General features: G+C 62.9%; 47 protein-coding genes and 1 tRNA gene (2 of these 48 running past the window's edge). 25 read left to right on the forward strand and 23 right to left on the reverse strand.

Annotation, left to right across the window (positions count from 1 at the left end):
- The 5 genes from AACW18_RS20195 to yqhD form a co-directional block, all read right to left on the reverse strand.
- Positions 1–119, reverse strand: the start of a protein-coding gene (locus AACW18_RS20195; protein WP_042654359.1) for an L-cystine transporter. It extends 1,282 nt beyond the left edge of the window; 119 of the gene's 1,401 nt are visible here — the first part of the coding sequence; it begins with the start codon at positions 117–119; its stop codon lies beyond the left edge, outside the window.
- 161 nt (positions 120–280) lie between these two features.
- Complete coding sequence (locus tag AACW18_RS20200) at positions 281–1,573, reverse strand: L-cysteine desulfidase family protein (protein WP_218292022.1); 1,293 nt, start codon at positions 1,571–1,573, stop codon at positions 281–283.
- 367 nt (positions 1,574–1,940) lie between these two features.
- Complete coding sequence (gene pntB / locus AACW18_RS20205; protein WP_218292023.1) at positions 1,941–3,425, reverse strand: Re/Si-specific NAD(P)(+) transhydrogenase subunit beta; 1,485 nt, start codon at positions 3,423–3,425, stop codon at positions 1,941–1,943.
- Positions 3,426–3,436: 11 nt separating this feature from the next.
- The gene (locus AACW18_RS20210) at positions 3,437–4,963 is read right to left on the reverse strand and encodes a Re/Si-specific NAD(P)(+) transhydrogenase subunit alpha (protein ID WP_042654362.1); all 1,527 of its coding nucleotides are present in this window, start codon (positions 4,961–4,963) and stop codon (positions 3,437–3,439) included.
- Positions 4,964–5,469: 506 nt separating this feature from the next.
- The gene (gene yqhD / locus AACW18_RS20215; protein ID WP_218389669.1) at positions 5,470–6,633 is read right to left on the reverse strand and encodes an alcohol dehydrogenase; all 1,164 of its coding nucleotides are present in this window, start codon (positions 6,631–6,633) and stop codon (positions 5,470–5,472) included.
- A 141-nt stretch (positions 6,634–6,774) separates the two neighbouring features.
- Between yqhD and AACW18_RS20220 the strand changes: the two genes are divergently transcribed.
- The gene (locus AACW18_RS20220; RefSeq protein WP_218389670.1) at positions 6,775–7,677 is read left to right on the forward strand and encodes an AraC family transcriptional regulator; all 903 of its coding nucleotides are present in this window, start codon (positions 6,775–6,777) and stop codon (positions 7,675–7,677) included.
- A 16-nt stretch (positions 7,678–7,693) separates the two neighbouring features.
- A complete protein-coding gene (locus AACW18_RS20225) occupies positions 7,694–8,206 on the forward strand; it encodes a lipocalin family protein (protein ID WP_218389671.1) in 513 nt (170 codons plus the stop codon).
- Between the two features lie 57 nt (positions 8,207–8,263).
- Here AACW18_RS20225 and AACW18_RS20230 read toward each other — a convergent pair whose 3' ends face one another.
- Positions 8,264–10,153 (reverse strand): methyl-accepting chemotaxis protein, encoded by a 1,890-nt coding sequence (locus AACW18_RS20230; protein ID WP_218389672.1) that lies wholly within the window; start codon positions 10,151–10,153, stop codon positions 8,264–8,266.
- 309 nt (positions 10,154–10,462) lie between these two features.
- Here AACW18_RS20230 and AACW18_RS20235 point away from each other — a divergent pair, with 309 nt between their 5' ends.
- Positions 10,463–10,981 (forward strand): class IV adenylate cyclase, encoded by a 519-nt coding sequence (locus AACW18_RS20235; RefSeq protein WP_218389673.1) that lies wholly within the window; start codon positions 10,463–10,465, stop codon positions 10,979–10,981.
- Between the two features lie 55 nt (positions 10,982–11,036).
- Here the strand turns inward: AACW18_RS20235 and AACW18_RS20240 are convergent, their stop codons facing one another.
- Both AACW18_RS20240 and AACW18_RS20245 read right to left on the reverse strand, forming a co-directional pair.
- Entirely contained in the window at positions 11,037–12,407 is a 1,371-nt protein-coding gene (locus AACW18_RS20240) for a phosphatidylserine decarboxylase family protein (protein WP_218389674.1), read from the reverse strand.
- A 311-nt stretch (positions 12,408–12,718) separates the two neighbouring features.
- Positions 12,719–12,795: transfer RNA gene (locus tag AACW18_RS20245), tRNA-Trp, on the reverse strand.
- A gap of 202 nt (positions 12,796–12,997) precedes the next feature.
- On the opposite strand from AACW18_RS20245, the gene AACW18_RS20250 reads away from it, so the two are divergent.
- The 4 genes from AACW18_RS20250 to AACW18_RS20265 all read left to right on the forward strand — a co-directional run bounded on the left by AACW18_RS20250 (position 12,998) and on the right by AACW18_RS20265 (position 15,909).
- The gene (locus AACW18_RS20250; RefSeq protein WP_218389675.1) at positions 12,998–13,540 is read left to right on the forward strand and encodes a hypothetical protein; all 543 of its coding nucleotides are present in this window, start codon (positions 12,998–13,000) and stop codon (positions 13,538–13,540) included.
- A 274-nt stretch (positions 13,541–13,814) separates the two neighbouring features.
- Complete coding sequence (gene pyrB, locus AACW18_RS20255; protein WP_042654472.1) at positions 13,815–14,735, forward strand: aspartate carbamoyltransferase; 921 nt, start codon at positions 13,815–13,817, stop codon at positions 14,733–14,735.
- 17 nt (positions 14,736–14,752) lie between these two features.
- A complete protein-coding gene (gene pyrI / locus AACW18_RS20260) occupies positions 14,753–15,217 on the forward strand; it encodes an aspartate carbamoyltransferase regulatory subunit (protein WP_005318436.1) in 465 nt (154 codons plus the stop codon).
- Between the two features lie 200 nt (positions 15,218–15,417).
- A complete protein-coding gene (locus tag AACW18_RS20265; protein ID WP_042042602.1) occupies positions 15,418–15,909 on the forward strand; it encodes an arginine repressor in 492 nt (163 codons plus the stop codon).
- Between the two features lie 208 nt (positions 15,910–16,117).
- Here the strand turns inward: AACW18_RS20265 and AACW18_RS20270 are convergent, their stop codons facing one another.
- The 4 genes from AACW18_RS20270 to arcA form a co-directional block, all read right to left on the reverse strand.
- A complete protein-coding gene (locus AACW18_RS20270) occupies positions 16,118–17,524 on the reverse strand; it encodes a YfcC family protein (protein ID WP_042654371.1) in 1,407 nt (468 codons plus the stop codon).
- A 117-nt stretch (positions 17,525–17,641) separates the two neighbouring features.
- Positions 17,642–18,646: an ornithine carbamoyltransferase gene (gene argF / locus AACW18_RS20275; protein WP_042042599.1), complete on the reverse strand. Its 1,005-nt coding sequence runs from the start codon at positions 18,644–18,646 to the stop codon at positions 17,642–17,644.
- An 82-nt stretch (positions 18,647–18,728) separates the two neighbouring features.
- Positions 18,729–19,655: a carbamate kinase gene (gene arcC / locus AACW18_RS20280; protein ID WP_218389676.1), complete on the reverse strand. Its 927-nt coding sequence runs from the start codon at positions 19,653–19,655 to the stop codon at positions 18,729–18,731.
- 62 nt (positions 19,656–19,717) lie between these two features.
- The gene (arcA, locus tag AACW18_RS20285) at positions 19,718–20,938 is read right to left on the reverse strand and encodes an arginine deiminase (RefSeq protein ID WP_218389677.1); all 1,221 of its coding nucleotides are present in this window, start codon (positions 20,936–20,938) and stop codon (positions 19,718–19,720) included.
- Positions 20,939–21,685: 747 nt separating this feature from the next.
- Between arcA and AACW18_RS20290 the strand changes: the two genes are divergently transcribed.
- Positions 21,686–21,856 carry a hypothetical protein gene (locus AACW18_RS20290; RefSeq protein ID WP_170175984.1) on the forward strand — a complete coding sequence of 57 codons (171 nt, stop codon included), beginning with the start codon at positions 21,686–21,688 and terminating at the stop codon, positions 21,854–21,856.
- A gap of 861 nt (positions 21,857–22,717) precedes the next feature.
- Here the strand turns inward: AACW18_RS20290 and AACW18_RS20295 are convergent.
- The 6 genes from AACW18_RS20295 to AACW18_RS20320 all read right to left on the reverse strand — a co-directional run bounded on the left by AACW18_RS20295 (position 22,718) and on the right by AACW18_RS20320 (position 32,891).
- Positions 22,718–24,451: a methyl-accepting chemotaxis protein gene (locus AACW18_RS20295; RefSeq protein ID WP_218389678.1), complete on the reverse strand. Its 1,734-nt coding sequence runs from the start codon at positions 24,449–24,451 to the stop codon at positions 22,718–22,720.
- A 57-nt stretch (positions 24,452–24,508) separates the two neighbouring features.
- A complete protein-coding gene (gene mglC, locus AACW18_RS20300) occupies positions 24,509–25,519 on the reverse strand; it encodes a galactose/methyl galactoside ABC transporter permease MglC (protein WP_042654376.1) in 1,011 nt (336 codons plus the stop codon).
- 13 nt (positions 25,520–25,532) lie between these two features.
- Positions 25,533–27,053, reverse strand: coding sequence for a galactose/methyl galactoside ABC transporter ATP-binding protein MglA (gene mglA, locus AACW18_RS20305; RefSeq protein WP_042654377.1), 1,521 nt, complete (start codon positions 27,051–27,053; stop codon positions 25,533–25,535).
- A 52-nt stretch (positions 27,054–27,105) separates the two neighbouring features.
- Positions 27,106–28,092 (reverse strand): galactose/glucose ABC transporter substrate-binding protein MglB, encoded by a 987-nt coding sequence (gene mglB / locus AACW18_RS20310; RefSeq protein WP_042654378.1) that lies wholly within the window; start codon positions 28,090–28,092, stop codon positions 27,106–27,108.
- A gap of 225 nt (positions 28,093–28,317) precedes the next feature.
- Positions 28,318–31,359, reverse strand: a complete 3,042-nt coding sequence (locus AACW18_RS20315; RefSeq protein WP_218389679.1) for a beta-galactosidase — start codon at positions 31,357–31,359, stop codon at positions 28,318–28,320.
- Positions 31,360–31,886: 527 nt separating this feature from the next.
- Positions 31,887–32,891, reverse strand: coding sequence for a substrate-binding domain-containing protein (locus AACW18_RS20320; RefSeq protein WP_218292034.1), 1,005 nt, complete (start codon positions 32,889–32,891; stop codon positions 31,887–31,889).
- 215 nt (positions 32,892–33,106) lie between these two features.
- On the opposite strand from AACW18_RS20320, the gene galE reads away from it, so the two are divergent.
- The 6 genes from galE (at position 33,107) to bacA (ending at position 39,450) form a co-directional block, all read left to right on the forward strand.
- A complete protein-coding gene (gene galE / locus AACW18_RS20325) occupies positions 33,107–34,120 on the forward strand; it encodes a UDP-glucose 4-epimerase GalE (RefSeq protein WP_218389680.1) in 1,014 nt (337 codons plus the stop codon).
- 73 nt (positions 34,121–34,193) lie between these two features.
- Entirely contained in the window at positions 34,194–35,243 is a 1,050-nt protein-coding gene (locus AACW18_RS20330) for a UDP-glucose--hexose-1-phosphate uridylyltransferase (RefSeq protein ID WP_218329659.1), read from the forward strand.
- Positions 35,240–36,391 carry a galactokinase gene (gene galK / locus AACW18_RS20335; RefSeq protein WP_218329658.1) on the forward strand — a complete coding sequence of 384 codons (1,152 nt, stop codon included), beginning with the start codon at positions 35,240–35,242 and terminating at the stop codon, positions 36,389–36,391. The genes AACW18_RS20330 and galK overlap by 4 nt, the downstream gene beginning before the upstream one ends.
- Entirely contained in the window at positions 36,388–37,356 is a 969-nt protein-coding gene (locus AACW18_RS20340) for a galactose-1-epimerase (RefSeq protein ID WP_218389681.1), read from the forward strand. Before galK ends, AACW18_RS20340 begins: the two co-directional genes overlap by 4 nt.
- Before the next feature lie 172 nt (positions 37,357–37,528).
- Complete coding sequence (locus AACW18_RS20345) at positions 37,529–38,524, forward strand: aldo/keto reductase (RefSeq protein ID WP_218389682.1); 996 nt, start codon at positions 37,529–37,531, stop codon at positions 38,522–38,524.
- A 110-nt stretch (positions 38,525–38,634) separates the two neighbouring features.
- Positions 38,635–39,450, forward strand: a complete 816-nt coding sequence (gene bacA / locus AACW18_RS20350; RefSeq protein ID WP_218329656.1) for an undecaprenyl-diphosphate phosphatase — start codon at positions 38,635–38,637, stop codon at positions 39,448–39,450.
- A 64-nt stretch (positions 39,451–39,514) separates the two neighbouring features.
- Here bacA and AACW18_RS20355 read toward each other — a convergent pair whose 3' ends face one another.
- From AACW18_RS20355 to AACW18_RS20365, 3 genes are all read right to left on the reverse strand, one after another.
- On the reverse strand, positions 39,515–40,171 hold the full coding sequence (locus AACW18_RS20355; protein ID WP_218389683.1) for a ChrR family anti-sigma-E factor: 657 nt from the start codon (positions 40,169–40,171) through the stop codon (positions 39,515–39,517).
- Entirely contained in the window at positions 40,164–40,733 is a 570-nt protein-coding gene (locus AACW18_RS20360; protein WP_218292041.1) for a sigma-70 family RNA polymerase sigma factor, read from the reverse strand. Before AACW18_RS20360 ends, AACW18_RS20355 begins: the two co-directional genes overlap by 8 nt.
- A gap of 125 nt (positions 40,734–40,858) precedes the next feature.
- Complete coding sequence (locus tag AACW18_RS20365) at positions 40,859–41,425, reverse strand: LON peptidase substrate-binding domain-containing protein (protein WP_042654474.1); 567 nt, start codon at positions 41,423–41,425, stop codon at positions 40,859–40,861.
- A gap of 314 nt (positions 41,426–41,739) precedes the next feature.
- Between AACW18_RS20365 and argS the strand changes: the two genes are divergently transcribed.
- From argS to hslU, 4 genes are all read left to right on the forward strand, one after another.
- Positions 41,740–43,485: an arginine--tRNA ligase gene (gene argS, locus AACW18_RS20370; protein ID WP_218389684.1), complete on the forward strand. Its 1,746-nt coding sequence runs from the start codon at positions 41,740–41,742 to the stop codon at positions 43,483–43,485.
- A gap of 3 nt (positions 43,486–43,488) precedes the next feature.
- A complete protein-coding gene (locus AACW18_RS20375; protein ID WP_218389685.1) occupies positions 43,489–44,298 on the forward strand; it encodes an SPOR domain-containing protein in 810 nt (269 codons plus the stop codon).
- 189 nt (positions 44,299–44,487) lie between these two features.
- Positions 44,488–45,036, forward strand: coding sequence for an ATP-dependent protease subunit HslV (gene hslV, locus AACW18_RS20380; RefSeq protein WP_042654390.1), 549 nt, complete (start codon positions 44,488–44,490; stop codon positions 45,034–45,036).
- Between the two features lie 62 nt (positions 45,037–45,098).
- On the forward strand, positions 45,099–46,427 hold the full coding sequence (gene hslU / locus AACW18_RS20385) for an HslU--HslV peptidase ATPase subunit (protein WP_042654391.1): 1,329 nt from the start codon (positions 45,099–45,101) through the stop codon (positions 46,425–46,427).
- A 68-nt stretch (positions 46,428–46,495) separates the two neighbouring features.
- On the opposite strand, the gene AACW18_RS20390 is transcribed toward hslU, so the two are convergent.
- Positions 46,496–47,896 (reverse strand): MFS transporter, encoded by a 1,401-nt coding sequence (locus AACW18_RS20390; protein WP_218389686.1) that lies wholly within the window; start codon positions 47,894–47,896, stop codon positions 46,496–46,498.
- Between the two features lie 179 nt (positions 47,897–48,075).
- Between AACW18_RS20390 and AACW18_RS20395 the strand changes: the two genes are divergently transcribed.
- The 7 genes from AACW18_RS20395 (at position 48,076) to rraA (ending at position 56,958) form a co-directional block, all read left to right on the forward strand.
- Positions 48,076–48,996, forward strand: a complete 921-nt coding sequence (locus AACW18_RS20395) for a LysR family transcriptional regulator (RefSeq protein WP_033128988.1) — start codon at positions 48,076–48,078, stop codon at positions 48,994–48,996.
- Positions 48,997–49,389: 393 nt separating this feature from the next.
- Positions 49,390–51,936, forward strand: a complete 2,547-nt coding sequence (gene nirB, locus AACW18_RS20400; protein ID WP_218389687.1) for a nitrite reductase large subunit NirB — start codon at positions 49,390–49,392, stop codon at positions 51,934–51,936.
- 97 nt (positions 51,937–52,033) lie between these two features.
- Positions 52,034–52,351, forward strand: a complete 318-nt coding sequence (gene nirD, locus AACW18_RS20405; protein ID WP_218389688.1) for a nitrite reductase small subunit NirD — start codon at positions 52,034–52,036, stop codon at positions 52,349–52,351.
- A 51-nt stretch (positions 52,352–52,402) separates the two neighbouring features.
- Positions 52,403–53,218, forward strand: a complete 816-nt coding sequence (nirC, locus tag AACW18_RS20410) for a nitrite transporter NirC (RefSeq protein ID WP_218389689.1) — start codon at positions 52,403–52,405, stop codon at positions 53,216–53,218.
- A gap of 12 nt (positions 53,219–53,230) precedes the next feature.
- Positions 53,231–54,637 (forward strand): siroheme synthase CysG, encoded by a 1,407-nt coding sequence (gene cysG, locus AACW18_RS20415; RefSeq protein ID WP_218389690.1) that lies wholly within the window; start codon positions 53,231–53,233, stop codon positions 54,635–54,637.
- A gap of 145 nt (positions 54,638–54,782) precedes the next feature.
- On the forward strand, positions 54,783–56,207 hold the full coding sequence (gene mgtE / locus AACW18_RS20420; protein WP_042649187.1) for a magnesium transporter: 1,425 nt from the start codon (positions 54,783–54,785) through the stop codon (positions 56,205–56,207).
- Between the two features lie 265 nt (positions 56,208–56,472).
- Positions 56,473–56,958 carry a ribonuclease E activity regulator RraA gene (gene rraA / locus AACW18_RS20425; protein WP_005328442.1) on the forward strand — a complete coding sequence of 162 codons (486 nt, stop codon included), beginning with the start codon at positions 56,473–56,475 and terminating at the stop codon, positions 56,956–56,958.
- Between the two features lie 272 nt (positions 56,959–57,230).
- On the opposite strand, the gene AACW18_RS20430 is transcribed toward rraA, so the two are convergent.
- On the reverse strand, positions 57,231–57,671 hold the 3' portion of the coding sequence (locus AACW18_RS20430; RefSeq protein WP_218389691.1) for a 7-cyano-7-deazaguanine/7-aminomethyl-7-deazaguanine transporter. It continues 234 nt past the right edge of the window; only the last 441 of its 675 coding nucleotides appear in the window; its start codon lies off the right edge, out of view; the stop codon is at positions 57,231–57,233.

A 57,671-nucleotide genomic window follows, 5' to 3' on the forward strand; every position in this document is an offset into this window, starting at 1 on the left:
CCCAACCCCAGCCCCGAGAAGACCCGGCGGGTGAAGCTGACATGGGTCTGCTGCAACCGGTAGAGAAACAGCAACAACATGACCAGGATGGCCAGATTACCGATAACGCTAAGTGTCATGATATTCCCCAAAAAATAAACGGGCGAGGCCCGAGATTGACGGACGGGCGCCTCGTGCGCCTCGCCCTGAAACTGACCGCATCGTGGCGGTCCGTCCCCCGGTATGCCGGGGTGACGTCAATGCATGCAAACACCGAGGGTGGCCTGCGCCACCCTCGTCATCAGTTCCCCTTGCCCTGCTGTTTGGCCCGCATGATGTTGATGATCTCGATGTCGGTATCCAGCATCCCCCGCTTGGAGAGGCGCCCCAGATTGGCGATGGTCTGATCCACGTCATCGGAGACTATGCCCTCGCTCTGGGGCACGTGCAGGTTGTTGATCGCCATCAGCGACGACTTGACCGCCGCCGAGGTGGAGGTCGACACCTTCATGGAGCAGGCGCTGCCCGCACCGTCGCAGATGATACCGGAAACATCGCCGATCATGTTGTTGATGCAGTGACTGATCTGCTCGAACTGACCCCCCAGCAGCCAGGTGATGGCGGCCCCCGAGCCCATGGCGGCGGTGCTGGCGGCGCACAGGGCCGACAGCTTGTTCTGGTACATCTTGATGTAGATGGCGACCAGATGGCTCATCACCAGCGCCCGGGTCAGCTGCTCCTCGTCGGCCTTGAGGAAGCGGGCGGCGGCCACCACCGGCATGGTGGCAGCGATGCCCTGGTTGCCCGAGCCCGAATTGGACATGGCGGGCAGCATGGCGCCGTCCATGCGCGCATCCGACGCGGCCGACGACAGGCGCATGGCCAGCGTCATCAGATCGTCGGACAGCAGCTTGCGCTCCACCTGTTCGGTCAGGATCTTGCCGATGCTCAGGCCATAGCCCTGCAGCCCCTCGTCCGCCAGCGCCTGGTTCATGCTGGCCGCCTCGCGGATGAAGGCGATCTCGGCCAGCGGCACCTCCAGGGCGAACGCCACTATCTCGCGCAGTGTCATACCGGGCTTGTCAGACTTGGCGGGCTGGATCTGCACGCCGGGGGCGCTGGCCTGCTCCATCAGCACCTCGCCATCCTTCTCCAGCAGCACGATGCGGGTGTGATCGGTGCAGATCACCACCCGGGCGCTGTGACCGTCGGCCTCGGCCAGCACCTCGGCGTAGAGCACGTCCGGCACGTCCTTCACATCCACCTGGATGACGGGCAGCAGCGCCTTGGCGGCCTCCACCTGGGCCGGGGTGAGGCCCTTGAGCACCTCCAGTCCGGCGTCCGGGTTACCCCCGGTGATGCCGACCGCGGCGGCGACCGGCAGGCCTATCATGCCGGTGCCGGGCACGCCGACCCCCATGCCGTTCTTGAACAGGTTGCCACTGACCCAGATGCTGATGCGGGTCGGTACCTGGCCCAGCAGCTTGCGGCAGTTGGCCGCCGCCAGCGCCACCGACATGGGCTCGGTGCAGCCAAGGGCCGGCACCACTTCACGCTTGAGCAGGGTTATGAAATCGGTCCATTGTGCTTTCATCTGTGGTTTCTCTGGTTCGCTATGCCGCTGGGCACATACTGCATGATCGGATCGGATCCACCCTGATGGTGAACGGGAGGAGGGCGCCAGCCTGGCAGGCCCTCCCCTCTGTAAATTTATTTGATCTTAGTGACGCCGGACTCAAATAAAATTGAGCCAGCTCGCTTTTCGCCGCCATTATGCCTTCCAGCAGGGGCAACGTCACCGGATTGCGATCCCGATCACGACCCGCCGCCCGCCTGGGTCCCTGCCCCCTCCGCCTCGCTACCCGACAGTGCCTTTGCCATCAATGGCTTGGCTCCGTGGCGTGAAAAAATGGCAATAAAAAAGGAGGCCGAAGCCTCCTCTTGTCTCATCCGGTCAAGGCTTACAGCGCCTTTAGGATGGCCTCGACGCTGGCCTTGGCATCGCCAAACAGCATCTGGGTGTTCTCCTTGAAGAACAGCGGGTTCTGCACCCCGGCGTAACCTGTGTTCATGGAGCGCTTGAAGCCGATGACGTTCTGCGCCTTCCACACTTCCAGCACCGGCATGCCGGCGATCGGGCTGCCCGGATCTTCCATCGCGGCCGGGTTGACGGTGTCGTTGGCACCGATCACCAGCACCACGTCGGTGTCGTTGAAGTCGTCGTTGATCTCGTCCATTTCCAGAACTATGTCATACGGGACTTTCGCTTCCGCCAGCAGCACGTTCATGTGGCCAGGCAGACGACCGGCCACCGGGTGGATACCGAAGCGCACCTTGACGCCGCGCTCACGCAGCTTGTGGGTGATCTCGGCCACCGGGTACTGGGCCTGCGCCACCGCCATGCCGTAGCCCGGGGTGATGATGACGGAGCTGGCGTTCTTCAGCATGTCGGCCACGTCTTCGGCGTTGGTCTCGCGGTACTCGCCCATCTCCTGATCGGCGGTCGATGCGACACCGTCGGAGCCGAAGCCACCGGCGATCACCGAGATGAAGGAGCGGTTCATCGCCTTGCACATGATGTAGGAGAGGATCGCACCGGAGGAACCCACCAGCGCACCCACCACGATCAGCAGGTCGTTGGAGAGCATGAAGCCCGCCGCCGCCGCCGCCCAACCGGAGTAGGAGTTCAGCATGGAGACCACGACCGGCATGTCGGCACCACCTATGCTGGCCACCAGATGCCAGCCGAAGGCGAAGGCGATCAGGGTCATCAGCAGCAGCGCGAAGGTGGAGCCACCGGCGTTGACGAAGTGGATCATCAGCGCCAGGGAGACCACCACGGCCAGTAGGTTCAGCTTGTGGCGATGGGGCAGTTGCAGCGGCTTGGAAGAGATCAGGCCACGCAGCTTGCCGAACGCCACTATGGAGCCGGTGAAGGTCACGGCACCGATGAAGACGCCGAGGAAGATTTCCACCAGGTGGATGTTCAGCATGGCGCCGGACAGGTGCTCGACCTGGGCGACGCTGGCCGCCTGCTCGAACGCCGCCCGGGCCGCGGCCAGGGTCGCATCCAGGTTGGAGCCGACGGAGACCACTACCTCAGCGGGTGCGGAGGGGTGCAGATCGATGAAGCTGTTGAAGCCCACCAGCACCGCCGCCATGCCCACGAAGCTGTGCAGTATGGCCACCAGCTCGGGCATCTCGGTCATCTCGACCTTGAGTGCCAGACGCACACCGATGGCACCACCGATGACCATGGCCAGGATGATCCAGTGCACGCCACTGGTCTCCGGGTTGAGTACGGTCGCGAGCAGCGCTATGGCCATCCCCGCGATACCGAACAGGTTGCCATGTTTGGCCGTTTCTTGCTTCGACAGTCCCGCGAGACTGAGGATGAAGAGCACGGCGGCAACGATATAGGATGCTGTTACCAGTCCTTGAGACACGTTAAACCCCCTTAATCCTTACGGAACATCTTCAGCATGCGCTGAGTGACGGTGAAGCCACCGAAGATGTTGATACTGGCAATCAGCACGGCGATAAAAGCCAATACGGTGACCAGGGTCGACCCTTGCCCAATCTGCAGCAGGGCACCGACCACGATAATGCCGGAGATGGCATTGGTGACCGACATCAGCGGCGTGTGCAGGGAGTGAGAAACGTTCCACACCACGTAGTAACCGACCACGCAGGACAGGATGAAGACGGTGAAGTGGGACAGGAACTCGGCGGGTGCTACCGCAGCCACCCAACCGAAGGCGGCGATGCCGAGGGCACCGAACACGAACTTCTTGTTGGAGGGCTTCTTCTCTTCGGCCTGCTTGGGCGCAACCTTGGCGGCTGGCTTCTGCGGGGCGGCGGAGACGGCGATGGCGGGCGGCGGGAAGGTCACTTCACCGGCCTGGATCACCGTCATGTTGCGCTGGACCACGTCTTCGAAGTCGATGGCGACGTTGCCGTCCTTCTCCTTGCACATCAGCTTCATCAGGTTGACCAGGTTGGTACCGTAGAGCTGGGAGGATTGGGCGGGCAGGCGGCCAGGCAGGTCGGTGTAACCGATCACCTTGACGCCGTTGGGGGTCACGAACAGCTCGGTCGGCTTGGTGTATTCACAGTTGCCGCCGGTCGCCGCCGCCAGATCCACGATCACCGAACCCGGCTTCATGCTGTCGACCATCTCCTTGGTGATCAGCTTGGGAGCGGGACGGCCCGGGATCAGGGCGGTGGTGATGATGATGTCCACTTCCTTGGCCTGCTGGGCAAACAGCTCCATCTCGGCCTTGATGAACTCATCGGACATGACCTTGGCATAACCATCGCTGGAGGCGCCATCTTCATTGCCGAAGTCCAGCTTGAGGAATTCACCCCCCATGGACTCGATCTGCTCGGCCACTTCCAGACGGGTATCGAAGGCACGCACTATGGCGCCGAGGGAACCGGCGGTCCCGATGGCGGCCAGACCGGCCACACCGGCACCGATCACCAATACCTTGGCAGGGGGAACCTTGCCGGCGGCGGTGATCTGACCGGTGAAGAAGCGACCGAACTGGTGGGCGGCTTCGACCACGGCGCGATAGCCACCGATGTTGGCCATGGAGGAGAGGGCATCGAGGGACTGGGCACGGGAGATCCGCGGCACCATGTCCATCGCCATCACATTGATGTTGCGCTCGGACAGCTTCTTGACCAACTCAGGGTTCTGGGCAGGCCAGATGAAGCTCACCAGGGTGGCGCCATCTTTAATCTGTGTGATCTCGGCATCGGTCGGCGCATTGACCTTGAAAATAAGGTCGGCTTGCCAGACGCTCGGCACCACGCTGGCACCGGCAGCCTCGAAGGCGGCATCATCGAAGCTGGCCAACGAGCCAGCACCGGCCTCGATGGCGACCTCGAAGCCGAGCTTTTTCAGCTGCTCAACGGTGGCCGGGGTCGCTGCGACCCGGGTCTCACCGGCGAGACTCTCTCTCGGTATTCCAATCTGCATGACTATTCCCTGATGGTTAATAAACAATCATTGCCCAGTCTCTCATGTCTGAGCCGACAAGGCATGACCAAAGTACAGGTCACGGGCCCTTTGTTATGAAAATCAGCAGGCTTCACCTCAACCTCCTGTCATGGTCAGGCCCCCACTTTTCAGGCGCGAAGGTGATTAGTATCAAATTTTGGAGTTTTATTACAACCGCAGCCCGGGCGGCGCCGGTACAGAATTCAGCCCATCCCGAGAGGGTATTTAAAAAAACAAACCAAATTAGCGACTTATACCAGCAAAATACGCTGGAAAAAGTGATCCAACCAGTCAAAAAAAATGTTTTGCCGGCCCTCTATCTTAGCGTTTTTTGTTCTTACGAAATCTATTCCTGGCTCACCTCGCGAGCCGAAAAGGAAAAAAGTAACCTTTTTGTAACGACCAGGGGGCCGCTCCCCTGCCATGCGGCAGGTTCGGGCCCCCTCGATTCGGTACTGCTGTCGACCGGATACGGCGCCGGCCGCTTACCAGGCCGCCTCATAAATATGCTGACTCTGCACCAGATCGATGTCGCCGTGCTCGCCGAGGGCGGTCATGCCGTGCTCCGCCAGCTTGGCCAGCAGGGTGTCGATGCCGGCGTCGGCCATGCCATAGTCCCGCAGCCGGGTCTTGAGCCCCATCCGCTCGAAGAAATCGCGGGTGGCGGCGATGGCGCCGTCGATGCGATCGTCCTCGCTGCCGCTGCGCAGGTCCCACACCCGCTCGGCGTATTGCAGCAGCTTGGCGTGTTTCTGCTCACGCTTGGCCTGCAGCAGGGCCGGCAGCACCACCGCCAGGGTCTGGGCATGGTCGAGGCCGTGCAGGGCGGTCAGCTCGTGGCCCAGCATGTGGGTCGCCCAGTCCTGGGGCACGCCGGCCCCGATCAGGCCGTTGAGCGCCATGGTGGCACTCCACATGATGTTGGCGCGCACGTCGTAATTCTCCGGCTCCACCAGCGCCTTGGGGCCCTCCTCGACCAGGGTCAGCAGCAACCCCTCGGCGAAGCGATCCTGCACCTTGGCGTTGACCGGGTAGGTGAGGTACTGCTCCAGGGTGTGGATGAAGGCATCCACCACGCCGTTCGCCACCTGACGAGCGGGCAGGGTATAGGTCAGCACCGGATCCAGCACGGCGAAGCGCGGCATCACGAACGGCGAGAAGAAGTGCTGCTTATCGCCGCTGCTCTTGCGGGTGATGACGGCGCCCATGTTCATCTCGGAGCCGGTGGCCGGCAGGGTCAGCACGGCGCCAAGCGGGATGGCGGAGGCCACCTCGCCACCGACGGTCTCGAGGATGTGCCAGGGATCCCTGGCCGGATCGTAGTGGGCGGCGGCGGCGATAAACTTGGTGCCGTCCAGCACCGAGCCACCACCGACCGCCAGCAGGAAGTCGATCTTCTCAGCGCGAGCCAGGGTCACGGCCCCCATCAGGGTCTCATAGGTGGGGTTGGGCTCGATGCCGCCGAACTCGAACAGGGACATGCCGGCCAGCTCGCCGCGGATCTGCGCCAGCAGGCCGCTGCGCACCACGCTGCCACCACCATAGGTGATCAGGATGCGGGCATCGGTGGGGAGCTGCTCGCGCAGCTGGGCGACCTGGCCCTTGCCGAACAGGACCTTGGTCGGGGTGTGCAGGGTGAAATTGTGCATCGACATTACCTTCATGCTGACAAGGCGGCGGGGCCGCAAAATGTTGATTGCATTTTTCTACAGGCAACCCCTACCATCAAGGCAACATTCTGCATATTGTTTGCCTATTTCTACAAAACACCATATTTTACCGGAGCCAGCATGCCCAATCGCTACGCCGAACTCGCCGCCAGGCTGACCCGCCATGTCGCTACGCCCGGCATCACCCCCTCCCCGGTGGAGCAGGTGAACCTCATCTACACCACCGAGTATCACGGCCGCACCCCGGTGCTCTACCAGCCGCGGATGATAGTGATACTGCAGGGGCACAAGGTGGGCTATCTGGCGGATCAGGTGTTTCGCTACGATCCCAACCACTACCTGCTGATGACACTGTCGCTGCCGTGCGAGTGCGAGTGCTTCGCCTCCCCCGAGCAGCCGCTCATCGGCTTCTCCATCGAGATCAACGTCGCCACCCTGCAGGAGCTGCTGCTGGAGCTGGGGGACAGCCTGCCCGCCCCGCCGCCCCAGCAGAGCGGCGTGCTGGCGGTACCGCTCTCCGAGCAGATGTTCTGCGCCGCCGAGCGGCTGATCGAGCTGATGGACAAGCCCCAGCACGCCAGGGTGCTGGGGCCGCAGACGGTGCGGGAGATGCTGTTCTACGCCCTCCATGAGGCGGGCGGGCCGGCGCTGCAGGCGCTCGCCAACCGCCACAACCACATGGGTCAGATAGCCCGCGTGCTGCGCCTCATCGAGCAGCGCTACGCCGACACCCTGACCATGGAGGAGCTGGCGCGGGAGGTGAACATGAGCGTCTCCGCCTTCCATCACCACTTCAAGGCGGTCACCTCCACCTCACCGCTGCAATACATCAAGTCGTTTCGCCTGCACAAGGCGCGCATGATGATGCTGCACGACGGCATCAAGGCGGGGGCGGCGGCGGCCAGGGTCGGCTACGAGAGCAACTCCCAGTTCAGCCGGGAGTACAAGCGCTTCTTCGGCAGCACGCCAACGGATCAGGCCTCCCGCTTCCGGGACGGCCAGCTGCGCATCATCGAAGGCTAAAAGAGAGGGATCCCCCATGCGTTCACTGCTTTGTCTGCTCACCGTTTGGCTGCTGACGGCCTGTACCGGCCTCGCCGACGGCATCCGTCCCATCACCGGCTTCCAGCTCGACCGCTACCTCGGCACCTGGTACGAGATAGCACGCCTCGACCACAGCTTCGAGCGGGGGCTGGAGCGGGTAAGCGCCACTTACAGCCTGCGTGACGACGGTGGCGTCAAGGTACTAAACAGAGGCCTCCAGAGTGATGGCCGCTGGCGCGAGGCCGAGGGCAAGGCCTACTTCGTGGGCAACCCGGACGAGGCGCGGCTCAAGGTGAGCTTCTTCGGCCCCTTCTACGGCGGCTACAACGTCATCGATCTGGACCCCGACTACCAGCTCTCCCTGGTGACCAGCTACAACCACGACTATCTGTGGATCCTCTCCCGCTCCCCCAACCCGCCCAAAGCCAAGGTGGATGCACTGATCGCCAAGGCCAAGGGACTGGGCTTTGCCACCGACCGGCTCATCTGGGTCAAACAGAGCCCCTGAGACTCACGGGAATGCAAAAGGGCAACCCGCGGGCTGCCCTTTTTTCTGGCGACAGGATCAGAGCCGGAAGCGGCCTATCTCCTGCTCCAACCGCTCGGTCAGCGCCTTGAGCTCCACCGCCTGGGTCGCCTCCCCCTGCGCCTGCTCGGCCAGCTCCTGGGAGACGTGGCGGATGTTCTCGGTGTTGCGGCTGATCTCGCCGGTGACCGAGGTCTGCTCCTCCGCCGCCGCCGCTATCTGGGTCGCCATGTCGCTGATGGAGCCGATGGCCTCGTTGATCCGGGCCAGGCTCTGGTTGGCGGCCTCCGCATCCTCCACGCTGGTGCCCGCCAGCTGACGGCTGGTCTCCATGCCGGTGACGGCGCGCCTGGTGGTCTGCTGCAGGGTCTCGATCATCTGCTGGATCTCGTCGGTGGAGTCGTGGGTGCGCCTGGACAGCACCCGCACCTCGTCCGCCACCACCGCGAAGCCGCGCCCCTGCTCGCCGGCACGGGCCGCCTCGATGGCGGCGTTCAGCGCCAGCAGGTTGGTCTGCTCGGCGATGCCGCTGATGGTGGCCAGGATGCCGCTGATCTTCTGGGCATGGGCATCCAGCTCATGGATGGTCTGGCTGGCATCGGCCACCTCGTCCGCGAGACCCGTGATGCTGCGCTGGCTCTGACCGACCTGGGACTGACCGGCGACGGCCAGCTTGACCGCCTCCCCCGAGGTGGTGGCGGCGAATTCGGCGTTGCCGGCGATCTCCTGAGTGGCGGAGGCCATTTCGGTCACCGCGGTCGCCACCATGACGATCTCGTCCTGCTGCTGGCGCACCCGCTGGCTGCGAGCCTCAGCACCCTGCGCCTGGACCCGGGACTGGGCCGCCAGCTCGCCGGTTACATCTCGCAAGCGGCTGACGATGCCGTGCAGCCGGGCCACGAACTGGTTGAAGCTCTGGGCCAGCTGGCCCACCTCATCCTTGCTGCGGGTGTCGATGTGAACGGTGAGATCCCCCTCGCCGTGGGCGATGTCGTGCAGCGCACCAGCCACCCGGCCGAGATCCTGGAACAGGTATTTGAAGGTGCTGGTCAGCACCAGGCCGAACACCAGGATCAGGCCAGCGCTGATGAGTGCCAGCTCGCCGAGCAAGCGCTGCAACGGCGCCATCAGCACATCCTCGTGCATCACCATGGCCAGCAGCCAGTCGGTGTTGGGGATGGGCAGCACCAGCATCTGGCTGTCGCGCCCGCCGATCTGCACCGCCTGCAGGCCACCCTGCTGGCTCATGCTCACCAGTCGGCCGGCATCCAGCTCGGGGGCCAGATCCTGGCTCTTCTTGAGCGCCAGCTCCTTGTTCGGGTGGGCGACGATGAGGCCGCTCTTGTCCAGCAGCATGGCGTAGCCATCCCCCTGCACCCGCATCGCCAGCACGTCCTGAATGAGCTGATCCAGCGCCAGATTGGCTCCCACCACCCCCACCAGGCGCCCTTGCTGCAGCACCGGCTCGGCCAGAGTCACCACCAGCTGCTGCATGGTCACGCTGACGTAGGGCTCGGTGATGATGAGTCGGCCCGCCTTGGCGGCATCCTGGTACCAGGGGCGCTCGCGCGGGTCATAGTTGCCCTTGTTGAGGGAGGGATCGTTGCGGGTCATGACCCCCTCCGCCGAGCCGTAATAGGCCAGCCCGAAGCCGCCGGAGCGCAGGGTCTGCTGCAGATGGGGCACCAGCTCGGACGCCGGGTGGTTGGCGATCACCTCGACCTGGGCGGTCAGGCTCTCGCGCCTGTCCTGCATCCACTTGCCGATCCCCTCTGCGTAGGCGCTGGCATAGTTGCGTGCCTCGCTGTCGATGGCACTCAGGGTCTGGCTCTTCAGGGTGTAGAAGGCGGTCATGCCGAGCAGACAGACGGTGATCAACACCACGCCCAGGCTGGTTGCGAGCAATTTGCCGCGAAGGGAAAGGTTCATGGAATGTCCTCATAGCGATATAAGTGGCGTCAAATAAAGCCTGCACACCTCGTGTGGACTATATCGACCAGAAGTCCCCGACCATGAACGGCCATTGCTTAATTTTTGATAGGTCAACAAGCGGCTAGCACCGCCAGGCCCAGAGGAGAAGGGAGCGCAATGAAGCAGATCGCCCAGGGTCGCACGGGCGCTAAGGCTAGCCCACCCGCGCTATGGCGGTTTTGGGGTGCAGCCTGCTGGCACCTGCGCCGGCAAGCGCTATCTGTGATAGGTTGGCACACCCATAGTTCCCAAGGAGACCCTCATACCATGCCCAGAAATATCGAGATCAAGGCCAGGATCGCACGGATCGACGCCCTCCTCCCCAAGGCGGCCGCCATCGCCGATCAGGGTCCCGTCGAGATAGCGCAGGATGATACCTTCTTTCGCTGCGAGTCAGGCCGACTCAAGCTGCGTACCCTGTCGCCCTCCGCCGGCCAGCTCATCTTCTACCGCCGAGCCGATCGGCAAGGCCCCAAGGAGAGCTTCTATCAGGTCACTCCGACGAGCGAGCCGGACAGCCTGCGAGAGACCCTCAGCCTGGCCTGTGGCCAGATCGGCCGGGTGCAGAAGACGCGCACCCTGTTTCTGGTCGGCAGGACCCGGATCCATCTCGATCGGGTGGAGGGGCTAGGCCACTTTCTCGAGCTGGAGGTGGTGCTGGAGGATGAGGAACCGCTCGAGGCGGGGATACAGGAGGCCCATGACATCATGGCGCGCCTCGGTGTGGAGCCGTCCCAGTTGATCGAAGGCGCCTATCTGGACCTGCTGGCCAAGACGCTGGCCTGATCGCAGGGTAACAAACAGGCCGCCCGCAGGCGGCCTGTTTCCATATGAAGGATCCTCACTTCACCCGTGCGATGGCGGTGTTGAGCCGCAGGTTGGTGGCCTCCAGACTCGGGCTCTGGCCATGGAAGTCGAACGTCAGCTCCACCCCCTTGCGAAACACCAGGCAGTGGGTCGAGCCGCCGAAGTGGAACATGCCGAGCTGATCCCCCTTCTTCACCCTGTCCCCCGCCTTCACCGTGATGTCACAGCTCGACACCTCGGCCATCCCCACCGGCACCACGCACATCAGGCCGATCTTGGGGTTGTCTGCCTCGATGAAGATCAGCGCCCGGGTCGCCACCGAGGTGAGGAAGGGCTGTGAGTTGTTGGGAGCACTGGGATCGGCGCCGTCGGCGTCGAGGAAGCCCTCGTGCTGGTTTTCCAGGTAGTAGGTGCCGTTGACCACCCGCACCTTGCGGATGGTGCCGCTCACCGGGCTGTGCCAGCGGTGGTAGCTCAAGGCGCTGAGGAAGGCCTGATAGACGGTGCCGCCGTCGAACAGCGGCGCCGTGTCGTCGAAGTCGAGCATGTTGTCGAGGGAATAGGGCTGACCCTTGAGCCAGAAGCGATCGCTGCGGCTCACCCCGCTCTTCACCTGCAGCGGGGCCGACTCGCAGGCGCTGACGATGACATTGTCGTCCTCCGGCGCCGACACCGGCCGCACGCCGGGGCGGAAGGTGCGGGTGAAGAACTCATCCCAGCAGCCGAAGCCATGGTATTCGGCCGCCGGATCGCACTGGAAGATGGCATCGAAGCTGTCCGGGGTCGGGTTGGCACCCTCCCCCAGGGCGGAGCGGGCCACCTGCATCATCTCGCCCTGGGCCAGCTTGCCGAGCCAGGGCACTATCAGGGTCTCCCTGTCCAGCCGGCTGACCGGCTCGGTCAGCACGTAGCGCGAGGCCGGGCTTTGCAGAAACTGCGCCCAGTAGGCGAGGATCTTCTTGAATTGTTGATTGATCAGGGCGTTGGCAAAGAACAGGTAGCCGGAGCGGGTCGCCATGGGCCAGTCGAGCAGGGCGTTGATGGGGAAGCCGATGAGCCCGGAGGGGGACTGGCTCGGGATATCCTGATAGGCCTCGGGCGCCGTGGTCATGATGCCGTTGAGCAGGATCAGGAAGTCGTCGAAGCTCTTCAGCTCGATCTGTCCGAGCGGCGTCAGGTGCTCGTGACGCCAGGCCTCCCTGAACATAGCGTCGGCCTGGGCGTGCAGCAGGGGATCCGACCTGACCAGATCCTGCAGCTGGGCGATGGGGGCCACCAGCGGCCGCGGTTGCTGCGCCACATACAGCTGGAGCCGTTTGATCCAGCGTGTGATGTGGGCCTGATCCTGTGGCACCCAGCCACCGGGGCGGGACTTGTTCAATCGGGTTTCAACGGCCTTGTTCATGACTCATCTCCTCGCATTGTCTCCACGCCCAGAATCCACGGCTTGAGCATCCATACTGACGAACCGCCACGCGCGCCCTAGGCAGCGCGTGGCACAGCTCATGTGGTGTAGCACAGGGACGAGAGCGGCACGACGGCCAGAAACGACAGGGCAGAAAGCGGCAATAGCGACTAGCGAAGGGCAACTGGGCCAAGCCCTTGAAAGGCAGGGGAAGCCAAGGCGTCAGGAGGAGAAGCGGAGCGGGGTCGCCGCAGAAAACCGGAAAGGCAGAAATGCGAAAGGCCAGCTCAATGAGCTGGCCTCTCTAAAAATGGCAGGGGCGGCAGGACTCGAACCCGCAACCATCGGTTTTGGAGACCGCTGTTCTACCAATTGGAACTACGCCCCTGCAACAAACGAGGCGAATTATACAAAGCCGGGATCAAAGGTAAAGGCTTTTTTTCTCAGTTTCGATGCGATCGAACAAATGACGAGCAACTCGCGCCAATTTGCCCGTTCTGGCTGGGTAACTCGCTGTATTTACAGCCTTGCCTGGGTAGGAAAGCCGCCCGAATGGGGGTAGGGTGGATGTTGGCAAGAGGAGGATGCTCATGCTCAATTACCGCCTACTTCAACAACTTGCGCCACTCAACTTCAGGGATGAGCGCAAAACCGAGTCTCTGCCCGATTATCTCGACCGGGTCGCCCCGCTGGTGCCTTTCATTCCCCAGAACGTACTGACCCAGTGGATTTACCGCCATTGGCGCGGTTTTGAGTCCAACTGGAGCTTTATCGATCTCGCCCGCCACCGCTTCGAGTGTGAATCCTGGAGCACGGAGCAGGTCGTGACCCACATCGGCTCCCGCCACATGGAGGTGATCGAGCGCTGGGGCGAGATGTTGCGCCACAATCGCTACGTGCGCCGCTCCTGGCTCGGCGAGGACATGCTGAGCCGGGGCACCTGGTCCGAGCCCATCATAGTGCTCGCCCCCGCCGCGGACGACTGCTACCCGGACGGGCGGCCACTGCCACAACCCTATTGCCTGCTGGAAGGGCACCACAGGCTAGGTTATCTGCGCAGCATGGCCGAAGATGGCTTGGCGCTGTCGGATCGGCACCAGCTGTGGGTTTGCCGACCCGTTCACGACACTTAAACGTTTTTACGGGCAAATCTTGCCTTTGAAATAAATTTTTGACAATTCGAAAAGCGACTCTATAATCTGTCCGGTTTTGAAAAAGGTCGGGACATGACGATGCAGTTTTTGAACAAGAAAACAGCCTTGCAGACGGGTGGAGCGCACCAGAGCGGCCCCGTTGTTTCCGGTTCCCGACCCACAGATCCCCAATTGTTTTTAAAAAGAGCCCCTGTTTCAGGGGCTTTTTTTTGTGCCCGAAAAACCTTCATTGATGTCAAAGGGAATGCAGACGATGGCCAATCCACTCTATAACAAACACGTCATCTCCATCTCGGATCTGACCCGGTCCGACATGGAACTGGTGGTCGCAACCGCCCAGCGGTTGAAGGCCGAACCCGACACCCGCCTGTTGAAAGACAAGCTGGTCGCCAGCTGTTTCTTCGAAGCCTCCACCCGCACCCGCCTCTCGTTCGAGACCGCGGTCCAGCGCCTTGGCGGCAACATCATCGGCTTCGCCGACGGCGGCAACACCAGCGCCAAGAAGGGTGAGACCCTGGCCGACTCCATCAAGATCATCGGCTCCTACTCCGATGCCGTGGTGATGCGCCACCCGAAGGAGGGCGCCGCCCGCCTCGCCTCCGAGTTCTCCCGCGTGCCGGTCATCAACGGCGGCGATGGCTCCAACCAGCATCCGACCCAGACCCTGCTCGATCTCTTCTCCATCCACGAGACCCAGGGCAAGCTGGACGGCCTCAACGTCGCCTTCGTCGGTGACCTCAAGTACGGCCGCACCGTCCACTCCCTGGCCCAGGCCCTGAGCCTGTTCAACTGCCGCTTCTTCTTCATCTCCCCGGAGGCGCTGGCGATGCCGGACTACCTGTGCGAAGAGCTGGAAGAGAAGGGCATCCAGTTCAGCGTGCACGAGACCATGGAAGAGGTGATGCCGGAGCTCGACATCCTCTACATGACCCGGGTCCAGAAAGAGCGCTTCGACGAGACCGAGTACAAGCACATGGCCGCCAAGTTCGTGCTGGAGCTGGCGACCCTGGAAGGGGCCAAGCCCAGCATGAAGATCCTGCATCCCCTGCCCCGCGTCGACGAGATCGAGGTGGCGGTCGACAAGACCCCCCATGCCTACTACTTCCAGCAGGCAGAAAACGGGGTCTACGCGCGCCAGGCACTGCTGGCACTGGTACTGAACGAAACTGTCTGAGCCGAGGGGAACACATCATGTCCGAGAAGAACCAACTGCAAGTCGAAGCCATCCGTCACGGCTCCGTCATCGACCACGTCCCCGCCGGCCAGGGCATCAAGATCCTCAAGCTGTTCCAGCTGATCGAGACCCAGGAGCGCATCACCGTCGGTTTCAACCTGAAATCCGGCGCGCTCGGCAAGAAGGATCTGATCAAGATCGAGAACACCCGCTTGACCGCAGAGCAGGCCAACCAGCTGGCGCTGTTCGCCCCCAAGGCGACCGTCAACATCATCGAAGACTTCGCCGTGGTGAAGAAGCACCAGCTGGAGCTGCCGGAGTTCATCACGGGCGTGTTCCACTGCCCCAACTCCAACTGCATCTCCCACAACGAGCCGGTGGACAGCTACTTCCGGGTGCGCGAGGTGAAGGGAGTGGTACGCATGAAGTGCAAATACTGCGAGAAGTCCTTCACCCAGGACATCGTCAGCGAACGTTATTGATATTCAGCTGGGCCCTCTGGGGCCCATTTTTGACCCCTGTCACATCACTCATTCCCCTTTTGGTTATAATTTGCCATCCCGCAACGGCTAGACATCGTTCATTCCCTGCCTCTCACCTTACAGTCAGAGTTTTTTGCTATTAAAAGCACTGATGGCAGGTTTCGTTCGATAGCCATTGGTCATAGTCAAAGGAAGCCATCGTGGTCAAGACCCCCAGTCGTCCCGTTGAACAAGAATCGGACCTGGCCCAGCTGGATGCCTGTCGCCAGATCATCGGCCAACACTGCTACAGCACCCAGGAAGAGATCCGCCGTGAGCTGGCCGAACGGGGCTTCGCCGACATCAGCCAATCCACCATCTCCCGCCTGCTGCGCCGCCTCGGCGTGGCCAAGGCCCAGAACGCCAACGGCAAGAAGGTCTACACGCTAGTGGATGACCAGCTGGAGCCCGCCGGCAGCACCCGCTCCATCCACGACATGGTGCGCGGAGTGGTCCATAACCAGCAGATGGTGCTGGTGCACACCACCCCTGGTGCCGCGACCGTGGTGGCCCGCCTGCTGGATCGCAACGCCGATCCCGAGATCCTGGGCGCCGTGGCCGGCAACGACGTGGTGCTGGTCGCCCCCCGCCATATCAGCCGCACCCGCCTGGCCCACGCCGCCGTGGTGCGCACCCTGGCGCAGGCGCGCTGACGACTTACCTCCCCCGAATACAGAAGGCGACCCCGGGGTCGCCTTTTTACTGCCTCTCTTGCTTGCCTCACTCTGTTTCACCTCTGCCTCAGGGCGAGTGCCGCCCCGACCACCAAGCGCGGCGGCCACGCGCTGATAGCCCTCATCATAAAAAACGGGAGCCCACAGGCTCCCGTTTCATTCGACTCGTCTTCTCGTGCTACTTCACTCAGGAGAGCATGGCTCCCAGACTCAGGCAGACCACGATCAGCAGGGTCAGGATACCCAGCAGCGGGGCGACCCACTTCAACCAGCGGACATAGGGTACCTTGGCGATGGCCAGGCCACCCATGACCACGGCGGAGGTCGGGGTCACCAGGTTCACCAGGCCGGAGGCAGACTGGTAGGCGGTGACCACCAGCTCGCGACCCACGTTGGCGAAGTCGGCAAGGGGCGCCATGATCGGCATGGTCAGCACGGCCAGGCCGGAGGAGGACGGCACCAGGAAGGAGAGCACCACTTCCAGCACGAACATCACGTTGATGAACACCACTGTGGAGAGGCCGGTCACTATCCCTTCTGCGCTGTGCAAGATGGTGTGGGTGATCATGCCGTTGTCCATCACCACCACGATACCGCGGGCGATACCGATGATCAGGGCCACGCCGAGCAGGTCACGGGCACCGTCGATGAAGTTGGTGGTCAGCTCCTCCTCGCTCATGCGGGAGATGACGCCGACTATGATGGCCGCGGCCAGGAAGACGCCGGAGATCTGCGCCATCCACCAGCCGAGCACGGCCACACCGTAGATCATCACGGCGAAGGCGGCGACGAAGATGCCGAGCACTATCTTGCGGGTCAGGGTGAACTCCAGCATCTCATCGCTCTTGTTGCCGAGGAAATGGGCACGGTTCTCTTCCCACTTGTCAGCCACCAGAGATTTGCTGGGGTCGTTGCGCACCATCTTGGCGTAACGCATCACATAGGCCACACACAGCAGCCAGCCGGCCACCAGCATGGCGACCCGCAGCCAGATACCGTCGGTGAAGGAGATGCCGGCGGCGTTGGCGGCGATCACGGTGGCGAACGGGTTGATGGTGGAGCCCAGGGTACCGATACCGGCGCCGAGCAGCACGGTCGCGGCGGCGACCACAGGGTCGAAGCGGGCGGCCATCATCACCGGCACCAGCAGGGTGTAGAACGGCAGCGACTCTTCGGCCATGCCATAGATGGTGCCCCCTGCGGCGAACAGCGCCATCAGGATCGGGATCATCCACTCCTCGCGACCACGCAGCCGATCGGTGACACGTTCGATACCGGCATCGATGGCGCCGGTCTTGGTCACTATGCCAAGGAAGCCACCGATGATCAGGATGAAGAGGGAGACGTCGATGGCGCCTGCCTCATAGGTGTCGTGGTTGTAGAGACCATCGATGGGTGCCAGCAGCACGTCGACTATCCCCTGGGGATTGCCATCCACCAGCTTGTAGGTCCCCGCCACCGGCACTTCCTTGCCGAGGGCGTCGTTCATTATCATGTCGTATTTGCCGGCCGGCACTACCCAGCTCAGGGCGGCCACCAGGGCGATCAGCACAAACAATATCGTGTAGGCTGATGGGAACTTGAATTTAGTCATGGTCCAGCTTCCTTCTGCGGTATCCATGCAAGCTGCGGGTCGTAGGGTTCGAGGTATTATGCCGCCGTCACATGGTCGAAAAGCCGGGGGTTGCCCCCCGGCACCACTACTGCGACCTTAGTCGCCCAGCGTAGCAACCATCACTGCCTTGATGGTGTGCATCCGGTTTTCGGCCTCGTCGAATACTATGCTGTGCTCGGATTCGAACACGTCCTCGGTCACTTCCAGACCCTTCATGCCATATTTATCGGCCACTTCCTTGCCCATGGTGGTCTCATCGTTGTGGAACGCCGGCAGGCAATGCATGAACTTCACATCCGGGTTCTTGGTGGCGTTGATGACGTCCATGTTGACCTGATAGGGGGTCATCAGCTTCACCCGCTGATCCCAGGCTTCTTTCGCTTCACCCATGGAGACCCAGACGTCGGTGTAGAGGAAGTCGGTACCCAGCACACCCTCTTTCACATCTTCGGTCAGGGTGATGCGGGCGCCGGTCTCTTCGGCGATCAGGCGGCACTGGGCGACCAGCTCTTCTTCCGGCCAGAAGGCTTTCGGCGCAACCAGGCGGATGTCCATGCCCATCTTGGCGGCACCGACCATCAGGGAGTTACCCATGTTGTTGCGGGCGTCACCCAGGTAGGCGAACTTGATCTGGTCCAGGCGCTTGCCCTTGCCGTGCTCCAGCATGGTCATGAAGTCGGCCAGGATCTGGGTCGGGTGGAATTCGTTGGTCAGGCCGTTCCAGACCGGCACACCGGCATAGGCGCCCAGCTCTTCTACTATCTCCTGGCCATAGCCACGGTATTCGATGCCGTCATACATGCGGCCCAGCACACGGGCGGTGTCCTTCATGGACTCCTTGTGGCCAATCTGGGAACCGCTTGGGCCGAGGTAGGAGACCTGGGCGCCCTGGTCGAAGGCCGCGACTTCGAAGGCACAACGGGTGCGGGTGGAGGTCTTCTCGAAGATCAGGGCAATGTTCTTGCCGCCCAGATGCTTGCGCTCATAGCCACCGTATTTGGCCTTCTTCAGGTCGATGGCCAGGTCGATCATGTATTGGATTTCGCGCGGGGTGAAGTCCAGCAGTTTCAGGAAGTTACGGTTACGCAGATTAAAAGCCATGATGAGTTCTCTCTATATTTGTTCAGACCAATTTGGGCAGTGTTATTGACTACGCATACACAGTACAAAGTTGTTCGGTTACTCAGGCATTCACGGTATGGGTGGCGACGATATTGGTGCCCGCCTCGCCCCTGAGAATGGCCAGACCATCTTCCAGGGAACCGATCCCGACCATGCCGCCGGTCGCTTTGACAAATTCACAGGACGCCTCGATCTTCGGCCCCATGGAGCCTGCATCGAACTGGACGCCAGCCAGCTCGGCCGGGCTGGTGACCCGCAGCGGGTGCTGGGTCGGCTTGCCCCAATCCAGGTAGACGGCATCGGCGTCGGTCAGGATCAGCAGGGCGTCGGCCTTGATCTGCTTGGCCAGGTAGGCGGCAGACATGTCTTTGTCGATGACGGCTTCGATGCCGGTCAGACGCTGGCCATCCCAGGTCACCGGAATGCCACCACCACCGGTACAGATGATGAGGTGCCCCTGGGCAATCAGGGTCTCGATGGCATCGCCTTCGACGATGCGCTGGGGCAGCGGGGACGGCACCACGCGGCGGAAGAACTTGCCGTCGGCCTTGACGCTCCACTGCTTCTCTTCGGCCAGGGCGCGGGCTTCGGCCTCTTCATAGACGGGACCGATAAACTTGGTCGGATTGGCGAAGGCAGGATCCTTGGGGTCGACCTGCACCTGGGTCAGCAGCGCGGTGACGTTGCTGCTCGGCATCAGGTTCTTCAGCTCCTGGATCAGCATGTAGCCGATCATGCCCTGGGTCTCGGCGCCCAGCACATCCAGCGGATAGGGGGACACCTTGGTATAGGCACTGTTTTGCAGGGCCAGCAGGCCGACCTGCGGGCCGTTGCCGTGCACCAGCACTACGTTGTATTCCTGAGCGATCTGGGCGATGGTCTTGGCGGCGGTGGCGATGTTCTTGCGCTGGATATCAGCTTCAAGGGGCTCACCGCGACGGAGCAGGGCATTGCCCCCCAGGGCGACGACGACAGTTGGTTTTTTCATAGTGGTTGATCTCGATTCGGGGTCTGTGTGGCGCCAGCCTCTGCCGGCGCCACGCCGTCTTGTTAGATGCCGTCACGTTCCATCGGGCAGCTCATGCAGCGGGCGCCGCCGCGGCCACGTCCCAGCTCTTCACCCGGGATGGACAGCACAGTGATGCCGGCCTTGTCGTATTTCTCGTTGGTGTAGGTGTTGCGCTCGTAACCCACGACCACGCCAGGACGCACGGTCAGCACGTTGTTGGCATCGTTCCACTGCTCGCGCTCGGCTTCGAAGCTGTCGCCACCTGTGGTGATGAGCTTGAGCTGATCCACGCCCAGCGCCTTCTCGATGGCGGTCACGAAGTAACCCTCTTCCTTGATGTTCATGCCACTGGCACCGCCCGGGGTCAGGCTCCAGCAGTTCACATCCTTGCGGATGACTTCCGGATAGACGGAGAAGGTGTCTATGTCCATGTGGGTCATGACGGTGTCGAGGTGCATGCAGCTGCGATGTTTCGGCAGTTGCATGGCGATGACCTGCTTGGCCTGGCCGTGTTTGAACAGGCTGCGCGCCAGGTGTTCGACCCCTTGGGGGGTGGTGCGCTCGGACATGCCGATGAGCACGGCGCCGCGGCCGATGACCAGCACGTCACCGCCTTCGATGGTGGAGTTGTCGTAGTCACGATCCTCGTCACCGAAGTACTTGATGAAGTCCTGACCGGCAAACTGCGGGTGCCAGCGGTAGATGGCCTTCACATGGTTGGTCTCACGGCGACGGGCGGCCTTGGCCATGGGGTTGATGGAGACGCCACCGTAGACCCAGCAGGAGGTGTCACGGGTAAAGAGGTGGTTGGGCAGCGGCTCTATGATGAAGTCGGTCGGGGCGTGCATGCCGACTACCATGTTGACGCCACTGTAGGGCATCTCGGAGTAGGTCAGACCGCCGGAGAGGATGCGGGCCAGCTCGCGGTGCGGCATATCCGCCAGGAAACAGCGCACGTCATTGGCAAGAGAAGAGCCGAGGCGATAATCGGAGACCTGATGTTGCAGCAGCCAGGCTTTGGCTTCCGGCACATCCAGGGTTTCGGCCAGCAGGTTGGTCAGCAGGAAGACTTCGACATTCTGATCGCGCAGCACTTGAGCGAATTTGTCATGCTCCTGACCGGCGCGTTCAACCGACAAGACGTCATCGAACAGCAGGTCCTGGCAGTTGGAAGGCGTCAGACGCTTCAGGCTGAGGTTGGGGCGGTGCAACATGACACGGCGCAATTGGCCAACTTCAGAACCTACATAAAATTTGCTCATGATTATATTCCGTCTAGCAGTGGTCCCTGCGAGTGATTGAATAGATTCCTTCTATTCATGCTCGTGGCTAAGGCGGGATATTCTTTATGTAGGGTACTCAGCTTGTGTTCTATCCTGCCCTTGCCTTTCGAGACCGAGGTTAGACCTGCAGATGACGCTAAAACCAGACATTGATCACATTCAACTTCAACTGAATAAATTCATGACTTAATTTTTGATAGGGCTTACATAAATGACATTTAGCCATTTCCTATAGACGCATTAATAATCAAAAACCCATGGTTTTATTTCAAAAAATGACCAATTCCATTCATTTACCCTATCTACAAAGGGATAACACAAAACTTAAATAGTGTTTAAAATTAATAAGATATAAAAACATCAAGTTTAAATTGAATTTAATATGCAGTAGAGTGAATTTCTCCGCGCTGGTGTGGGGGAGAATAGCCACATAAATAGTCACAATCACAATCCTGGCTGAATAATCCATCTCTTGTCCCAGATCATGGCATTGACGCCAGCCCGCCTGGGATAGGCCTCGGATGACAGCGATGACGCTATCTCTTTTATATGGATATGCATTCCTAGCGCATCTTGGTCACGCCTCCCGCCGCGTTGTCACCTCCTCCCGGTTTTAATCTTTTTTCATTAGTTGAATTTATCCGGGCGCCTTGCGTCGCAAGACGACTCGACTTAACTCAAAAAGTGATCCGGATCACACCGAATCCTGTCACCAAGGAGATATTCATGAAGATTAAATTGCTGCTCATCGCCCTGGCTCTGTCCATGAGCCCGGCATTGGTCAGCGCCGAGGGGGCTCCCGCCGTGCCCGAGGTGGTGTGCCACGTCGACCAGGCACCCCAGATGCTGGTCCCCGAGTATCTGTGCCAGCAGTATGGCGGCGAGCAGTACGACTGAAGCCGAAGCCCAAGGGGAGGCCTCCTCCTCTTGGCCTGGCCGGCAGGCTCCATCACCAGGCGGCCCACTCCCTTCTACTATATGTACCCCGTTTCTTCCGCCCGCAGGCTCATTGATGAGACGTCGATAGCCAGCCCTGGCGCCTGACCCTTGCGCTCCCCCATGCCCCTGCAAAGCGAGGGCACCCAAGGCAGCCTTGCGAACATTCATCCGCTCCGGGCTCGCGACGCCGGCCGCCAAGTCGATGTGGCAGGACCATTCATGCCTGCCGATCTTGCGTGGCGAGCGCCCGGCATCTGCAAACGGCTCTGGCCTCTGTGACTTTTCTGAACCTCAGTTAAACGAAGCGTAAGACATTCGCCATAGCTGGCGTAAGCGAAGAGCCCATAAAATTCCCGCCATAGTCGGAAGATAGGATCAAAAAACCTGCACATATAAAATTCAATTCAATGATTTATAACAATAAAGTCTCATTACTGTTTCCTGGGAAACGAGTTGTGTAAAAACGTTTTTCAGCATGCCATTGTCGTTCGCCATGAAATCCTTATAGTTACTCCTGCACGGACGCAGTAGAAGTCGGTCAGGAAGACAGGCTGCCAGGGTTAGGCAAATGGACTCACCACAGGATGTGGTAAAGGACACCTCCCAGGACGGAGAAAGTGCGACGGGAATGGATGACTCGTCAGGCCAAGATGGCTAAAGGACACCCCAAAGGATTGGGAAGGGGAAACCTAAAGGAAGAGGTAAACAGTCAGGGATTGCAGGGAGCAACTTCGTTCAAGGATCTGAGCGATAAGACTACCGGGGGCGACGCGAGTCGCCCCCATCTTTTTGGCCATTTTTTGCCTCGGCCACCGGCTACTACTCCAGCCTGAAACTCCCTACGATGTCATTCAACCTGTCATAGGTGTGCCGCATGGACACCGAGCTGCCCACCGTCTGCTCACCATTGGTCTTGAGCTGGGTGATCACCTCGGCGATGGCGCTGATGTTGCGGTTGATCTCTTCGGCGACGGCGCTCTGCTGCTCGGCAGCGGTGGCGATGTGGCTGATGAGATCGTTGATCTCCACCACCTCTCCCGCCATCAGATCCAGTGACGCATTCACCCTGTTCGTGTTCTCTGCCGCATCCTGGCAACTCTGCCGGGTATTGCCCATGGCCTCCACCACGGTTTGGGTACCCCGCTGCAGCCTGCTCAGCATGGTCTGGATCTCGGCAGTGCTCTGCTGGGTACGCCCCGCCAGGGAGCGCACCTCATCGGCCACTACGGCAAAACCGCGGCCCTGCTCGCCGGCCCGGGCGGCCTCGATGGCCGCGTTGAGCGCCAGCAGGTTGGTCTGCTCGGCGATGCTGCCGATGACCCCGAGAATGGATCCTATCTGCTGCACATCCTGCTGCATGGCGGCGATGGACCGGGCCGTGCTCTCCACCTCAGCCACCAGCGCGGTCACGCTGGCCATGGCCTGATCGACCACCAGGCGCGACTGGCTCGCCAGCTGCTGGCTCTGGCCGGTCAACTGGGCCGTGCTGGCCGCACTCTCGGATACCGACACTGCGGTGCGGCTCATCTCGTTGATGGCGGTGACGACCTGCTCCGTCTCGCGCACATGCTCGGCCAGCAACCCTTGAGCCGAGCCGGTCTGCCTGGCCAAGCCGGCGATGCCGTCATTGAACTGGCCGCTGGCCTCCCTCACCTCCCCCATCATCTCCTGCAGACGCTCGATGAAGCGGTTGATGCCGCTCGAGATCTGGCTGAGGTCGTCCTTGCCGGTCACCGTCAGGCGGCGGGTCAGGTCACCATTGCCTTGTGACAGCTCCAGCACCAGGTCGCGCAGGGAGAGGATGGGGCGATAGGCCAGATTGAGCGCCACCATGGACAGCAGCAACACCAGCGCCGCGACCCCGAACAGGGCCAGGGTGATCTTGCCATTGAGCGCCTGGGTCATGGTCTGGATATAGTCGAGATCCACGTAACCGGTCAGCGTCCACTGGCTGCCGCGGATATCCAGCTGGTTGGGGCGTGCCTCGCTCTCCCCTTGCGGCTTGCTGTCGTAGAGCACCTTGCCCCGGCTGTCGGCCAGCGAGAAGTAGCGCCCTTCGCCGCTCACCTTGGCCAGCAACTGCTTGAACTCGCTCATGTCGAGGTAATAGAGGTAGGCGGAGTCGGCGCCCCTGGGCACCAGGATGGAGATGACGGGCTTGCCATCCAGCTGCTGCAGCGGGCTGACGGTGATCTGATTATTGGCGGCGGGGATCAGCTTGCGCAGTGCCTCGACCCTGGCCGGATCATTGATGACCCCGTTCACGTCGAACGCCATGTCACCGATCAGCTTGACGATGTTGTGGAATCCGGTCTCCTGCAGGGCCTTCTTGACGCTGGTCACCCCGAGGTTGAGATTGGCCGCCAGCAGCACCTTCTGATTGATGTCCCCCGCCAGCTTCTCTTTGACCAGGGTGATCTGCTCGTTGATGTTCTGGGTGGCCTGGGTGCGGATGTAGCCGCTGATGAAGTGATTGACGCTGAGCCAGGCGGTGCCGATGGTGACCAGGATGGCGAGCAGCAGGAGGACGTTAATCTTGACTTTGAATGGCATGGAATGGGTCCCTCCAAAGAGAGAGGGCCGGTCTCTCCCGGCCCTCTCTGCCAATGCTTACTTCTTCTTGGCGTACTTCATGGAGTCCAGCGCGACCGCCAGTATGATGATGCCGCCCTTGATGATGAACTGCCAGTAGGGGCTGACACCGATATAGGTCAGACCGTAGTTGATCAGGGTGAAGATGAGCACCCCGGTGATGACTCCGGCCACTGTGCCCACACCACCGGCGAAGGAGACCCCGCCCACCACGCAGGCCGCGATGGCGTCGAGCTCATACATGAAGCCGAGGTTGTTGGTGGCGCTGCCGATACGGCCGGCCTCCAGCATGCCACCGAAGGCGTAGAACACCCCGGCCAGGGCATAGATCACCACCAAGTTGACGGCGACGTTGACGCCGGACACCTTGGCGGCCTCGGGGTTGCCGCCGATGGCGAAGATGTTCTTGCCGAAGCGGGTCTTGTTCCACAGCACCCAGACGAACACGCTGGCAATGGCGGCGTAGAAGGTGAGGTAGGATAGCTTGAACCCCCCCAGCTTGATGAACCCCTGCGCGAAGCTCGAGAAGCGGGGATCGAAGCCGGCTACCGGCGAGGCACCCACGGAATCGAAGTACAGCGAGTTGATGCCGTAGACGATGATCATGGTACCCAGGGTGGTAATGAAGGGGGTCACGTTCAGGTAGGCCACGATCAGACCGTTGAGCAGACCGATCAGGGCCCCCACGGCACAGACCAGCAGGATCACCACCGGAATGGGCACTTCACCCAGGCTGGGGAACACCTTGTTGACGTTGGTCAGCGCCTGCAACATGGTGGCGGCGATCAGGGCGGCCAGGCCGACCTGACGACCGGCCGACAGGTCGGTGCCCTGGGTGATGATGATGCCCGCCACCCCGAGTGCGATGATGACCCGCACCGAGGACTGGGTCAGGATGTTGCTGAAGTTGGTGAGGCTCAGGAAGGAGGGCTCCTTGATCACTATGACCATGAGCAACACCAGCAGCACCACATAGATGCCGTTCTCTTTGAGCGCCTGCATCAGATTGAAATTTTTAGCCGACTCCATAATGTCTTCCTGTCTATAGGTACAGAGATGCCAGGCGTAGGATCTCGCTCTGGTCAGTTTCTTTGGTGTTGACGATCCCGGCGACCCGGCCATTGCTCATGACCATGATGCGATCCGTGATCCCGAGCAGCTCCGGCATCTCTGAGGAGATGATGATGATGCCCTTGTCCTTCTTGGCCAGCTCCAGGATGAGCTGGTAGATCTCGAACTTGGCACCGACGTCGATACCCCGGGTCGGTTCATCCAGCATCAGGATCTCAGGTTGGGTCAGCAGCCAGCGGCCGATGATGACCTTCTGCTGGTTGCCACCGGACAGGGAGCCAATCTGTGTCTGCTGGGTCGGGGTCTTGACCCGCATGGAGTCGATGACCCATTGGGTGTCACTCTTCATCTTGTTGTTGCTGAGCAGCCCCATGGAACTCTTGTAGCTGTCCATGTTGGCGATCAGGGAGTTGAACGCGATGTCGAGACGGGAGTAGATACCGGTGGAGCGCCGCTCCTCGGTGACCAGGGCGAAGCCGTTCTGGATCGCCTCGTGGGCATTGTGATTGGCCACCTCTTTGCCATGCAGCTTGATGGCGCCGCCGCTGCGATCGCGGATGCCAAACAGGGTCTCGACGATGTCGGTGCGCTTGGCGCCCACCAAGCCGGCGATACCGAGGATCTCACCCTTGTGCAGGTCGAAGGTGACGTCCTGAATGGATGGCTGGTTCTTCGCCGTCAGATGCTCAACCTCCAGGATGACCTCTTTCGGCTGATTGGTTTTCTCCGGGAAGCGCTGGGTCAACTCACGACCGACCATCATGCCGATGATCTGATCCATGGTCATGCCCTTGAGCGGCTGAGTCGCCACCCACTGCCCATCCCGCAATATGGTGATCTCGTCACACAGCTGGAAGATCTCTTCCATCTTGTGGGAGATGTAGACGATGCCGCAGCCCTTCTCTTTCAGCTTATTGATGATCTTGAAGAGGTGATTGACCTCTTTCTCGGTCAAGGAGGAGGTGGGCTCGTCCATGATGACAATCTTGGCATCATAAGAGAACGCCTTGGCGATCTCGATCATCTGCATCTGGGACACGGATAGCGTGCCCACCTTGACCCGAGGATCGATATCGATATCCAGTTCGTCGAAGATATGTTTGGTGTCGTGGTACATCTTGCCGTGGTCGACGAACCAGCCCTTGGTGGGGTAGCGGCCGAGCCACATGTTGTCCATCACGGTGCGTTGCAAGACCAGGTTCAACTCCTGGTGCACCATGGAGACGCCGTTCTCCAGCGCCTCTTTGGACGAGGTGAAGTTGACCTCCTCGCCCTTGAAGAAGATCTTGCCCTCATCCTTCTCATAAATGCCGAACAAGCACTTGAGCAGCGTGGATTTACCCGCGCCATTCTCGCCCATCAACGCATGCACAGAATGAGGACGGACCCGTAAATTGACATTATCGAGTGCCTTGACGCCGGGAAAGCTCTTACTGACGTCAATCATCTCCAACAGCCATTCTGATTGTTGCCGTGTTGTCATATCAGCCATCACATCGGGTTGAAATAGAGGGCAAGGGGTCACCTTGCCCAGGAGGAGGGAATTACTCGAATTGAGCCAGGTTGTCTTTGTCTACGCCCACGTAGGCAACGCGGACGACCTTGTTGTCGATCTTCCACTTGGTGCCTTCACCGGCCGGTTTGCCTTCAGCCAGGTTCTTGGTCAGCTCGAAGGTGGCTTTCGCCTGGTTGGCCGCATCGTTCAGCACTGTACCCGCCATGGCACCGCTCTTGACCATAGCCAGCGCCTCGGGCAACGCATCGACACCGAACACCGGGATGGCGGTCTTGCCTTGGGCCTTGAGGGATTCAACAGCGCCCATTGCCATGCCATCGTTGTTGGCGATGACCACTTCGATCTTGTTGGCGTTGGGGCCGGAGATCCAGGCATCCATCTTGTCTTTGGCCATGGCGGTATCCCACATACCGGTATCCATGTGCAGCTGCTGGGTCTTGAGGCCGCCGTCGTTCAGGGTCTTGACGACATAGGTGGTGCGAGCTTCGGCATCCGGGTGGCCAGGCTCACCCTTGAGCAGCACGAACTGGATGACGCCATCCTTGTTCAGATCCCATTCCGGATGGGCTTTCCAATGTTTGGCGATCAGCTGACCCTGGATGATGCCTGACTCCTTGGAGTCGGTACCCACGTAGTAGGCCTTGTCATAGCTGGCGAGATCGGCCGCACTCGGTTCCTTGTTGTAGAACACCACAGGTACATCTTCGCCACGGGCTTTCTCAATCACGACAGGGGCCGCCGCAGGATCAACCAGGTTGATCGCCAGCGCCTTCACACCCTTGGCCAGCAGCACGTCGATCTGGTCGTTCTGCTTGGACTGGTCATTCTGGGAGTCATTCATCAGCAGCTCGACACCTGGGTTCGCCACCGCTTCCTTCTCAATTGCCTTGCGTACCACGGCCATGAAGTTGTCGTCGTACTTGTAGACGGTCACACCGATACGGGTTTCAGCGTGGGCGGTGGCACCGGCCGTCAGTCCCATCAGCAGGGCGGCAACTGTCGTGAGTTTTTTCATTGTTATGCTCCGATCTCTAATATCTGTTTTTGTAGGGAATGCTGTACACCATGTGAACTGGCGCGAGCCTAATGTAATCAGTTTGTTGTCTGGAGTTCTGTGATCCTGACGACAAAATGAAAACGTTTACACTCTGTTACACAGCAACAAATTCGTTAAATATTAACTACTTAAACACAACCAAGACTCAATCGATTCGTTTTGGTGTTCATGGGGGAGTCAGATTCAGCGTAGAACACAGTTCCAATAGTAGCTCCCTGGCCGCAGCCAATATTCTGGCCGCACGCTCTGGCTCCAGGAGTCATCACCTCCAACACCCATGTGGAAGCCATCGAGACAGAGGTGCAGCCCACCCTCCGCCACCAGATCGGTCTGATGGCGGGCCAGGGCGAGTTGCGGCTGGCTGTAACGGCTGACGCTGAAGTGAAACTTGCCAGCGATGGTGATCTCCCCCAACTGCAACCGGCGGGTATCGCAACGCAGGCCGTTGTCGGTCGGGAACACATAGAGTGTGTGCAGGGCATCGAGCGGAAGCTGCCAGCGACCGAGATCGGCGGCGAGCAGGCGATCCGGGTAGTTCTCATGGGGGCCTCGCCCCAGCCAGCTCACCTCGTCGATCTCGTCAACCAGCCAGAGCCTGGCGCCGATGCGGGGTAGCGATGGCAGGTCGGCGGCGACCTCCACCTCGATGGCGAGCGCCATGGCACCATCGGCACCGAAGCTGTGGCGCCAGTGGGTCAGCAGCTTGAGCTCTTCTCCGACGAAGTAACCGTGCCGGACCAGCGCGGTTCCCTGGTCCGGGTTCACCGTCAGCCCCAGGCAGCGATGCTGCAGGTCGTTGAGTCCAGCCTCCTGCCAGCGGGCGATCCAGGCGTTGGGATCTATGTGATCCGCCTCGCTGGCGCCTATGTCGTTGTCCAGCGGCGCGCGGTAGAAGTGATCGGCGATGGCATCCCGCAGCCGCTCCTGCCCCTGCTTTTGCCAGCTGCGGATCCGCCCGCTGGTCTTGTCCAGTTGCCACTCGCTGCCAGCCGCACAGACGAGCCAATGATCCGGCTGCTCCTTTATCGTGGCGGGGTTAAACGCCGCCGGTATCGCCATCGGTGTTGGCAGCATAAATTGCTGGCGAGCTACCTCGTGGCCCGCCTCGGCCCAGGCCGTGGCGCCCTGCTGCACTATGGCCAGCTCCAGCCAGGCCAGAGAGCCCGCGGCGAAGCTCGGCAGTTGCTCCAGCAGGGTCAGGGTCAGGCTGGCCTGGGGTGCCAGGCCGAGCGGGCATTCCCCCTGCGCCAGCACGGCGCCATCCTCACACAGCCGCCAGCGCAGCAGCTCGTTGTCCGTGGTGCGGAACAGGTAGTCGCTGGTGATCTCGACCTCCAGCGGCCGTTGGCTTTTCAGCGCCAACACGAAGGGCTGCTGGGCACGCTTGGCCTCGAACAGGGCGGGATGAGGGGTTCGGTCCGGGAATAGCAGGCCGTTGCAGCAGAATTGGCGATCGTTGGGCATGTCGCCGAAGTCGCCGCCGTAGGCCCAATAGTGGCGGCCATCGTCGGTCGCCTTGTCGAGCCCCTGATCGACCCAGTCCCAGACAAAGCCGCCCTGCAGGCGGGGATGATCGCGAAACGCCTGCCAGTAGTGGGCAAAGCCCCCCAGGCTGTTGCCCATGGCATGGGCGTACTCGCACAGGATCAGCGGCCGGGTCTCGTCCGGCAGCCCGATCCACTTGGCCAGCGCCCACTTGGGCACCGCCGGGAAGGGCTGATCCTGGTGGGTGCGGGCATACATGGGGCAGATGATGTCGGTGGCCGGGGTATCGGCCCCACCCCCCTCGTACTGGACGGGGCGGCTCGGATCGGCGCGCTTGACCCACTGGTACATGGCATCGTGGGCGGGGCCATAGCCGGACTCGTTGCCCAGGGACCAGATGATGATGCTGGGGTGATTGAAGTCCCGCGCCACCATGCGGGTGACCCGCTCCAGGAAGGCGCCGCTCCAGGCGGGATCCTGCGCCAGCCGCCCCATGGGGGTCATGCCGTGGGTCTCCAGATTCGCCTCGTCCACCACATAGAGGCCGAGCCGGTCACACAGTCGATAAAACTCGGGGTGATTGGGGTAGTGGGAGCAGCGCACCGCGTTGAAGTTGTGCTGCTTCATCAGCCGCAGATCCTGCTCCATGGCGGCCGGGGTCACCACATGGCCCAGGGCGGGATCGTGCTCGTGGCGATTGGCGCCGCGGATCAGCAGGGGCTGGCCGTTGACCCGCAGCAGACCGCCGCGGATCTCCACCGCCCGAAAGCCCACGTCATGGGCCTCGCTCTCGATGGGCAAGCCCTGCTCGTCCAGTAACGTCAGGGTCAGGCGATAGAGGTGAGGGGTCTCGGCGCTCCATTTATGGGGCGCGACGACCTCCAGCCACAGCTCGGCGCGATCCCCGAAGGCTCCCTTCTCGTCGATGGCCCCGGTGCCGAGCGGCTGGCGTCGGCGGGTGATCAGCTCGTCGCCAAGATAGAGGCTCGCCTCCACCGCCAGCCCGCTGCCATCGTTGACCTGCAGCGCCACCTTGAGGCGGGCATCCCGGTAGCAGGCATCCAGCAGCGGCGTCAGCCGCACGTCCAGCAGGTGGCGTTCGGGTTTGTGGAGCAGGCTGACGGAGCGGAAGATGCCGCTGAGGCGCCACATGTCCTGATCCTCCAGGTAGGAGCCATCGGACCAGCGCAGCACCAGCGCCGCCAGCCGGTTGGGACCGGCCTGCAGGAAGGGGCTGAGATCGAATTCGGCGGGCAGCCGGCTGTCCTGGGAGTAGCCGACCCAGCGACCGTTGCAGAACAGATAGAAGGCGCTGTCGACCCCGTCGAAGATGACCCGGGTCTGACCCTCTGCCAGCCAGTCGGCGGGCAGGTCAAACTCACGGGAGTAGCAGCCGGTCGGATTGGCCGCCGGCACCCTGGGCGGATCACAGGGGAAGGGATACTTGATGTTGGTGTAGATGGGGCGATCGAAACCCTGCAGCTGCCAGTTACCCGGCACAGCGACGGTCGTCGCCTCCGGCAGATCCTGATGCAGCCAGGCATCGGGCACCTGTTCGGGCGCCGCGAAGAAGGAGAACTGCCAGTCGCCATCGAGCAATAGCCGCGACGGCGAGGCGAGCCCGCTCCGCGCATCGGCCTCGCTGCGCCAGCTGGACAGCGGGGTATGGGCTGGCAGCCGGTTGACGGCGGTAATGGCCTGGGTCTGCCAGTCCTGACGGGCCAAGATCTCCCTGATCATCCTCTCTCTTCCTGTATGAGCGTTGAACACGTCAGCAGTGTAGGAGAGTTTCACACCCGAAACGGCGATCTCGCTCACACAGGTGTAAACGATTACACTGGGGATGTTAAGTAAAACAGGGTAAAAATGATTAAAGATGAGTAAAAAACGACGAGCGTCACCATGAGTGGACTCACGGCGACGATAAGACGGAATGGCGGGGTTCGTTCAGCCCCATATTTGGGTCATGGAGTGGCTATTGAGGCACGACCAGAGCCTGGCGGGATCACAGAATGAGGAGTGAACAGCAGGAGCATGTAAACGGGTCGCCATCTCCCGCTCAATCGTCATCGAGGCAGGATCAGGGTCTGACGGGAATAATGGCGTGACGATTGAGCAGCATTGGCGTGCAGATGGGCCGTCAACTCCCGCTCAATCGTCATAGAAGCAGGATCAGGGTCTGACGGGAATCATGAAGGGACTATTGAGCAGCAGCCTTGGCGTGCAGACGGGCCGTCATCTCCTGCTCAATCGTCATAGACGCAGGATCAGGGTCTGACCGGGGCTACCGAGTGGCGATTGATCAGGGTCGGGGTGTAGACGCGGCTCTGCACCACCTCGCTCTCGCCCGCGGCGAGTTGCAACGCCAGCTTGGCCGCCTGCGCCGCCATCAGCTCGATGGGGTAGCGCATGGTGGAGAGCTTGGGCCTCAGGTATCTGGCGTAGATGATGTCATCGAAGCCGACCACGGAGACCTCTTCCGGCACCTTGAGGCCATTGTCGGCCAGCACCGAGATGGCCCCCGCCGCCATGGCGTCGTTGTAAGCCACCACGGCCGTGATGCTGAGCCCCTTGGCCAGCAGGTTGAGCATGGCGCGCTCCCCCCCCTCTTCATTGGGCATGCCGCTCTCGACCAGTTCGGGATCCGCACTCAGACCCGCCTCGAGCAGGGCATCCTGATAGCCCTGCAGGCGCTGCTGGGCATCCTCGATGGCATGATCCGAGCTGACGAAGGCGATGTGACGATGACCCAGCTCCAGCAGATGGCGGGTCGCGGTGGCGGCCCCCTGCCGGTTGTTGAGGGCGATGCAGCGCCCCCTCAGGGCCGGAATATCTCGATTGATCAACACCATGCCGGGTACCCGCAGGGCATAGTCGATCAACTCCTCATCGCTCAGCGCCTTGCTGTGTACCACCAGCGCCTCGCAGCGTTTGCCGATCAACAGCTCGATGGACTCCCGCTCCTGCTGTGCCCTGTGAAAACCGTTACCCATCAGCAGGTGTAACCCTTGTTCCACCGCCACCGCAGCCACCCCCTTGACCAGGGCTCCGAAGAAGGGATCCGCCACATCGCCGACCACCACACCCATGGTGTCACAGGTCTGGTTGACCAGCGCCCGGGCGTTGGCATTGGGGGTGTAGCCCAGCTCGGCCATGGCTTTTCGCACCACCTCGCGGGAGGCGGCGCTGGCCTTGGGTGAGTTGTTCATCACCCGTGAAACCGTTGCCACCGATACGTTGGCCAAACGGGCGACATCCTTGATGGTACTCATGCTGTTTTCACTTATTTCACGGTTTTGGACGGGGCCATTATACCGAGCAATCCCACTGATGACAGGGGAAAAGCCGAGGTCGTTCATTTTTGCCTCAGCAATTTTGTGTAATCGTTTACACAAATATGTTAGCCCGCTCACAGTTTGAGGGGGAGCGCCTCGGCTAGACTCCTGCTCAGGCTTTCCTATGTGGGGAACGGATAGTGGAGAAGAGGATGAAAGTACTGGTCACCGGCGGCTGTGGTTACATTGGCAGCCATACCTGCCTTGCCTTGCAGGCCGCAGGCATGGAACCCGTGGTGGTGGACAATCTGTGCAACAGCAAGCCCGGCGTGCTGGCGCGGATCGCCGCCATCAGCGGGCGTGAACCCCTGTTCTATCGGGGCGACATTCGTGACGAGGCCCTGCTGGATCGCATCTTCGCCGAGCAGGAGATCGAGGCGGTGATCCACTTCGCCGCCCTCAAGGCGGTCGGCGAGTCGACCCGCATCCCCCTCGACTACTACCAGAACAACCTGAGCGGCACCCTGGTCCTGCTGCATGCCATGAAGCGCGCCGGCGTCCACAACCTGGTGTTCAGCTCCTCGGCCACCGTCTATGGTGACCCGGCAAGCACCCCCATCCGGGAAGACTTCCCGCGCAGCGCCACCAACCCCTACGGCCGATCCAAGCTGATCATCGAGCAGATCCTCGAGGATCTGCAGGCCGCCGAGCCCCACTGGAGCATGACGCTGCTGCGCTACTTCAACCCGGTCGGCGCCCACGAATCCGGCACCATGGGGGAGGATCCCCAGGGCATTCCCAACAATCTGATGCCCTTCCTGACCCAGGTCGCCATCGGCCGTCGCGACTGCCTCTCCGTCTTTGGAAACGATTACAATACCCTGGACGGTACCGGTGTGCGCGATTACATCCATGTGGTGGATCTCGCCGAGGGGCACGTCAAGGCGCTGCAGCACTGCACCCATAAGGGTGGCGTCCACCCCTACAACCTGGGCACCGGCCAGGGCCAGAGCGTGTTGCAGATGGTCGCGGCGTTCGAGGCGGCCTGCGGTCACCCCCTGCCCTATCGCATCGAGCCGAGACGCCCTGGCGACATCGCCGAGTGCTGGGCCGATCCGACCAAGGCCGAACGCGAGCTGGGCTGGCACGCCAGCCGGGATCTCGCCGCCATGTGCGCCGACAGCTGGCGCTGGCAATCCACCAATCCACGGGGGTATGAGTCGTGATGGCACACTCCTTCCCCATTAACGCCCCTGCGGCGGCTACCCTTTTCATTTCACCAGGCATTGAGGAGTGATGATGTTCAACCCGGTTGATCACCCCCACCGTCGTTTCAACCCACTGACCGGCCAGTATGTGCTGGTCTCCCCCCACAGGGCCAAGCGCCCCTGGCAGGGTCAGGTTGAGAAGATAAGCCAGGCCCCGAGCCAGGCCCACGACCCCGACTGTTTCCTCTGCGCGGGCAATCGCCGGGTCACCGGCGACCAGAACCCCGACTATCAGGAGACCTTCGTCTTCACCAACGACTTCGCCGCCCTGATGCAGGACACCCCGGCCGCCAGCGACGCCCAGGATCCCCTGCTGCGACTGGAAGCCGCCCGTGGCACCAGCCGGGTCATCTGCTTCTCGCCGGATCACGGCAAGACCCTGCCCGAGCTGACGCTGCCCGCCATCGAGGCGGTGATCCAGACCTGGCGGGATCAGGTGAGCGAGCTCTCCGCTCAATGGGAGTGGGTGCAAGTATTTGAAAACAAAGGCGCCGTCATGGGCTGCTCCAACCCGCACCCCCATGGCCAGCTGTGGGGCAGCGACTTCCTGCCCAACGAGATCGCCCGCGAAGAGCAGCACCAGCGCGACTGGCTGGCCGAGCATGGCCGCCCGCTGCTGGTCGACTACGTGGAGCGGGAACTGAACGATCGCTCCCGCATCGTGGTGGAAACCGAGCACTGGCTGGCGGTGGTCCCCTTCTGGGCGGCCTGGCCGTTCGAGACCCTGCTGCTACCCAAGGCCCATGTGCCCTCCCTGCTGAGCCTCAGTCCCGAGCAGCAACAGGATCTGGCGGTGGCGCTCAAGGAGCTCACCAGCCGCTACGACAACCTGTTCGAGTGCAGCTTCCCCTACTCCATGGGCTGGCACTTTGCGCCGCCCAACTCGGATTGCCCAGAAGCCTGGCAACTGCACGCCCACTTCTACCCGCCCCTGCTGCGCTCCGCCACTGTGCGCAAGTTCATGGTGGGCTTCGAGATGCTGGCCGAGACCCAGCGCGATCTGACCCCGGAGCAAGCCGCCGAGCGGCTGCGCGCGCTCAGCCCCATTCACTACAACCAAGCCAAAGAGGAAGCAGTATGACCCCCAGCCAACGCGTCAGCGCCGTCTATGCCGAGCAGTTTGAGCAGCCGCCCGAGCTGCTGGTGCGCGCCCCCGGTCGCGTCAACCTCATCGGCGAACACACAGATTACAACGACGGCTTCGTGCTGCCCTGCGCCATCGACTACGAGACCTGTGTCGCCATCGGCCTGCGCGACGACAACCTGGTGCAGGTGATCGCCGCCGACTACGACAACCAGCGCGACCTGTTCGATCTCGCACAGCCCATCGAACACCATGCCGACCAGCGCTGGAGCGACTACATCCGCGGCGTGGTGAAGCACCTGCAGGCCCGCGGCCATGTGTTGCGCGGCCTCAATCTGGTGGTCTCCGGCAACGTGCCGCAGGGCACGGGTCTCTCCTCCTCCGCCTCGCTGGAGGTAGCCATCGGCCAGGCCTTCAAGGAGGCGCTGGGGCTTCACATCAGCCAGGCCGAGATCGCCCTCAATGGCCAGCAGGCGGAGAACCAGTTTGTCGGCTGCAACTGCGGCATCATGGATCAGATGATCTCCGCCAGCGGCAAGACGGATCACGCCCTGCTGCTGGACTGCCGCTCGCTGGAGACTCGCCTCATCCCCATGCCCGCCGATCTGGCGGTGCTGATCGTCAACTCCAACGTGCGCCGCGGCCTGGTGGACAGCGAATACAACACCCGCCGCCAGCAGTGTGAGACCGCCGCCCGCCACTATGGGGTCAAGGCACTGCGGGATCTGGATCTGGCCGCACTGGAGGCCGGCAAGGCCGGGCTGGACGAGGCCTGCTATCGCCGTGCCCGCCACGTGGTGGGGGAAAACGCCCGCACCCTGGCCGCCGCCGATGCGCTGGCCTGCGGCGATCTGGTTCGCCTCGGCGAGCTGATGGGTCAATCCCATGTCGCCATGCGCGACGACTTCGAGATCACAGTGCCCGCCATCGACGGCCTGGTGGAGATCATCAAGGCGCAGATCGGCACCCAGGGTGGCGTGCGCATGACCGGCGGCGGCTTCGGCGGCTGCGTGGTCGCCCTGCTGCGCCCGGAGCAGGTGAATGAGGTGATCGCCGCGGTCGAAGCCCAGTACCCTGCCAGGTTCGGCCTCAAGGCGGACAGCTATGTCTGCCGCGCCAGCGCCGGAGCCGGGGTGATCGCATGAAGGAGTTCCATCTGCAGAATGACGCCGGGTTGCGCCTCGGCGTGCTCGACTTCGGTGCCACCCTGACCGCCCTCGAGCTGCCGGTCGATGGCCATTATCGCAACGTGCTGCTCGCCTGCGAACCGACCGACTACCCCGGGCAGAACGCCTATCTCGGTGCCATCGTCGGCCGTTTTGCCAACCGCATCGGTGGCGCCCGCCTGACACGGGACGGCCAGCACTGGTCTCTCGATGCCAACGAAGGCACCACCTGCCTGCACGGCGGCAGCCAGTCGTTGCATAACAGGGAGTGGCAGGTATCCGAGCTGGCCGGGGATCGCATTCGTCTACACATCCGGCTGGCCGACGGCGAGCAGGGCTTCCCCGGCAACCTGGATGTCAACCTGGAGTACCGGCTCGAACAGCAGGACTTGGTGATCGAACTCACCGCCACCACGGATGCGCCGACGCCGGTGAATCTCACCAGCCACGCCTACTTCAATCTGGATGGCGGCGATGTGCGCGAGCACAGCATCAGCATCGCGGCCGATCACTACCTGCCGATCGACGAGCACTCGCTGCCGCTGGGCAAGGCCGAGGTGACGGGCCCATTCGACCTGCGCCAGCGCCGCCTCGTTGGTGAGGAGTGGTTGAGTCACCCGCAGCAGATCGGGGCCTGTGGCTACGATCACTGCTTCCTGCTGAACCCGCTCCCCGGCCAAGCCGCCGTGACCCTCGTCTCGGGCGACGAGCGCCTTCGCATGGAGATGTATACCGACCAGCCTGGCGTGCAGCTCTACACCGGCAACTGGCTGGCGGGCACCCCGGCCAGGGGCGGTGGCGAGTGGCAGAACCATCAGGGACTCTGCCTGGAGGCGCAACAGCTGCCGGACAGCCCCAACCGCCCCGAGTTGGGGGATCCCTGGTTGCAGCCGGGCGAGACCTACCGCCACGTCACCCGTTACCGCCTGATCCCCACGCACTAAGCCCTGCTCTCTCTCCCAAAGAAAGGGGATTCGGGTTGCGTTGCCGTCGTCACCGCTGGGTGATGGCGGCTACCAGTCCCCTTCTCCCCTCGCGGGAGCAGGGCGGGGAATGCAGGGAATATCTGACCGCTCAAATCCAATATCGTGAACCAGCCCCAACCCAGGAGTTTTTATGGATGACAACTACCTAGCGGCACCCGACCGTTACCAGCGCCAACCCTATCGCGCCGTGGGCCGCCACGGCCTGCGCCTGCCCAGCATAGGGCTGGGGCTCTGGCACAACTTCGGCGAGGGCAGCGATCCCGCCAAGGTGAAGGCCATGGTGCACCAGGCGTTCGATCTGGGCATCACCCACTTCGATCTGGCCAACAACTACGGGCCGCCCCCCGGCTCCGCCGAGACCACCTTCGGCACCGTGCTCAAGCGCAGCCTGGCCCCCTATAGAGACGAGCTGATCATCGCCAGCAAGGCGGGCTACGTGATGTGGGATGGCCCCTACGGGGACGGCGGCAGCGCCAAGTACCTGTTTGCCAGCCTGCACCAGAGCCTGCGCCGGCTCGGCCTCGACTACGTCGACATCTTCTACCACCACAGGCCGGACTCCCGTACCCCGCTGGAGGAGACCTGCCAGGCACTGGCGCTGATGGTGCGTCAGGGCAAGGCGCTCTATGTCGGCCTCTCCAACTACCCGGCCGAACTGGCCGCCAGGGCGGCGACCCGGCTGGCGGAGCTCGGTACCCCCTGCCTGGTCAATCAGCTCAAATACTCCCTGTTCCAGCGGGAGATCGAGGCCGAGACCCTGCCGGTCTGCCGCGAGCAGGGGGTGGGGGTCGTTGCCTTCTCCCCCCTGGCCGGCGGCCTGCTCAGCGATCGCTATCTGGCCGGGATCCCCGCGGATTCCCGCGCCGCCAGCGCCAGCCCCTTCCTCCAGCCCGATCAGATCACCCCGGAGAAGCTGGCCAGGATCCGGGCCCTGCACGCCCTGGCACAGCAGCGGGGGCAGGAGTTGTCACAGCTGGCACTGCAATGGGTGCTGCGCGATCCCGTGGTGAGCTGCGCCCTGATCGGCGCCAGCAATCCGCAGCAGATAGCCAGCGCGGTCGATGCCCTCAGCCTGCCGCCGTTGGATGCCGAGTGGCAGCAAAAAATCCTGGCGGTACTCCGCTGACTGCGGCGCAATATTCTCTGGTTGCCTGGGTTATTTTCCGCCATCATTGGTCGCCCCGACTCCGCTCGGGGCTGCTTTTATCCGGACCAATCAACCAAGAGATCTGAATCATGACAGAGTCCTACGCCCTGTTTGTCGCCTTTGTGCTGGGCATAGTGGAAGGCCTGACCGAGTTTCTGCCCGTTTCATCCACCGGCCACATGATCATCGTCGGCCACCTGCTCGGTTTCGAAGGCCCCAAGGCCGCCACCTTCGAGGTGGTCATTCAGATGGGCTCCATACTGGCGGTCGTGGCCGTGTTCTGGCGCCGGCTGTTCGGGCTGATTGGCATCCATTTCGGCCAGAAGCCAGCCAAGGGCCACGCCACCCTGTCGCTGATCCACATCATCCTCGGCATGCTGCCCGCCGTGGTCATAGGCCTCGCCATTCACAGCTGGATCAAGGCCAACCTGTTCGGCCCCGAGACGGTGATGTATGCCCTGGTCGCCGGCGGCATCCTGCTGATCATCGCCGAGAAGTTCCGCCCCGCGGTGCGCTCCGAGACCCTGGATGACATCAGTTACCAGCAGGCGCTCGGCATAGGCCTGTTCCAGTGCCTGGCGCTCTGGCCCGGCTTCTCCCGCTCCGGCGCCACCATCAGCGGCGGCATGCTGATGGGGATCAGCCGTCAGGCGGCGGCCGAGTTCTCCTTCATCCTGGCGGTGCCCATGATGGTGGCCGCCAGCGGACTAGATCTCTACAAGAGCCGCGACTTCCTCTCCATGGCCGACTTCCCCATGTTCGCGGTGGGCTTCGTCACCGCCTTCGTGGTGGCCATGATCGCCATCAAGACCTTCCTCGCGCTGATCCGCCGGCTCGACTTCATCCCGTTCGCCATCTACCGCTTCGTGGTGGCCTTCGCCGTCTATCTGGTGTTCGTGGCCTGAGCCCTTGCTCGCCACACGAAAAAAGGGACCCGACGGGTCCCTTTTTTTATGCCTGCGACCGGCCTCAGTAGAGCCGATCCCTGAGGCCGTTCAGCAGCCGTGACAGCCCCCTGGTGAAGCGGACCGGGGCATCCAGCACCGTGTAGCAGAGGCAGCCGTCCGGGGTGTGCGGGCTGTGGGAGTGGCTGGCATCGCGCCAGATGAAGTCCCCCGCCTGATAGCGGACCTCGCCATCCTGGATGTTGCCCGCCAGCAGCAGGGTCAGCTCGTAGCCCTGATGGGTGTGCTCCGGGATGCGCCCACCCGCCTCTATGTGCAGCAGGCTGGCCCGCGCCCCCTGCTCCACCAACGGCAGGCGGTGCTGACGGATGGCGCCGACATGGCGCCAGTCGGCCTCATGGTAGCGGGCAAGGGCCCTGGGCAGGGGATACTCCCGGCCGGCCACCCGCAGCTCGGGGACGGGGTCGGCGGTGTTCACCACGGGCAGCAGGGGTTGCTGCAGTATCTCCGCCAGCATGGCATCCAGCACCGGCACCATGGCCTCTTCGGGAGCCGGGGTCTCGAGATGGCGGGCCGCCAGCTCCTCCTCACAGGCGTGCAGCCAGGCGCCACAATCGGCACAGAGTTCGCAGTGGGCCGAGACGCCGACCGTCAGCGGCAGTGGCAATTCGCCGGCGGCAAAGGCGCGCAGCATGACGTGGGTGGGATGGGCTTTAATCATGCTCTTGCTCCACATGCTCTTTCAGCTTCTGCAATGCCAGCCGCAGCCTGGACTTGATGGTACCGAGCGGGACCCCGAGCAGATCCGCCAGCTCCTGCTGGGAGAGCTCCTGCAGGTAGATGCCGCGCACCACCTGCTGCTGGGCCTGGGGCAGGGCGTCGAGATGGTGCGCCATCTGGCTCGTCAGCACGGCCCCTTCCCCCTCGCTCAGCCGATCCTCTTCCGCCCTGAACTCCAGCACGGGCCACAGCTCCTCGGCGCAGAGATCCTCCTTGCTGGCCCGGCGCCGGCGCAGCATGTCGAAACACTGGTTGCGCATCACCGTGTAGATCCAGGTGGTGGGGGCGCCCCGCTCGGGGTGATAGAGCCGCGCCTTCTGCCAGACCAGCAGCATGGTCTCCTGCACCAGCTCCAGCGCATTGGCTTCGCTGCCGAGATGGCGCAGGCCATAGCCGCGGATGCGGGGGGCAAAGTGGTGAAACAGGGTGGCGAAGGCAGCCTTGTCGGCCTGCTCCGCCACGCGCAGCAGGTTCGCCTTCAGGTCACCATCTGGGTTATCCATGCGGGTCGAGGTCCTGTGACGGATAAATGATGGGTGGCTAGTATATGTCATCGCGCCCTACCTTGATGGCTATCGCCCTTGCCAGTACGACGGCCAGTGAAAAAAGATCATCCCGCCCCATGCCGTCAATGGCTCGCCACCAGCAGCCCGCTCAGCAGCGAGAGCGCCGGCTGGTTGTTCTCGGCCGCCACCAGCCACTGCTTCTGCTCCACCGGGATGGGCAGCACCTCGAGCCAGCGCTGCGCCACCCAGCTGGCGTCGTCCCAGTCGGGGGTGGGGTAGAGCGCCGCGTATTCGGGGTAATCGTTGAACACATCCTGCAACGCCTTGACCAGGGAGTGCTGATCCGCATTGAGCCGGCTGGTCTGCCAGGGGGGCAGCGGCTCCACCTCGCCCACCCGCAGACCATCGGACTCCTGCCACAGATCGACTATCCTGACCCGCGCCACCCCGAGCACGGTGATGCCGAGCAGGCCGTCCGGCAGCAGATCGAAATCGATGATCCGCACCCGGGTGGCGATGGGGTACATGTTGCGCAGCGCCTCCGGCTGACGGGGATCCAGCATGCAGATGGCAAACTCCCGCGTCTGCGCCTCGGCGACCATGCGCTGATACCTGGGCTCGAAGATGCGCAGCGGCATGATGCCACCGGGCAGCAGGTGAGCGGAGAGCGGAAACAGCGCCAGTTTCATCAGGATCATCCTCCAACGACTTCCTCTGATGATACGACCGTGGCACGGGACGGGATCATTCAGATCGAGATGGAATAAAAAACCCGTTTACAATCAGGGGAAAATAGCCTGGACAAGCCGCTTCGATATGCAGTAGAAATGGATAACCACCACTTATTCCAATCAATATTCTGTATTGTGGTGGAAAACGCAGTGAAATATCCGCCGTGCCAATACGGGCGGGCCATTCCTATAGTTTTCTCGGCCCGATGCGGGTAAAATTCACGCCCTTATCTAGTCAGTCATTTTTCGACGCGCAACCTCGGTGGTCAGTTATGAAAGAGCATATTCATCATCTACTTGAACAAACGGTAGCCAATCTCAAGTCCGCGGGCGTGTTGCCGGCCGACCTGGAAGCCCGGGTGCAAGTAGACCGATGCAAGGAGAAGGCTCACGGTGACCTGGCCACCAACCTGGCCATGCTGCTGGCCAAACCGGCCCGCAAGAATCCCCGCGAGCTGGCCACTGCCATCATAGAGCACCTGCCCGCCTCCGACCTGATCGCCAAGGTCGAGATCGCCGGCCCCGGCTTCATCAACTTCTTCTTCGACCAGCGCTGGCTGGCCGGCCAGGTCGAGGCCATGGTGACCTCCGCCAACGCCAACGTGAAGCTGCCTGCCCCGCAGACAGTGGTGGTGGACTACTCCGCCCCCAACGTGGCCAAGGAGATGGCGGTGCACCACATCCGCTCCACCGTGCTCGGTGACGTGGCGGCCCGCGCCCTGGAGTTCCTCGGCCACAAGGTGGTGCGCGCCAACCACATCGGCGACTGGGGCACCCAGTTCGGCATGCTGATCGCCTATCTGGAGAAAATGGCCAACGAGCACGCCAGCGACATGGCGCTCAAGGATCTGGAAGCCTTCTACACCCAGGCCAAGCGTTGCTACGACGAAGACGAAGCCTTCGCCGAGCGCGCCCGCAACTACGTGGTCAAGCTGCAGGGTGGCGATGAGTACTGCCGCACCATGTGGAAGAAGCTGGTCGACATGACCATGGAACAGAACCAGATCAACTACGACCGCCTGAATGTCTCCCTGACCAACAAGGACATCATGGGCGAGTCCATGTACAACGACATGCTGCCCGCCATCGTCACCGACCTGAAAGCCAAGGGGCTGGCGGTCGAGAGCGAAGGCGCCACCGTGGTGTTCCTCGACGAATTCAAGAACAAGGATGGCGAGCCCATGGGCGTCATCATCCAGAAGAGCGATGGCGGCTTCCTCTACACCACCACCGACATCGCCTGTGCCAAGTACCGTTACGAGACCCTGGGCGCCGACCGGGTGATGTACTTCATCGACTCCCGTCAGCACCAGCACCTGATGCAGGCCTGGACCATCACCCGCAAGGCGGGCTATGTGCCGGAGTCCGTGCCCCTCGAGCACCACGCCTTCGGCATGATGCTGGGCAAGGATGGCCGTCCCTACAAGACCCGCTCCGGCGGCACCGTCAAGCTGGTCGATCTGCTGAACGAGGCCGAGGAGCGCGCCGCCGCCCTGCTGGAGAACCGCAACAGCGACCTCAGCGCCGAGGAGAAGGCCCAGGTGGTGCACGCCATCGCCATGGGCGCGGTCAAGTATGCGGATCTGTCCAAGAACCGCACCACCGACTACATCTTCGACTGGGACATGATGCTCTCCTTTGAGGGCAACACGGCCCCTTACCTGCAGTACGCCTACACCCGCATCCAGTCCATCTTCCGCAAGGCCGGCGTCGATGCCGAGACCCTGGGCGGCAAGGTGGTGCTGAACGAAGAGGCGGAAGAGGTGCTGGCCCAGAAGCTGATCCAGTTCTCCGATGCCATCAACGGCGTGGCGGACAAGGGGATGCCGCACCTGCTCTGCACCTACCTGTACGAGCTGTCCGGCAACTTCATGACCTTCTACGAAGCCTGCCCGATCAACAAGGACGGCGTCGACGAGGTCAGCCGCCAGAGCCGTCTGTTGCTGTGCGCCGCCACCGCCAAGGTCCTGAAACTGGGTCTGGGCGTACTGGGCATCCATACCCTGGAGCGCATGTAATAGATGGCAACCCGGGATTACGTCGGCAACAGCCCGAGAAGACGGGCCGGTGGTCGTAACACCAAGAAAGCGGCACCTCGCCGCTTTCCTGTTATCCCGGCACTGCTGGCCGGGGCCCTGCTCGTCGGCTTCGGCGCCTTCCTCTACCTGATCAATGGCAAGGGCGCCGATGCCCCGACCATAGAGGAGCAGGTCAAGGCCAACAAGCCGAAGGCACAGGGCAATGGCCTGCCACAGGAGAAGTGGAGCTACATCGAGCGGCTGGAGAACAAGCAGGTGGACATCATGGAGCCGCCGCCCCAGCCGGGGGTGCCGCCACCGGCGCCCACCCTCACCCTGCAGCCCGAGAAACTGCCGCAGCCGGTGCCGACCGACATCCCCCAGCCGGGGACGCCCATCGGCCAGGTGCAGCCGTACCAGCCGCAACCGGTTCAGCCCGCCAAGCCGGCCCCCGTGACCAGCGCTCAGGAGCAAGTGATCGACCGCAAGGCCGAGCTCGCGCGCATGGAGAAGGAGCTGCGGGCCGAGCAGGAGAAGGCCAAGGCGGCCGCGGCGCAGCAGACTGCGGCGGCAGACAGTGGTCGCTACATGATGCAGTGCGCCGCCCTGCGCTCACAGGATTCCGCCGAATCGCTCAAGGCGCGCATCGCCTTCGGCGCCGGCCTCTCCTCCAGCCTGCAGGTGGTCAATGGCGCCAACGGCACCGTCTACAAGGTGATGGTCGGCCCCTTCAGCGGCAAGCCTGCCGTCGATGCCGCCAACCGCAAGCTGCAAGGCGCCGGCATCAGCGGCTGTATCCCCAAGAAGGGCTGATACTCGTCCGCTCCAGACAGCAGGCAGGGCTCAACACCCTGCCTTCTTCTTATCCGCCGTCTGGCCTGCAGGCCATATGACGCCCTCTTTTATCCGCGCCATCGGCAGGGTTGAAAAACTCCGGCCTGACCCCCATCTTTCTTGCCATGCACAGTCAGGCCGTTTTTCGGCTCAAGCGAGGTAAGTAAAGTGACTACCATAGTTTCTGTCCGCCGCAACGGCCAAGTCGTGATCGGGGGGGATGGCCAGGTATCCCTCGGCAACACCGTCATGAAGGGTAACGCCCGCAAGGTTCATCGTCTCTATAACGGCAAGGTGCTGGCGGGCTTCGCCGGCGGTACCGCCGATGCCTTCACCCTGCTCGAGCGCTTCGAGGCCAAGCTGCAGGCCCACCAGGGCAATCTGGAGCGCGCCGCCGTGGCGCTGGCCAAAGACTGGCGCACCGATCGCGCCCTGCGCCGCCTCGAGGCCCTGCTGGCGGTCGCCGATGAGCACAAGTCCTTCATCATCACCGGCAACGGTGACGTGGTGCAGCCGGAGCATGATCTCATCGCCATCGGCTCGGGCGGCAACTTCGCCCAGTCGGCGGCCACCGCCTTGCTGGAGAACACCGAGCTGGATGCCAAGAGCATCGTCGAGAAGTCCCTCAAGATCGCCGGTGACATCTGCGTCTTCACCAACCAGCATCACACGGTTGAAGTGCTGGAGTACGCCCCCAAAGAGACCGAGCCGAAGTAAGGCCCCTCTTTGCCAATTTGCAAGGGGTGGGCCCTGCCCGCCCCGGATACAGGAATGCCATCATGTCCGAGATGACCCCGAGAGAAATCGTTCACGAGCTGGACCGCCACATCATCGGCCAGGCCGATGCCAAGCGGGCGGTGGCCGTCGCCCTGCGTAACCGCTGGCGCCGGATGCAGCTCAGCGAGGAGATGCGCCACGAGGTGACGCCGAAGAACATCCTGATGATAGGCCCGACCGGCGTCGGCAAGACCGAGATCGCCCGCCGCCTCGCCAAGCTGGCCAACGCCCCCTTCATCAAGGTGGAAGCGACCAAGTTCACCGAGGTGGGCTACGTGGGCAAGGAAGTGGACAGCATCATCCGCGATCTGACCGATGTCGCCATCAAGCTGGTGCGCGAGACCGAGATGGAGAAGATGAAATACCGCGCCGAGGAAGCCGCCGAGGAGCGCATCCTCGACGCCCTGCTGCCCAATCCGCGCAACAGCTGGGGCGAGGAGGAGAAGGCCGACAACTCCAACACCCGCCAGGTGTTCCGCAAGAAGCTGCGGGAAGGCCAGCTGGATGACAAGGAGATCGAACTCGAGCTCTCCGCCAGCCCCATGGGGGTCGACATCATGACCCCGCCGGGCATGGAAGAGATGGCGAACCAGCTGCAGGGCCTGTTCCAGAACCTGGGTCAGCAGCAGAAGAAGAAGCGCAAGATCAAGGTCAAGGAGGCCATGAAGGTGCTGATCGAGGAGGAGGCCGCCCGTCTGGTCAACCCGGAAGAGTTGAAGCAGAAGGCGATCCACGCGGTCGAGAACAACGGCATCGTCTTCCTCGACGAGATCGACAAGATCTGCAAGCGCGGTGAGTCTTCCGGTCCCGATGTCTCACGCGAGGGGGTACAGCGGGATCTGTTGCCGCTGGTCGAGGGCTGCACCGTCAACACCAAGCACGGCATGGTGAAGACAGACCACATACTGTTCGTCGCCTCCGGCGCCTTCCAGGTGGCACGCCCGTCGGATCTCATCCCCGAGCTGCAGGGCCGTCTGCCGATCCGGGTCGAGCTGACCGCGCTGACCACCGAAGACTTCGAGCGCATCCTGACCGAGCCGAACGCCTCCCTCACCGACCAGTACCAGGCGCTGATGGCGACCGAAGGGGTCAAGATCGAGTTCACCAAGGACGGTATCCGCCGCCTGGCCGAGGCCGCCTGGCAGGTCAACGAGCGCACCGAGAACATCGGCGCCCGCCGCCTGCACACCGTGATGGAGCGACTGATGGAAGACATCTCCTACGATGCCTCCGAGCAGTCCGGCGCGACCTTCGTGATCGATGCCGACTACGTCAACGCCCACCTCGGCAAGCTGATCGAGGACGAGGATCTGAGCCGCTTTATCCTGTAAGGCCAGCTCTATGACGCTCTAGAAACGCCTCCCGATGGAGGCGTTTTTTATGCCTCATGGTTTCCCCCTCAGCTCACCGCCAGTGCCCCCTCGCGGCGGCGTCCGACCAGCCAGAGTGCCCCGCCGATCAACAAGCCAGCCAGGGCAAAGCTGGCCTGCATGGCGAACGCCAGATCCGCCGCCATGGCCGTGGCCAGGCTGTGCGTGCCCACCAGGCTGGCAAACAGGCCACCGAGCCCGGCGGCCCCCGTCAGCTGACCCAGATTGCGCGACAGGGTCAGCAAGCCGGCCACGGCCCCCCTCGTCTGCTCGCTCGCCGCCCCCACCAGGGCACTGTTGTTGGCAGTCTGGAACAGGGCATAGCCGGCGGTCAGCAGCAAGATGGGCAGCAGATAACCGAGCGGGCCCAGCCCGCTGCTCAGGGTCGCCAGCCCGAGAGTCGCGCTCGCCATGGCCATCAGCCCGAGCCGCACCACCCGCCGCGCACCTACCCTGTCCACCAGCCAGCCGGCGGGCATCCCCGTCAGGGCCGCCAGCAGCGGCCCGCCCGAGATCATGAGCCCGACCGTCCCCAGATCGAGGCCGAACACCCCCCGCAGGTAGAAGGGGCCGATCAGCAGGCTCGCCACCATCACGCTGGCCACCAGGGCACTGGCGAGCAGGCCGCCGCGCAGGTGGGGCTCGGCCAGCAGCGCCAGCGGCAACAGGGGGGAGCAAGCGAGGCGCTCGCGGCGCACGAACAGCGCGGCGACGAGCAGTGCCCCCGCCCCCCAGCAGAGCGCCAGAGTGCCCCCCGAGGTCAGCGCCAGCCCGTAGCAGAGCAGCGCCATCACCAGCATCAGCAGGCTCGCGAGGGGGATGCTTTCCTTTTTCGGCGGTGCACCCTCCGCAGGCAGGCCGAGCAGGCCAGCCCCCAGCGCCAGCAGGCTGACGGGCACCAGCAGCAGGAAGGGCGCCTGCCAGCCGAACGTACCTATCAGCAGGCCACCGAACGAGGGGCCGAGGGCAGTGCCGCAGGCCGACAGGGTACCGAGCAGACCCATGCCCCAGCCACGGCGCGCCGGCCCCACCAGCTGCCCCACCATGGCCAGCGCGAGCACCAGCATGCAGGCCGCCCCGCCCCCCTGCAGGGCCCGCGCCGCGATGAGCCAGCCGATGGCGGGCGCCAGGGCGCACAGCAGGGAGGCCAGCGCAAACAGTCCAAGGCCCCAGAACAACAGGCGACGCCGGCCGAGCCGGTCACCGAGCCGCCCGGCCACCACCGTCAGGCAGGTGAGCCCCAGCAGGTAGGCCACCAGCACCCACTGCACGCCGGCAAAAGGTACGGCAAACGCCTGCTCCAGCGCCGGCAGCACCATGTTGGCCATGCTCCCCGCCAGCATGGGCAACAGGGTGGCGAGCCCGAGCGCCAGCAGGCCGAGCCGGTGAACGAGAGGGGGCGAAAGAACGATATTGTGTGGCATGGGCATGAGCTCCGGCGGACTAGGATGCCGACAAGGCTAGCCAGCAAGCTGAACCGGCGGAAGACGCACGACTTGCAACTTATAGCTGCACGGCACGCCATATGAAGGCGCCCATTCTCGCGTATGATGAGGCGAGAGGCGTCGCCATGAGGCGGTCACCCTGAAGGCTCGGCGAGGCAAAGATCATGAGCACACCCGATTTCAATCTGCTGCTAACCCTGGAGGCGCTGCTTGATGAGGGCAGCGTGGCCGGCGCCGCCAGACGGCTGCGGCTCAGCCCCTCCGCCATGAGCCGGGCGCTGGCCCGGCTGCGCGCGACCACGGGGGATCCCCTGCTGGTGCGGGCCGGCCGGGGGCTGGTGCCCACCCCGCGCGCCCTGGTCCTGCGCGAGCAGGTCAGCCAGCTGGTACAGGAGGCCGAGGCCGTGCTGCGCCCCCAGCAGGAGGTGGATCCGGCCAGCCTGGTGCGCACCTTCCGGCTGAGGGCCAGCGACGGTTTCGTGGAGAGCGTCGGGGCGGCCCTGCTGACCCGGCTCGCCACCGAGGCGCCCGGGGTACGGCTGCATTTCATGGCCAAGCCCGACAAGGAGAGCCACGCCCTGCGCGGCGGGGAGCTGGATTTCGAGACCGGGGTGATCGGCGCCAACACGGCGCCCGAGCTGCACACCCAGGCGCTGTTCCAGGATCGCTTCGTCGCCGTAGTGCGCCCCGGTCATCCCCTGTGCGAAGGCCCCCTGACCGCCGCCCGCTATGCCGCCGCCCGCCACATCATGGTGTCACGCCGCGGGCAGGAGCACGGCCCCGTCGATGAGGCGCTCGCCGTCTTCAAGCTGGAGCGCACCATCACCACCCTGGTGCCGGGGTTTGCCACTGCGCTGGCGCTGGTGCGGGGCAGCGATCTGGTGGCCACGGTGCCCGCCCTGCACTGCGCCGCCCTGCACGCCGATCTGGTGACCCTGCCCCTGCCCTTCCCCTTGCCCAAAATCACCCTGGCCCTGCTCTGGCATCCCCGGCTCGATGCCGATCCGGCCCACCGCTGGCTGCGCCATCTCATCCGCGAGACCTGCGCCCGCGCGCCCTATCAAACGCCACAGCCAATGCGCTGATCCCGGGGCAGCCCCCTACTCGGGACCCTGCGATAAACATCGCCTCACCGAAGTGTTTTTTCATCATGGTTGGCGAGCCAGGCCGCCCCCTGCCACCCAGCCGAATGATGAAAGTGAACGAGCTGCGGCCCACGAACGAGCCGCCGGTCTATCGCCACCCCCCCGCCTGAGTGCCGACCCACCGACGGTGGCCGCCACCCCTCATTGCCATTCGGCACGCCAGCAGCCTAATTGCACCACTGGTATACCTATTTATGCATAGCTTTCTATTTCACCAACTTACCTCTGAGGGGATATATAAATAGACACTTGATTTACATCAATTGCCCTCCCCCCGTGACTGGGTAGCCTAACGCCAGAATGACGTTTTATTACTCCAAATCAGAGGCAATCATGAGCAAAGTCAGACTGGCCGTCATAGGGAACGGCATGGTGGGGCACCGCTTCATCGAAGAGTTGATCGAGCGGGCCGATCCGGGCCGGTTCGAGATCACCGTCTTCGGTGCAGAACCCCGTCCCGCCTACGATCGTGTCCATCTCTCCTCCTACTTCTCCCACCACACCAGCGAAGATCTCTCCCTCGTCAAACCCGGTTTCTACGAGAAGCACGGCATCCGTCTGCTGCTCGGCGAGGCGGTGAAAAAAATCGACAGGGCGGCCCGCGAGGTGCACTCCAACAAGGGCACAGTGGTCGGCTATGACAAGCTGGTGCTGGCCACCGGCTCCTACCCCTGGGTGCCGCCCATTCAGGGCAGCCAGCACCACGAGTGCTTCGTCTATCGCACCATCGAGGATCTGAAAGCCATCCGTAGCGCCGCCAAGAGCGGCAAGAGCGGCGTGGTGGTGGGTGGTGGTCTGCTCGGGCTGGAGGCGGCCGGTGCCCTCAAGGCGCTGGGCCTCGAGACCCACGTGGTGGAGTTCGCCCCTGTGCTGATGGCGGAGCAGCTCGACGGTCAGGGTGGCCAGCTGCTGCGCCGCAAGATCGAGTCCATGGGCGTGCAGGTGCACACCAGCAAGAGCACCAGCGAGATCCTGATGCACGGCGGCAAGGAGGCCAAACACCGCCTCGCCTTCGCCGACGGCAGCACGCTTGACGTGGATGTGGTGGTCTTCTCCACCGGCATACGTCCGCAGGACACCCTGGGCCGCTACTGTGAACTGGCCATCGCCGAGCGCGGCGGCGTCACGGTCGACGATCACTGCCTCACCTCCGACCCCGACATCTATGCCATCGGCGAGTGCGCCGCCTGGCAAGGCCGCTTCTTCGGCCTGGTGGCACCGGGTTACAAGATGGCCCAGATCACGGTGGATCACCTGCTCGGCGGCGACAGCCGCTTCGAGGGGGCGGACATGAGCGCCAAGCTCAAGCTGCTCGGCGTCTCCGTCGGCTCCATCGGCGATGCCCACGGCCGCACGCCCGGCAGCCACAGCTATGTGTTCCAGGACGATCAGGCCGGGGTCTACAAGCGGATAGTGGTGAGCGAAGACAACAGCCGCCTGCTCGGCGCCGTGCTGGTCGGCGACGTGGATGACTACGGCAACCTGCTGCAGCTGATGCTCAACGCCATGCCGCTGCCATCCCACCCGGACACCCTGATCCTGCCCGCCTATGCCGGTGCCAAGCCGACCCTGGGGGTCGATGCCCTACCATCCACCGCCCAGATCTGCTCCTGCTTCGACGTCTCCAAGGGCGACATCGCCCAGGCGGTGGCCGAGGGTCACACCACGCTGGCCGCCATCAAGCAACACACCAAGGCCGGTACCGGCTGCGGCGGCTGCGTGCCGCTCATCAGCCAGGTGCTCAACGCCGAGCTGGTGAAGCAGGGTATAGAGGTCAACAACCACCTCTGCGCCCACTTCCCCCACTCCCGTCAGGAGCTGTTCCACCTGGTCAAGGTGGAAGGGATCAAGAGCTTCGACGAGCTGCTGGCCAGGCACGGCCAGGGCTATGGCTGCGAGGTGTGCAAACCCACGGTCGGCTCCATCCTCGCCTCCTGCTGGAACGGCCATGTGCTGAGCCCGCAGAACACCCAGCTGCAGGACACCAACGACATCTTCCTCGGCAACATGCAGAAGGACGGCAGTTACTCCGTCATCCCGCGCATGGCCGGTGGCGAGGTGACCCCGGCAGGGCTGCTGGCGGTGGCCGAGGTGGCCCGCGACTACCGGCTCTACACCAAGATCACCGGCGCCCAGCGCATCGGCCTGTTCGGTGCCCAGAAGGACGATCTGCCCGCCATCTGGCGGAAATTGCTGGCCGCCGGCTTCGAGACCGGCCAGGCCTACGCCAAGGCGCTGCGCATGGCCAAGACCTGCGTCGGCAGCACCTGGTGCCGCTTCGGCGTGCAGGACAGCGTCGGCCTCGGGGTCTTCCTCGAGAACCGCTACAAGGGCATCCGCACCCCGCACAAGATGAAGTTCGGGGTCTCCGGCTGTACCCGCGAATGCGCGGAAGCCCAGGGCAAGGACGTCGGCATCATAGCCACGGACGCGGGCTGGAACCTCTACGTGGGCGGCAACGGCGGCATGAAGCCGCGCCACGCCGATCTGCTGGCCTCGGACCTGGACCGCGAGACGTTAGTCCGGTTGATAGACCGCTTTATGATGTTCTACGTCATCAGCGCCGACAAGCTGCAGCGCACCTCGGTCTGGCTCGGCAACCTGGAAGGGGGCGTCGACTACCTGCGCGAGGTGATAGTCGACGACAAGCTGGGACTGAATGAGACCCTGGAACGTGACATCCAGGTGCTGATCGACGGCTACGAGTGCGAGTGGTCTCGCACCCTGAATGAAGAGGAGGCGCTCAAGCGTTTCAGCCACTTCATCAACAGCGGCAAACGCGACCCTGACGTGCAGTTCGTCAGCGAGCGTGACCAGCACAGGCCCGCCACCCCGGCGGAGCGCATCCCCGTCTACCAGATCGAGGTGGAGACCAAGTAATGAAATCTGTCTTTCAACTCAATGACGTGATTATTGGCAACAGCGTCTGCGCCCTGCTGGATAGCCAGCCCATCCAATGCGAAGCGGAGATGAAGCGATGAAATTAGCCTGTCAACTCAACGACATTTTCCCTGGCACCGGGGTCTGCGCCCTGATCGAAGGTCGCCAGATCGCGCTGTTCCGCCCGAGCGAGGCGGCCGAGGTGTTCGCCATCGACAACCGGGATCCCTTCTTCGCCGCCAACGTGCTGTCGCGCGGCATCATCTGCGAACACGAGGGCGAGCTCTGGGTCGCCAGCCCGCTCAAGAAGCAGCACTTTCGCCTGAGCGACGGCCACTGTCTCGAAAATGCCACCATGTCGATTGCGGCCTATGCCGTTGAAGTGCGCGACCAGCAAGTCTGGGTCACCGTCTAATTCCATGAATATCGGGGCTGCCCGCAGGCAGCCCCCTTAAAGAGAACACCTATGTATACCGAGACCATCAACAAGTGCGCCGCCAACGCGGCCCGCATCAACCGCTTCGAGCGGGACGACAAACTCGGCTTCTGGCTGAGCTCCGCCATGGCGGGGGCCTATGTGGGCCTCGGCATCATCCTCATCTTCACTCTGGGCAACCTGGTGGATCCGGCCATCCGTCCGCTGGTGATGGGGGCCACCTTCGGCATCGCCCTGACCCTGGTGATCATCGCCGGCTCCGAGCTGTTCACCGGCCACACCATGTTCCTCACCCTGGGGGTGAAGGCGGGCCAGATCTCCATGGGCGATCTGCTGCGCATCCTGCCCCAGACCTGGGCCGGCAACCTGCTCGGCTCCATAGCAGTGGCGCTGATCTACTCCTACGGCGGCAGCCTGCTGCCGGACGCGGGCAGCCTGGCCCACAAGGTGGCGCTGGCCAAGACCCAGGCGCCGGCCCTGACCCTGTTCATGAAGGGGGCGCTGTGCAACTGGCTGGTCTGCCTCGCCATCTGGATGGCGCTGCGCACCGAGGGCGCGGCCAAGTTCATCGCCATCTGGTGGTGCCTGCTGGCCTTCATCGCCTCCGGTTATGAGCACTCGATCGCCAACATGACGCTGTTCGCCCTCTCCTGGTTCGGTGCCCACTCCGAGGCCTACACCCTGGGCGGCATAGGCCACAACCTGCTGTGGGTCACGCTCGGCAACACCGTCTCCGGCGCGCTCTTCATGGGCCTCGGTTACTGGTATGCCACCCCCAAGGCGGAGCGTCCCGTCCCCGTGACCGACGCCGCCACCGCCACCGCCAGCCAGACCCAAACCGCCTGATCCGGAGGCCCCATGGACTACTTGCCCATCTTTTGCCGACTCGACAACAAACCCGTGCTGCTGGTTGGCGGCGGTGAGGTGGCGGAGCGCAAGGCGCGCCTGCTGCTGGACGCCGGCGCCCGACTGACGGTGGTCTCCCCCGCGCTCGACCCCGAGCTGGCGGGGCTGGCCGCCGGCGGGACCATCGACTGGCTGGCCACCGAGTTCGAGCCGGCGCAGCTGGCGGGCAAGTGGTTGGTGGTGGCCGCCACCGACAGGCGCGAGGTCAACGCCCTGGTCTATCAGAGTGCGAACCAGGCGGGAATCTTTGCCAACGTGGTGGACGATCCCAAGCGCTCCAGCTTCATCATGCCGTCGATCATCGACAGATCGCCGCTGATGGTGGCCATCTCCTCCGGTGGCAAGGCCCCGGTGCTGGCCCGCTTGCTGCGCGAGAAGCTGGAGGCCCTGCTGCCCCAGCACCTAGGCGCTGTGGCCGCCTTTGCCGGCGGCCTGCGGGCGCGGGTCAAGGCCCGTTTCGCCAGCATGGGAGAGAGGCGCCAGTTCTGGGAGCGGCTGCTTGGCGCCGACCGGCTCGGTCAGGCGCTGGCGCGCGGCGACAAGGCCGCCGCCAACCAACTGGCCGACGCGCTCTTTGCCGAGGATGCCGGTGCCAAGGGCGAGGTGATCTTGGTGGGCGCCGGCCCCGGCGATCCCGGCCTGCTCACCCTGCACGCCCTGCGCCAGATGCAGCAGGCGGACGTGGTGGTCTATGACCGGCTGGTGTCGGACGAGGTGATGGCACTGGTGCGACGGGATGCCAGACGCATCTTCGTCGGCAAGCAGGCGGGCAACCACTGCGTGCCCCAGGAGGGCATCAACCAACTCTTGCTGGACGAGGCGAAGAAGGGACAGCGGGTGGTGCGGCTCAAGGGGGGCGACCCCTTCATCTTCGGCCGGGGTGGCGAGGAGCTGGAGACGCTCGTTGGTAGTGAAATCGGCTTCCAGGTGGTGCCGGGGATCACGGCGGCGAGCGGCTGCGCCGCCTACGCGGGCATCCCCCTCACCCACCGGGATCACGCCCAGAGCGTGCGCTTCGTCACCGCCCACGGCAAGGGCGGCGCCCGGGATCTCGACTGGCCCCTGCTGGCCCGGGATCGGCAGACCCTGGTCTTCTATATGGGACTGTCATCCTGCACCGTGATCCGCGAACAGTTGCTGGCCCACGGCAAGGGGGGCGACACCCCGGTGGCACTGATCGAGCGCGGCACCCAGCCGAGCCAGCGGGTCATTCGTGGCACCCTGGACCAGCTGCCCAAACTGGCGGTCGGGGTCGAGAGCCCGGCCCTCATCATGGTCGGCTCGGTGGTGACCCTGGCCGACAAGCTTGCCTGGTTCGGTCAGGCCAGCGACCCCCTGCAGACGATGGCATCCGCCTGATCCGGCGCCCAACTCCCCTGTATTGCAAGCGCCACCCTGAGGGTGGCGTTTTTTTTACTGCATTTACAGTCATAACCTATTGTTTTGGGTCTGGTATCCTATGGGGCACGGCCATCCGGCCAACCGAATTCAGGAATCTTGTTGCATGTCTCTCCCCCCCAAGAACAGCGCCAAACAGCGTGAACACGACAGAGCCCGCATCCTCACCCTGCTGCTGGCCGACGATGCCCTCACCGACAGCCTGCTCGATCCCCAAGGGGTGCAGGACGCCGAGCTGCGGGATCAGACCAGCGAGCTGACGCGCCTGGTCAACAGCCTGCCGGCCGCCGACGTCGCCGATGCCCTGGAGTCCCTGCCGCCGGACGAGCGCCAGGTGCTGTGGCAGCAGGTAGACCCGGAGCGCCACGGCCAGATCCTGGTCGAGGCGTCTGAGACGGTGTGGGACAGCCTGATCAGCGGCATGAGCGACAAGGCACTGCTGCACGCCCTGCGCACCCTCGACATAGACGATCAGATCTATCTGGGCCAATACCTGCCCCGCAACCTGATGGGCCGGCTGCTCACCTCCATGGCCCCCGACCAGCGCGACCGGGTGCGGGAGGTGATCCGCTACGGCAAGCACACGGTCGGCGCCATGATGGACTTCGAGCTCATAACGGTGCGGGCGGACATAAGCCTGGCGACTGTGCAGCGCTATCTGCGCCAGCTCGGCAAGATCCCCGCCAACACCGACAAGCTGTTCGTCACCGACAGACGCAACCGGCTGCAGGGGGAACTGCCCCTCACCACAGTGCTGCTGCACAAACCGGAGACCAAGGTGGAAGACGTGATGGAGAAGAACCCCGTCACCTTCGATCCGGAAGACAACGACGAGGCGGCGGCTCGTACCTTCGAGCGGGACGATCTCGTCTCCGCCGCCGTGGTGGATGGCAAGGGCAAGCTGATGGGACGGCTCACCGTCGCCGAGGTGGTGGACCTGGTCTATGAGGAGAGCGACACCGATCTGCGCCGCATGGGGGGGATCAGCGAGGAAGAAGACGTGTTCGCCCCTGTCGCCAAGGCGGTCAAGACCCGCTGGGCCTGGCTCGCCCTCAACCTCTGCACCGCCTTCGTGGCCTCCCGGGTCATAGGCCTGTTCGAGCACAGCATCTCGCAGCTGGTGGCGCTGGCGGCCCTGATGCCCATAGTCGCAGGGATTGGCGGCAACACAGGCAACCAGACCATCACCATGATAGTGCGGGCCCTGGCGCTGCAGCACATCCAGCCGGGCAACGTCTCCTTCCTGCTGTGGCGGGAGCTGGGTGTGGCGCTGATCAACGGCCTGGTGTGGGGCGGCACCATGGGGGTCGCCACCTACTTCCTCTATCAGGATGCGGCTCTGGGCGCTGTCATGACGCTCGCCATGGTGCTGAACCTGCTGGTGGCGGCCCTGATGGGGGTCATCATCCCCATGACCATGAGTCGGCTGGGGCGGGATCCGGCGGTGGGGGCCAGCGTGATGATCACCGCCATCACCGACACCGGCGGCTTCTTCATCTTCCTCGGTCTCGCGACCCTGTTCCTGCTCTAGTACCGGATCGGCGCCAATATGAAGGGGCCTGATGGCCCCTTTGTCTTTCGGCCGGGAGGACGAGCACATGCCCCTGACCCGCAAGGCGGGTGATGAAAGTCCCCCATGCAGCTCGATACTCTGAGTCTCTCGGCGACCCGGCGATGGGCTGCAGGGAATCCATGTGCAGTCTCTTATCCCCATGCTTGTTCAAGGAATATTCATTGAAATGCCAGTCCCACTCCTTATACTGGATCCACCTGTTTCCAGCGGTGGATTTGACTCAATGGAATACAACACTTCAGAACTGTGCGACATCTATCAGGACATGGTGGATGTACTCGAACCCATGCTCTGCTCCTTCGGCGGCCGTGCCTCTTTCGGCGGCGTCATCACCACGGTCAAATGCTTCGAATCGAACGGTCTCATCCGTGAAGTCGTCAAAGAGAACGGCGTCGGCCGCGTGCTGCTGATCGATGGCGGCGGCTCCATGCGCCGGGCCCTGATCGACAGCGAGATCGCCACCACGGCGGCGGAAAACGAGTGGGAAGGCATCGTCTGCTACGGCTGCGTGCGCGAGGTCGACATCCTGGAAGATCTGGATATCGGCATCCAGGCCCTGGCCGCCATCCCGGTCGGCGCCGACCACAAGGACGTGGGTGAGACCGATCTGCCGGTCAACTTCGGCGGCGTCACCTTCCTGCCGGACGATCACCTCTACGCGGACACCACGGGGGTGATCCTCTCCCCCGATGCACTCGACATAGAATGAGCCGACACAGACTGAAGATGGGAGCCAAGGCTCCCATTTTTTATGACTGCAACTTGCTGAAAAACAGACAAAAAAAGAGGGCCAGTAAAAAACTGGCCCCTTAACTGGAAGCAATGTGAGCAATGTCGTGCCTTCACAAGAAGTCCATCACGTTGGAACGAATGAAGTCTTTCCCGGAAAACAAGGTAACAATAATCATTCTCATTTAACTGTGCAAGACTTATTTGCGAGAAGTGCAAAAAAAATGACCACCCATGCGGTGGTCATACTCGTCAGGCCTGACGGCTCGCCGGTTGCAGACCGGCAAGGCCGGCCTCCCCCACCAGCTTGCGGCTGAGGTAGCGCAGCAGCACGCCGTAGAGCGGCACGAACAACCCCAAGCTTATCAGCAGCTTGAAGACATAATCCACGGTGGCTATCTCGACCCAGTGCTCGGCCATGAAGGGATCAGTGCTGCGCCAGAAGGCGATGCTGAAGAAGGCGATGGTATCCACCAGGTTACCAAACAGGGTCGAGGCGGCCGGCGCCACCCACCAGGCCCTGAGCAGCCGCAGGCGGTTGAACACCACCACGTCCATGAACTGGCCCACCAGATAGGCCATAAAGCTGGCCAGGGCGATGCGCGCCACGAACAGGTTGAACTCGGCCAGGTTGCCGAGCCCCTGGTAGCTGCCCTCGAAGAACAGCACCGAGAGCGCATAGGAGATGGCCAG

Source organism: Aeromonas sp. sia0103 (assembly GCF_963895295.1).
Taxonomy (GTDB): Bacteria; Pseudomonadota; Gammaproteobacteria; order Enterobacterales; family Aeromonadaceae; genus Aeromonas; species Aeromonas encheleia.

What these genes read in the sequence shown, in the direction of transcription:
- AACW18_RS20200 (WP_218292022.1), bottom strand. Translation starts at nt 1,573, where the DNA reads ATGAAAGCACAATGGACCGATTTCATAACCCTGCTCAAGCGTGAAGTG.
- AACW18_RS20210 (WP_042654362.1), bottom strand. Translation starts at nt 4,963, where the DNA reads ATGCAGATTGGAATACCGAGAGAGAGTCTCGCCGGTGAGACCCGGGTC.
- yqhD (WP_218389669.1), bottom strand. Translation starts at nt 6,633, where the DNA reads ATGCACAATTTCACCCTGCACACCCCGACCAAGGTCCTGTTCGGCAAG.
- AACW18_RS20220 (WP_218389670.1), top strand. Translation starts at nt 6,775, where the DNA reads ATGCCCAATCGCTACGCCGAACTCGCCGCCAGGCTGACCCGCCATGTC.
- AACW18_RS20225 (WP_218389671.1), top strand. Translation starts at nt 7,694, where the DNA reads ATGCGTTCACTGCTTTGTCTGCTCACCGTTTGGCTGCTGACGGCCTGT.
- AACW18_RS20230 (WP_218389672.1), bottom strand. Translation starts at nt 10,153, where the DNA reads ATGAACCTTTCCCTTCGCGGCAAATTGCTCGCAACCAGCCTGGGCGTG.
- AACW18_RS20235 (WP_218389673.1), top strand. Translation starts at nt 10,463, where the DNA reads ATGCCCAGAAATATCGAGATCAAGGCCAGGATCGCACGGATCGACGCC.
- AACW18_RS20240 (WP_218389674.1), bottom strand. Translation starts at nt 12,407, where the DNA reads ATGAACAAGGCCGTTGAAACCCGATTGAACAAGTCCCGCCCCGGTGGC.
- AACW18_RS20250 (WP_218389675.1), top strand. Translation starts at nt 12,998, where the DNA reads ATGCTCAATTACCGCCTACTTCAACAACTTGCGCCACTCAACTTCAGG.
- pyrB (WP_042654472.1), top strand. Translation starts at nt 13,815, where the DNA reads ATGGCCAATCCACTCTATAACAAACACGTCATCTCCATCTCGGATCTG.
- pyrI (WP_005318436.1), top strand. Translation starts at nt 14,753, where the DNA reads ATGTCCGAGAAGAACCAACTGCAAGTCGAAGCCATCCGTCACGGCTCC.
- AACW18_RS20270 (WP_042654371.1), bottom strand. Translation starts at nt 17,524, where the DNA reads ATGACTAAATTCAAGTTCCCATCAGCCTACACGATATTGTTTGTGCTG.
- argF (WP_042042599.1), bottom strand. Translation starts at nt 18,646, where the DNA reads ATGGCTTTTAATCTGCGTAACCGTAACTTCCTGAAACTGCTGGACTTC.
- arcC (WP_218389676.1), bottom strand. Translation starts at nt 19,655, where the DNA reads ATGAAAAAACCAACTGTCGTCGTCGCCCTGGGGGGCAATGCCCTGCTC.
- arcA (WP_218389677.1), bottom strand. Translation starts at nt 20,938, where the DNA reads ATGAGCAAATTTTATGTAGGTTCTGAAGTTGGCCAATTGCGCCGTGTC.
- AACW18_RS20290 (WP_170175984.1), top strand. Translation starts at nt 21,686, where the DNA reads ATGAAGATTAAATTGCTGCTCATCGCCCTGGCTCTGTCCATGAGCCCG.
- AACW18_RS20295 (WP_218389678.1), bottom strand. Translation starts at nt 24,451, where the DNA reads ATGCCATTCAAAGTCAAGATTAACGTCCTCCTGCTGCTCGCCATCCTG.
- mglC (WP_042654376.1), bottom strand. Translation starts at nt 25,519, where the DNA reads ATGGAGTCGGCTAAAAATTTCAATCTGATGCAGGCGCTCAAAGAGAAC.
- mglA (WP_042654377.1), bottom strand. Translation starts at nt 27,053, where the DNA reads ATGGCTGATATGACAACACGGCAACAATCAGAATGGCTGTTGGAGATG.
- mglB (WP_042654378.1), bottom strand. Translation starts at nt 28,092, where the DNA reads ATGAAAAAACTCACGACAGTTGCCGCCCTGCTGATGGGACTGACGGCC.
- AACW18_RS20315 (WP_218389679.1), bottom strand. Translation starts at nt 31,359, where the DNA reads ATGATCAGGGAGATCTTGGCCCGTCAGGACTGGCAGACCCAGGCCATT.
- AACW18_RS20320 (WP_218292034.1), bottom strand. Translation starts at nt 32,891, where the DNA reads ATGAGTACCATCAAGGATGTCGCCCGTTTGGCCAACGTATCGGTGGCA.
- galE (WP_218389680.1), top strand. Translation starts at nt 33,107, where the DNA reads ATGAAAGTACTGGTCACCGGCGGCTGTGGTTACATTGGCAGCCATACC.
- AACW18_RS20330 (WP_218329659.1), top strand. Translation starts at nt 34,194, where the DNA reads ATGTTCAACCCGGTTGATCACCCCCACCGTCGTTTCAACCCACTGACC.
- galK (WP_218329658.1), top strand. Translation starts at nt 35,240, where the DNA reads ATGACCCCCAGCCAACGCGTCAGCGCCGTCTATGCCGAGCAGTTTGAG.
- AACW18_RS20340 (WP_218389681.1), top strand. Translation starts at nt 36,388, where the DNA reads ATGAAGGAGTTCCATCTGCAGAATGACGCCGGGTTGCGCCTCGGCGTG.
- AACW18_RS20345 (WP_218389682.1), top strand. Translation starts at nt 37,529, where the DNA reads ATGGATGACAACTACCTAGCGGCACCCGACCGTTACCAGCGCCAACCC.
- bacA (WP_218329656.1), top strand. Translation starts at nt 38,635, where the DNA reads ATGACAGAGTCCTACGCCCTGTTTGTCGCCTTTGTGCTGGGCATAGTG.
- AACW18_RS20355 (WP_218389683.1), bottom strand. Translation starts at nt 40,171, where the DNA reads ATGATTAAAGCCCATCCCACCCACGTCATGCTGCGCGCCTTTGCCGCC.
- AACW18_RS20360 (WP_218292041.1), bottom strand. Translation starts at nt 40,733, where the DNA reads ATGGATAACCCAGATGGTGACCTGAAGGCGAACCTGCTGCGCGTGGCG.
- AACW18_RS20365 (WP_042654474.1), bottom strand. Translation starts at nt 41,425, where the DNA reads ATGAAACTGGCGCTGTTTCCGCTCTCCGCTCACCTGCTGCCCGGTGGC.
- argS (WP_218389684.1), top strand. Translation starts at nt 41,740, where the DNA reads ATGAAAGAGCATATTCATCATCTACTTGAACAAACGGTAGCCAATCTC.
- AACW18_RS20375 (WP_218389685.1), top strand. Translation starts at nt 43,489, where the DNA reads ATGGCAACCCGGGATTACGTCGGCAACAGCCCGAGAAGACGGGCCGGT.
- hslU (WP_042654391.1), top strand. Translation starts at nt 45,099, where the DNA reads ATGTCCGAGATGACCCCGAGAGAAATCGTTCACGAGCTGGACCGCCAC.
- AACW18_RS20390 (WP_218389686.1), bottom strand. Translation starts at nt 47,896, where the DNA reads ATGCCCATGCCACACAATATCGTTCTTTCGCCCCCTCTCGTTCACCGG.
- AACW18_RS20395 (WP_033128988.1), top strand. Translation starts at nt 48,076, where the DNA reads ATGAGCACACCCGATTTCAATCTGCTGCTAACCCTGGAGGCGCTGCTT.
- nirB (WP_218389687.1), top strand. Translation starts at nt 49,390, where the DNA reads ATGAGCAAAGTCAGACTGGCCGTCATAGGGAACGGCATGGTGGGGCAC.
- nirD (WP_218389688.1), top strand. Translation starts at nt 52,034, where the DNA reads ATGAAATTAGCCTGTCAACTCAACGACATTTTCCCTGGCACCGGGGTC.
- nirC (WP_218389689.1), top strand. Translation starts at nt 52,403, where the DNA reads ATGTATACCGAGACCATCAACAAGTGCGCCGCCAACGCGGCCCGCATC.
- cysG (WP_218389690.1), top strand. Translation starts at nt 53,231, where the DNA reads ATGGACTACTTGCCCATCTTTTGCCGACTCGACAACAAACCCGTGCTG.
- mgtE (WP_042649187.1), top strand. Translation starts at nt 54,783, where the DNA reads ATGTCTCTCCCCCCCAAGAACAGCGCCAAACAGCGTGAACACGACAGA.
- rraA (WP_005328442.1), top strand. Translation starts at nt 56,473, where the DNA reads ATGGAATACAACACTTCAGAACTGTGCGACATCTATCAGGACATGGTG.